At 64.9% G+C, this 55,384-nt stretch carries 54 protein-coding genes and 1 riboswitch (2 of these 55 running past the window's edge); of the genes, 26 read left to right on the forward strand and 28 right to left on the reverse strand.

The features are described 5' to 3' along the window. The 13 genes from IVB46_RS35300 to IVB46_RS35360 form a co-directional block, all read right to left on the reverse strand. On the reverse strand, positions 1-1,167 hold the 5' portion of the coding sequence (locus tag IVB46_RS35300) for a tripartite tricarboxylate transporter permease (RefSeq protein WP_208085735.1). It extends 345 nt beyond the left edge of the window; 1,167 of the gene's 1,512 nt are visible here — the first part of the coding sequence; the start codon lies at positions 1,165-1,167; its stop codon lies off the left edge, out of view. Between the two features lie 4 nt (positions 1,168-1,171). After that, positions 1,172-1,666, reverse strand: a complete 495-nt coding sequence (locus tag IVB46_RS35305) for a tripartite tricarboxylate transporter TctB family protein (RefSeq protein ID WP_039151132.1) — start codon at positions 1,664-1,666, stop codon at positions 1,172-1,174. A 191-nt stretch (positions 1,667-1,857) separates the two neighbouring features. Further along, positions 1,858-2,850 carry a tripartite tricarboxylate transporter substrate binding protein gene (locus tag IVB46_RS35310; RefSeq protein WP_028146998.1) on the reverse strand — a complete coding sequence of 331 codons (993 nt, stop codon included), beginning with the start codon at positions 2,848-2,850 and terminating at the stop codon, positions 1,858-1,860. Positions 2,851-2,981: 131 nt separating this feature from the next. Beyond that, positions 2,982-3,755: an RsiV family protein gene (locus IVB46_RS35315; RefSeq protein WP_247309097.1), complete on the reverse strand. Its 774-nt coding sequence runs from the start codon at positions 3,753-3,755 to the stop codon at positions 2,982-2,984. Between the two features lie 32 nt (positions 3,756-3,787). After that, the gene (locus tag IVB46_RS35320) at positions 3,788-4,084 is read right to left on the reverse strand and encodes a nucleotidyltransferase domain-containing protein (protein ID WP_247308352.1); all 297 of its coding nucleotides are present in this window, start codon (positions 4,082-4,084) and stop codon (positions 3,788-3,790) included. A 37-nt stretch (positions 4,085-4,121) separates the two neighbouring features. Then, on the reverse strand, positions 4,122-6,278 hold the full coding sequence (scpA, locus tag IVB46_RS35325; protein WP_247308363.1) for a methylmalonyl-CoA mutase: 2,157 nt from the start codon (positions 6,276-6,278) through the stop codon (positions 4,122-4,124). A 24-nt stretch (positions 6,279-6,302) separates the two neighbouring features. Next, positions 6,303-6,767 carry a GFA family protein gene (locus IVB46_RS35330; protein ID WP_063984598.1) on the reverse strand — a complete coding sequence of 155 codons (465 nt, stop codon included), beginning with the start codon at positions 6,765-6,767 and terminating at the stop codon, positions 6,303-6,305. Beyond that, positions 6,764-8,635, reverse strand: a complete 1,872-nt coding sequence (locus tag IVB46_RS35335; protein WP_247344600.1) for a methylmalonyl-CoA mutase family protein — start codon at positions 8,633-8,635, stop codon at positions 6,764-6,766. Before IVB46_RS35335 ends, IVB46_RS35330 begins: the two co-directional genes overlap by 4 nt. A gap of 81 nt (positions 8,636-8,716) precedes the next feature. Beyond that, a complete protein-coding gene (gene folK / locus IVB46_RS35340) occupies positions 8,717-9,208 on the reverse strand; it encodes a 2-amino-4-hydroxy-6-hydroxymethyldihydropteridine diphosphokinase (RefSeq protein WP_208085740.1) in 492 nt (163 codons plus the stop codon). 1 nt (position 9,209) lies between these two features. Then, entirely contained in the window at positions 9,210-9,578 is a 369-nt protein-coding gene (gene folB / locus IVB46_RS35345; RefSeq protein ID WP_008553485.1) for a dihydroneopterin aldolase, read from the reverse strand. After that, a complete protein-coding gene (gene folP / locus IVB46_RS35350; protein WP_247344603.1) occupies positions 9,575-10,435 on the reverse strand; it encodes a dihydropteroate synthase in 861 nt (286 codons plus the stop codon). Before folP ends, folB begins: the two co-directional genes overlap by 4 nt. Before the next feature lie 229 nt (positions 10,436-10,664). Beyond that, positions 10,665-11,072, reverse strand: coding sequence for a DUF4332 domain-containing protein (locus IVB46_RS35355; protein ID WP_071915663.1), 408 nt, complete (start codon positions 11,070-11,072; stop codon positions 10,665-10,667). 24 nt (positions 11,073-11,096) lie between these two features. After that, positions 11,097-11,462, reverse strand: coding sequence for a hypothetical protein (locus tag IVB46_RS35360; RefSeq protein WP_063984593.1), 366 nt, complete (start codon positions 11,460-11,462; stop codon positions 11,097-11,099). A gap of 348 nt (positions 11,463-11,810) precedes the next feature. Here IVB46_RS35360 and IVB46_RS35365 point away from each other — a divergent pair, with 348 nt between their 5' ends. The 3 genes from IVB46_RS35365 to IVB46_RS35375 all read left to right on the forward strand — a co-directional run bounded on the left by IVB46_RS35365 (position 11,811) and on the right by IVB46_RS35375 (position 16,477). Continuing rightward, positions 11,811-13,436: a helicase HerA-like domain-containing protein gene (locus IVB46_RS35365; RefSeq protein WP_247308367.1), complete on the forward strand. Its 1,626-nt coding sequence runs from the start codon at positions 11,811-11,813 to the stop codon at positions 13,434-13,436. A gap of 338 nt (positions 13,437-13,774) precedes the next feature. Continuing rightward, positions 13,775-15,058, forward strand: coding sequence for a glycosyltransferase family 87 protein (locus IVB46_RS35370; protein ID WP_247308369.1), 1,284 nt, complete (start codon positions 13,775-13,777; stop codon positions 15,056-15,058). Between the two features lie 24 nt (positions 15,059-15,082). After that, positions 15,083-16,477 carry a M20/M25/M40 family metallo-hydrolase gene (locus IVB46_RS35375; protein WP_085402705.1) on the forward strand — a complete coding sequence of 465 codons (1,395 nt, stop codon included), beginning with the start codon at positions 15,083-15,085 and terminating at the stop codon, positions 16,475-16,477. A 329-nt stretch (positions 16,478-16,806) separates the two neighbouring features. On the opposite strand, the gene IVB46_RS35380 is transcribed toward IVB46_RS35375, so the two are convergent. Both IVB46_RS35380 and IVB46_RS35385 read right to left on the reverse strand, forming a co-directional pair. After that, positions 16,807-17,586: a class II aldolase/adducin family protein gene (locus tag IVB46_RS35380; RefSeq protein ID WP_028153549.1), complete on the reverse strand. Its 780-nt coding sequence runs from the start codon at positions 17,584-17,586 to the stop codon at positions 16,807-16,809. Positions 17,587-17,770: 184 nt separating this feature from the next. Continuing rightward, on the reverse strand, positions 17,771-19,420 hold the full coding sequence (locus tag IVB46_RS35385) for a glycosyltransferase family 39 protein (protein WP_247308371.1): 1,650 nt from the start codon (positions 19,418-19,420) through the stop codon (positions 17,771-17,773). A gap of 312 nt (positions 19,421-19,732) precedes the next feature. On the opposite strand from IVB46_RS35385, the gene IVB46_RS35390 reads away from it, so the two are divergent. Continuing rightward, positions 19,733-20,593 (forward strand): DUF308 domain-containing protein, encoded by an 861-nt coding sequence (locus IVB46_RS35390; protein WP_247344607.1) that lies wholly within the window; start codon positions 19,733-19,735, stop codon positions 20,591-20,593. 158 nt (positions 20,594-20,751) lie between these two features. Next, positions 20,752-21,168: a MucR family transcriptional regulator gene (locus tag IVB46_RS35395; RefSeq protein WP_028159703.1), complete on the forward strand. Its 417-nt coding sequence runs from the start codon at positions 20,752-20,754 to the stop codon at positions 21,166-21,168. A 5-nt stretch (positions 21,169-21,173) separates the two neighbouring features. On the opposite strand, the gene IVB46_RS35400 is transcribed toward IVB46_RS35395, so the two are convergent. Further along, positions 21,174-21,602, reverse strand: coding sequence for a SufE family protein (locus IVB46_RS35400; protein ID WP_028149946.1), 429 nt, complete (start codon positions 21,600-21,602; stop codon positions 21,174-21,176). A 68-nt stretch (positions 21,603-21,670) separates the two neighbouring features. After that, entirely contained in the window at positions 21,671-22,096 is a 426-nt protein-coding gene (locus IVB46_RS35405) for a DUF5330 domain-containing protein (protein ID WP_063984586.1), read from the reverse strand. Positions 22,097-22,505: 409 nt separating this feature from the next. Here IVB46_RS35405 and IVB46_RS35410 point away from each other — a divergent pair, with 409 nt between their 5' ends. The 3 genes from IVB46_RS35410 to IVB46_RS35420 are packed head-to-tail and all read left to right on the forward strand — an operon-like array spanning position 22,506 to position 25,488. Then, positions 22,506-24,377, forward strand: a complete 1,872-nt coding sequence (locus IVB46_RS35410) for a PAS domain-containing sensor histidine kinase (protein WP_247308374.1) — start codon at positions 22,506-22,508, stop codon at positions 24,375-24,377. After that, positions 24,370-25,086, forward strand: a complete 717-nt coding sequence (locus IVB46_RS35415) for a peptidoglycan-binding domain-containing protein (protein WP_247308376.1) — start codon at positions 24,370-24,372, stop codon at positions 25,084-25,086. The genes IVB46_RS35410 and IVB46_RS35415 overlap by 8 nt, the downstream gene beginning before the upstream one ends. Before the next feature lie 57 nt (positions 25,087-25,143). Next, entirely contained in the window at positions 25,144-25,488 is a 345-nt protein-coding gene (locus tag IVB46_RS35420; RefSeq protein ID WP_063986550.1) for a DUF1491 family protein, read from the forward strand. Here the strand turns inward: IVB46_RS35420 and IVB46_RS35425 are convergent. Beyond that, a complete protein-coding gene (locus IVB46_RS35425; RefSeq protein ID WP_247308378.1) occupies positions 25,485-26,459 on the reverse strand; it encodes a DUF2336 domain-containing protein in 975 nt (324 codons plus the stop codon). The two genes, IVB46_RS35420 and IVB46_RS35425, sit on opposite strands and share 4 nt — an antisense overlap. 255 nt (positions 26,460-26,714) lie before the next feature. Between IVB46_RS35425 and IVB46_RS35430 the strand changes: the two genes are divergently transcribed. Then, positions 26,715-26,903: a hypothetical protein gene (locus IVB46_RS35430; protein WP_014496746.1), complete on the forward strand. Its 189-nt coding sequence runs from the start codon at positions 26,715-26,717 to the stop codon at positions 26,901-26,903. A 15-nt stretch (positions 26,904-26,918) separates the two neighbouring features. Continuing rightward, positions 26,919-27,680: a hypothetical protein gene (locus IVB46_RS35435; RefSeq protein ID WP_071915653.1), complete on the forward strand. Its 762-nt coding sequence runs from the start codon at positions 26,919-26,921 to the stop codon at positions 27,678-27,680. Here IVB46_RS35435 and IVB46_RS35440 read toward each other — a convergent pair. Continuing rightward, the gene (locus tag IVB46_RS35440) at positions 27,677-28,540 is read right to left on the reverse strand and encodes a LysR family transcriptional regulator (protein WP_247308380.1); all 864 of its coding nucleotides are present in this window, start codon (positions 28,538-28,540) and stop codon (positions 27,677-27,679) included. The genes IVB46_RS35435 and IVB46_RS35440 overlap by 4 nt on opposite strands. Before the next feature lie 93 nt (positions 28,541-28,633). Here IVB46_RS35440 and IVB46_RS35445 point away from each other — a divergent pair, with 93 nt between their 5' ends. Then, on the forward strand, positions 28,634-29,461 hold the full coding sequence (locus IVB46_RS35445) for an MBL fold metallo-hydrolase (protein WP_247344610.1): 828 nt from the start codon (positions 28,634-28,636) through the stop codon (positions 29,459-29,461). Here IVB46_RS35445 and IVB46_RS35450 read toward each other — a convergent pair. Next, a complete protein-coding gene (locus tag IVB46_RS35450; RefSeq protein WP_247309099.1) occupies positions 29,458-30,354 on the reverse strand; it encodes a LysR substrate-binding domain-containing protein in 897 nt (298 codons plus the stop codon). The two genes, IVB46_RS35445 and IVB46_RS35450, sit on opposite strands and share 4 nt — an antisense overlap. Before the next feature lie 136 nt (positions 30,355-30,490). On the opposite strand from IVB46_RS35450, the gene IVB46_RS35455 reads away from it, so the two are divergent. From IVB46_RS35455 to IVB46_RS35475, 5 genes are all read left to right on the forward strand, one after another. Then, a complete protein-coding gene (locus tag IVB46_RS35455) occupies positions 30,491-31,252 on the forward strand; it encodes a glucose 1-dehydrogenase (protein WP_247308384.1) in 762 nt (253 codons plus the stop codon). A gap of 22 nt (positions 31,253-31,274) precedes the next feature. Continuing rightward, positions 31,275-32,120 carry a transketolase gene (locus tag IVB46_RS35460; protein WP_247308386.1) on the forward strand — a complete coding sequence of 282 codons (846 nt, stop codon included), beginning with the start codon at positions 31,275-31,277 and terminating at the stop codon, positions 32,118-32,120. Next, on the forward strand, positions 32,117-33,127 hold the full coding sequence (locus IVB46_RS35465; protein WP_247308388.1) for a transketolase family protein: 1,011 nt from the start codon (positions 32,117-32,119) through the stop codon (positions 33,125-33,127). Before IVB46_RS35460 ends, IVB46_RS35465 begins: the two co-directional genes overlap by 4 nt. Positions 33,128-33,296: 169 nt before the next feature. After that, positions 33,297-34,322, forward strand: a complete 1,026-nt coding sequence (locus IVB46_RS35470) for a TRAP transporter substrate-binding protein (RefSeq protein WP_247308390.1) — start codon at positions 33,297-33,299, stop codon at positions 34,320-34,322. A gap of 41 nt (positions 34,323-34,363) precedes the next feature. Beyond that, complete coding sequence (locus IVB46_RS35475; protein WP_247309100.1) at positions 34,364-36,211, forward strand: TRAP transporter large permease subunit; 1,848 nt, start codon at positions 34,364-34,366, stop codon at positions 36,209-36,211. Positions 36,212-36,350: 139 nt separating this feature from the next. Here IVB46_RS35475 and IVB46_RS35480 read toward each other — a convergent pair whose 3' ends face one another. From IVB46_RS35480 to IVB46_RS35490, 3 genes are all read right to left on the reverse strand, one after another. Further along, the gene (locus tag IVB46_RS35480) at positions 36,351-37,430 is read right to left on the reverse strand and encodes a Cj0069 family protein (protein ID WP_247308391.1); all 1,080 of its coding nucleotides are present in this window, start codon (positions 37,428-37,430) and stop codon (positions 36,351-36,353) included. A 160-nt stretch (positions 37,431-37,590) separates the two neighbouring features. Further along, a complete protein-coding gene (locus IVB46_RS35485; protein ID WP_212482841.1) occupies positions 37,591-37,998 on the reverse strand; it encodes a GFA family protein in 408 nt (135 codons plus the stop codon). A 138-nt stretch (positions 37,999-38,136) separates the two neighbouring features. Further along, positions 38,137-40,485, reverse strand: a complete 2,349-nt coding sequence (locus tag IVB46_RS35490; protein ID WP_247308392.1) for a TonB-dependent receptor — start codon at positions 40,483-40,485, stop codon at positions 38,137-38,139. A gap of 199 nt (positions 40,486-40,684) precedes the next feature. Continuing rightward, positions 40,685-40,893: riboswitch (cobalamin riboswitch) on the reverse strand. Positions 40,894-41,124: 231 nt separating this feature from the next. Between IVB46_RS35490 and IVB46_RS35495 the strand changes: the two genes are divergently transcribed. The 4 genes from IVB46_RS35495 to IVB46_RS35510 all read left to right on the forward strand — a co-directional run bounded on the left by IVB46_RS35495 (position 41,125) and on the right by IVB46_RS35510 (position 46,670). After that, positions 41,125-41,490, forward strand: coding sequence for a hypothetical protein (locus tag IVB46_RS35495; protein ID WP_247309102.1), 366 nt, complete (start codon positions 41,125-41,127; stop codon positions 41,488-41,490). A 102-nt stretch (positions 41,491-41,592) separates the two neighbouring features. Beyond that, the gene (locus IVB46_RS35500; protein WP_247308393.1) at positions 41,593-41,985 is read left to right on the forward strand and encodes a FixH family protein; all 393 of its coding nucleotides are present in this window, start codon (positions 41,593-41,595) and stop codon (positions 41,983-41,985) included. Between the two features lie 84 nt (positions 41,986-42,069). Then, a complete protein-coding gene (locus tag IVB46_RS35505) occupies positions 42,070-43,503 on the forward strand; it encodes an efflux RND transporter periplasmic adaptor subunit (RefSeq protein ID WP_247308399.1) in 1,434 nt (477 codons plus the stop codon). Further along, positions 43,500-46,670, forward strand: coding sequence for an efflux RND transporter permease subunit (locus IVB46_RS35510; protein ID WP_247308401.1), 3,171 nt, complete (start codon positions 43,500-43,502; stop codon positions 46,668-46,670). The genes IVB46_RS35505 and IVB46_RS35510 overlap by 4 nt, the downstream gene beginning before the upstream one ends. A 78-nt stretch (positions 46,671-46,748) precedes the next feature. On the opposite strand, the gene arsC is transcribed toward IVB46_RS35510, so the two are convergent. Genes arsC through IVB46_RS35530 form a run of 4 tightly spaced genes read right to left on the reverse strand, consistent with a single transcriptional unit; the run spans position 46,749 to position 48,748 of the window. Continuing rightward, positions 46,749-47,168 carry an arsenate reductase (glutaredoxin) gene (gene arsC, locus IVB46_RS35515; protein WP_247344613.1) on the reverse strand — a complete coding sequence of 140 codons (420 nt, stop codon included), beginning with the start codon at positions 47,166-47,168 and terminating at the stop codon, positions 46,749-46,751. Next, positions 47,165-47,866 (reverse strand): MIP/aquaporin family protein, encoded by a 702-nt coding sequence (locus tag IVB46_RS35520; RefSeq protein ID WP_247308403.1) that lies wholly within the window; start codon positions 47,864-47,866, stop codon positions 47,165-47,167. The genes arsC and IVB46_RS35520 overlap by 4 nt, the downstream gene beginning before the upstream one ends. Next, entirely contained in the window at positions 47,866-48,393 is a 528-nt protein-coding gene (locus IVB46_RS35525) for an arsenate reductase ArsC (protein WP_063984570.1), read from the reverse strand. The genes IVB46_RS35520 and IVB46_RS35525 overlap by 1 nt, the downstream gene beginning before the upstream one ends. Next, positions 48,386-48,748, reverse strand: coding sequence for a metalloregulator ArsR/SmtB family transcription factor (locus IVB46_RS35530; RefSeq protein WP_063984569.1), 363 nt, complete (start codon positions 48,746-48,748; stop codon positions 48,386-48,388). The genes IVB46_RS35525 and IVB46_RS35530 overlap by 8 nt, the downstream gene beginning before the upstream one ends. Positions 48,749-48,846: 98 nt before the next feature. Between IVB46_RS35530 and IVB46_RS35535 the strand changes: the two genes are divergently transcribed. From IVB46_RS35535 to IVB46_RS35555, 5 genes are all read left to right on the forward strand, one after another. Continuing rightward, positions 48,847-49,047 (forward strand): GDCCVxC domain-containing (seleno)protein, encoded by a 201-nt coding sequence (locus IVB46_RS35535; RefSeq protein ID WP_080586512.1) that lies wholly within the window; start codon positions 48,847-48,849, stop codon positions 49,045-49,047. 89 nt (positions 49,048-49,136) lie between these two features. Continuing rightward, positions 49,137-49,454: a helix-turn-helix domain-containing protein gene (locus IVB46_RS35540; protein ID WP_247308406.1), complete on the forward strand. Its 318-nt coding sequence runs from the start codon at positions 49,137-49,139 to the stop codon at positions 49,452-49,454. Between the two features lie 49 nt (positions 49,455-49,503). Next, on the forward strand, positions 49,504-50,874 hold the full coding sequence (locus IVB46_RS35545) for an NAD(P)-binding domain-containing protein (RefSeq protein WP_247308408.1): 1,371 nt from the start codon (positions 49,504-49,506) through the stop codon (positions 50,872-50,874). Then, on the forward strand, positions 50,871-52,091 hold the full coding sequence (locus tag IVB46_RS35550) for an MFS transporter (RefSeq protein ID WP_247309105.1): 1,221 nt from the start codon (positions 50,871-50,873) through the stop codon (positions 52,089-52,091). The genes IVB46_RS35545 and IVB46_RS35550 overlap by 4 nt, the downstream gene beginning before the upstream one ends. A gap of 28 nt (positions 52,092-52,119) precedes the next feature. Continuing rightward, a complete protein-coding gene (locus IVB46_RS35555; protein ID WP_247344616.1) occupies positions 52,120-53,292 on the forward strand; it encodes an MFS transporter in 1,173 nt (390 codons plus the stop codon). 7 nt (positions 53,293-53,299) lie between these two features. On the opposite strand, the gene IVB46_RS35560 is transcribed toward IVB46_RS35555, so the two are convergent. After that, on the reverse strand, positions 53,300-54,082 hold the full coding sequence (locus IVB46_RS35560) for a sulfite exporter TauE/SafE family protein (RefSeq protein WP_247308412.1): 783 nt from the start codon (positions 54,080-54,082) through the stop codon (positions 53,300-53,302). Between the two features lie 712 nt (positions 54,083-54,794). Between IVB46_RS35560 and IVB46_RS35565 the strand changes: the two genes are divergently transcribed. Beyond that, on the forward strand, positions 54,795-55,384 hold the 5' portion of the coding sequence (locus tag IVB46_RS35565; protein WP_247308414.1) for a DUF1259 domain-containing protein. 307 nt of this gene lie beyond the right edge of the window; the window shows 590 of its 897 coding nt (coding positions 1-590); the start codon lies at positions 54,795-54,797; its stop codon lies beyond the right edge, outside the window.

The following is a 55,384-nucleotide window of genomic DNA, read 5'->3' on the forward strand; positions in this document are numbered from 1 at the left end:
GGCGGAGCGCGGCGCCAGCAGGATGTAGGCGGCGATCCGGATCATGGCGATGCCGAGCGGGATCATCAAAATGTTCGCGATGATGAACATCAGATAGATCGCGTACATGCTCGACGCCTTCTCGGTGAACAGCGTCGGGCCGGGATTGAGGCCCTTCATGTAGAGCACGCCGATCGCGATCGCGGCGATGGTGTCACCGGGGATGCCGAACAGCAGCGAGGGCACCCAGCCCGAGGCGATGCTGGCGTTGTTGCTGGCGCCGGCCTCGACCAGGCCCTCGACGTGGCCGGTGCCGAATTTCTCCGGCTCCTTCGAGAAGCGTTTCGACATCGCGTAGGAGACCCAGGCGGCCATGTCGGCGCCGGCGCCGGGCAGCACGCCGATGATGATGCCGATGATGTTTCCACGCGTCATCTGCCAGTGATATTTCTTGGTCAGCTTCCACTGGCCGGCCATGATGCTTCCGAATTTTCGCCGCGGCAGCGGCGGCGGCTCGGGCGTCAGCATCGCGCGCATCACCTGTGCCACCGCGAACACGCCGACCAGCGCCGGGATCGGCTCGATGCCGCCGAACAAATCGGTGATGCCGAAGGTGAAGCGCGGCACGCCGCCGGGGTTCTCGATGCCGATGCAGGACACGAGCAGGCCGAGGAACATGCCCGCGATCGCCTTCACCGGCGACGAGCGCGCAACCAAAGTGGCGCACATCAGGCCGAGCAGCGCCAGCCAGAAATATTCGAAGGTCGAGAACGACAGCGCGATCTCGGCGAGCGGCGGCGCCAGGATCATCAGCGACAGCACGCCGGCGATGCCGCCGACGGCGGAGAACCAGACGCCGGCTCCCAGCGCCAGCTCGGCCTGGCCCTTGCGCGTCATGGCGTAGGCCTCGTCGGCATAGGCTGCCGAGGCGGGGGTGCCGGGAATGCGCAGCAGCGCGCCGGGGATGTCGCCGGAGAAGATCGCCATCGAGGAGGCCGCGACAATGGTTGCGATCGCTGCGATCGGCGAGAGGTAGAAGGTGACGGGGACGAGCAGGGCGGTCGCCATCGTCGCCGACAGGCCCGGCAGCGAGCCGATGACGAGGCCGTACACGGAGGCTGCGAACATCGCGATGATGACCTCCCAGGTGGAGATCAGCGCGAACGCTTCAATGAGGGTCTTGAGCATGGGATCACCAGGGCGTCGGCAGCAGGCCGGCGGGGAGCGGCACGCGCAGCAGCTTGCCGAAGATGAGGTGGATGGCGAAGGGCGACAGCGCCGCGAGCGGCAGCGCCAGCTTCCACTTCGCCCCGAGCGCGGTCGAGGTGACGTAGACCATGATCGCCGCGGTGATGATGAAGCCGAGCCGGTCGGCGGCGGCGACGTAGAACAGCAGCAGCGCCGGCGGCAGCAGGGCGCGCAGGCCGTAGAGCTTCCCCTGCGGCGGCGGCGCGGCCGCCACCTGGCCGTCCTCGAGCGGGACCAGCTCTTCCTCCTCCTCGAAGGAATGGCCGATGCCGAACACGATCGCGAGCCCGCACAGCGCGAGCCCGATGCCGATCACGAGCGGAAATACGTTGGGACCGACCGGCTGCCCCGGCACCGGCGGCAGAATCCAGCCGCCATAGGCAGCCGCCGCGCCGAGCACGACGAGAAACGATCCCGTGACGGAGTCGGGAAGACGCATGTGAGAATCCTATGCGAGGTATTCTCCCTCTCCCCGCGCGCGGGGAGAGGGTTGGGGTGAGGGGGGCTCTCCAGGGGGGAGGTGAGAATTGGACTCGTGGAGAGTCCCTCTCACCCGGAACCCGCGCTTCGCGCGAATTCCGGCCTCTCCCCGCAAGCGGTGAGAGGCGATCAGAGCATCGCAGGTGCAGATCACGCCTTGCTCAGGCCGGCGGCCTTCATCGCCTCGCCCATCTGGGCGTCGCCCTTGTCCATGAAGCTTGCGAACTGACCGGCATCGCCCCACACCGTGCCGAAGCCGCGGTTGCTCATGAAGTCCTTGAACTCGGCGGAGTCGTAGACCTTCTTCAGCGCTGCGGTGAGCTTCGTTGCGATCTCCGGCGGCAGGTTCTTCGGTGCGCCGATGCCGCGCCAGGCGCCGGTTGCGTAGTCGATGCCCATCGCCTCCTTCAGCGTCGGCACGTCCTTGAAGATCGGGTTGCGCGCCGGCGCCATGATGGCAAGGCTCCTTGCCTTGCCCGCCTCGATGATGGCGCGCGCCTCCGGCACCGAGCACGTCGTGAGGTCGAGGCCGCCGGCGGCGAGATCCTGCATCGCGGGCGCAGCGCCATTCGACGGCACCCAGGCGACCTGGTTGGCGGGCAGGCCCATCGCCTGCATCCAGCCGACCAGCGCGAGATGCCAGATGCCGCCCTGACCGGTGCCCGACGCCTTGAACTTGCCGGGAGGCGCCGCCTTGATGGCTTCGGCGAGCTCCTTGACGGTCTTGTAGGGCGAGGAGGAGGAGACCTGGATGCCGGGCGGGTCCTCGTTCATCAGCGCCAGCGGCGTGTAGCTCTTCGGCGTCAGCTCGGTGAGGCCCTGCCAGTGCATCATCGAGATTTCGACGGTGAGCATGCCGATCGTATAGCCGTCCGGCTGCGCGGTCGCGATCGCGCTATGGCCGACCACGCCTGAACCGCCGGTGCGGTTGACGACGTTGAAGGGCTGGCCGAGATCCTTTTCCAGAAGGGCTGCGACAATGCGCGCAGTCGCGTCGGTGCCGCCACCGGCGCCCCAGGGCACGATCACGGTGACCGGCCGGGCCGGATACGCCTGTGCGCGTGCGGGTGTGAGACCGAATGCGGCGGATGCGGCAATCGCGGCGGAAGAGGCCGCAAAAGTGCGGCGCGAAATCTTGGACATCAATGCCTCCCAGCGGCGCCCGTGACACCGGGCGCTCTTGTCAATGAAGGCATTCTAGTCGGCTTTGCGGCGCCGCTGCAAGGTAGCGCTACCACAGCGCTGTGAGCAATGTGTCGCTGCTCAAAACATCATCACTGCGGCTCTTCCGCGTCGCCCTTCGGCCGCGCGCCGCCGAAGATGCGCATGCCTTCCGCCGTGAGATAGGTCTTCAGCGTTTCCCACGGCACGAAGGCGACATATTCGCCCTCGGCGTAGGGGCCGACCGCGTAAGGCGGATAGTGGAAGGTGAGCCCGGAACTCTTGCCCGCTTCGGTTGAAGGCGCGAGCGTCACCGCGCCGATCTTGAGCAGGCTCGGCTCGACGCTCTTGAACCACTCGTCGGTCGCGGTCTCGCTGGTGTCGCGCTTCTTCTTCTCGACTCTCAGCGAAGCGATCACGGCCTTCACCATCGCCTTCATGGTCGCTCCGTTGTCGGCGGTCTCGGTGAAGAACGGGCGGATCGAGATGCGTTTGTGCTCGCTCTTGTCCCACAGGATCGTGTTCACGTCCGAGTTGGGATGCGCGCCATGAGTGTCCATGTAGTCGTTGCGCAGGACGCTGACATAGCGATCGCCGACAACGGAGCGGATCGCATATTTGCGTTCGAAATCCCAGCCGCCGTCCTTGAAGAACTGCGGATCTTCCTTGCGCGAGGCGGCGGCCTCGGCCGCGTTCTTGTCGAGCCACTTCCTGCCTTCTGTAAGGCAATCCGCTGCGAGCGATGCATCCGCCTTGATCTTGTCGTCGAGGAAGACGCGGGCGTCGATGCTCTTGGTCTTGACGACGGCGTCGGGCTTGGGGTCCGCCGCGAGGGCCGGGATCACGCACGTTGCGCTAAGCGCCATGGCGACGCTCAAACCGATCATGAACTTCAAGGGGAGTGCTCCTTACGTGAGCGTCAGAATATTTCGAGGATGTCGTCTGCGATCTGCTGCGCAGAGTGGGGGGAGGCGGAGCGCCGGACGGTCGCCTGCGCCTGCAGGCCGGTCGCATCCTCGATGATCTGCTCGACGTCGATCAGGTTGAGCAGCGAGAAAGAGGCCTCCGGTTCGACCTCGACCAGGACATCGATGTCGCTGTGCGGGTGATAATCGTCGCCGTCCCGCGTGCCGAGGATGGCGAGCTTCGACACGCCCTTGGCTTTGATGGCATCAGCGTTCTGGCGTATCGCAGCGATGACCTCATCACGTGTCATGGAGACAATCCGGCCGGTGATGCGGCCAGCGTACCATCTACTCCGCCGCCTCGCTATGCCCGAGCCGGGCATTCAGCTTGCGGATCAGCTCCTCGGCGGCTTCCGCGATCACCGTGCCCGGCGGGAAGATGGCTTCTGCGCCGGCCGCATAGAGCGCGTCGTAGTCCTGCGGCGGCACCACGCCGCCGATGATGATCATGATGTCGTCGCGGCCCTGTTTCTTCAGCGCGGCCTTGAGTTCAGGCACTGCGGTGAGATGGGCGGCGGCGAGCGAGGAGACGCCGAGGATGTGGACGTCGTTCTCGACCGCCTGCCGCGCAGCTTCGTCGGCGGTCGCAAACAACGGCCCGATGTCGACGTCGAAGCCGATATCGGCGAAGGCCGAGGCAATCACCTTCTGACCGCGGTCGTGGCCGTCCTGGCCGATCTTGGCGACCAGGATGCGGGGCCGGCGGCCTTCCGCCTCTTCGAAGGCGTCGATCAGCGCCTGAACCTTCTCGACCTGGTTACCCATGCTGGACGCTTCCCGCTTGTAGACGCCGGTGATGGACTTGATCTCGGCGCGGTGCCGGCCGAACACCTTCTCCATCGCGTCCGAGATTTCGCCGACGGTCGCCTTCGCCCGTGCCGCGTCGATCGCTAGCGCGAGCAGATTGCCGTTGCCTTCGCCGGCCGAGCGCGTCAGCGCGGCAAGCGCCGCGTCGACGTCGGTCTGGTTGCGCTCGGATTTCAGCCGCGTCAGCTTGTCGATCTGGAGGCGGCGGACATTGGTGTTGTCGACCTTGAGGATGTCGATCGGCGTCTCGTCGGTCGGCTTGTACTTGTTGACGCCGATCACCGCCTGCTTGCCGGCGTCGATCCGGGCTTGCGTCTTGGCCGAGGCCTCCTCGATGCGCAGCTTTGGCACGCCGGCCTCGATGGCCTTGGCCATGCCGCCGAGCTCCTCGACCTCCTGGATGTGGCTCCAGGCCTTTGCGGCGAGATCGCGCGTCAGCCGCTCGACGTAATACGAGCCGCCCCAGGGATCGATGATGCGGGTGGTGCCGCTCTCCTGCTGCAGGAAGAGCTGGGTGTTGCGGGCGATGCGCGCCGAGAAGTCGGTCGGCAAGGCGAGGGCCTCGTCGAGCGCGTTGGTGTGCAGCGACTGGGTGTGGCCTTGGGTGGCCGCCATCGCCTCCACCGTCGTGCGCATCACATTGTTGAACACGTCCTGCGCGGTCAGGGACCAGCCCGAGGTCTGGCAATGCGTGCGCAGCGACAGCGAGCGCGGGTCTTTCGGGTTGAACGGCTTCAGCAGCTTCGCCCAGAGCAGGCGCGCGGCGCGCATCTTGGCGACTTCCATGAAGAAGTTCATGCCGATCGCCCAGAAGAACGACAGGCGCGGTGCGAAGCGGTCGACGTCGAGGCCGGCGGCAAGGCCGGCGCGCAGATATTCGACGCCGTCGGCCAGCGTGTAGGCGAGCTCGAGGTCCTGCGTCGCGCCGGCCTCCTGCATGTGATAGCCGGAGATCGAGATCGAATTGTATTTCGGCATCTTCGTGGAGGTATAGGCGAAGATGTCCGAGATGATCCGCATCGAGGGCGTGGGCGGATAGATATAGGTGTTGCGCACCATGAACTCTTTCAGAATGTCGTTCTGAATGGTGCCCGAGAGCTTTTCCGGCGGCACGCCCTGTTCGCCGGCGGCGGCGACATAGAGCGCGAGGATCGGCAGCACCGCGCCGTTCATGGTCATGGACACGCTCATCTGGTCGAGCGGAATGCCTGCGAACAGCGTGCGCATGTCGTAGATGGAATCGATGGCAACACCGGCCATGCCGACGTCGCCGCCGACGCGCGGATGGTCGCTGTCGTAGCCGCGATGGGTGGCGAGGTCGAAGGCGACCGAGAGGCCCTTCTGTCCTGCCGCGAGGTTGCGGCGATAGAACGCGTTGGAATCCTCCGCCGTGGAGAAGCCGGCATATTGCCTGACGGTCCAGGGCTGGTTGACATACATTGTCGGATAGGGGCCGCGCAGGTAGGGCGCGATGCCCGGATAGGTCTCGAGGAAATCGAGCCCGGCCAGATCGGCCTCGCCATAGGCGGGCTTCACCAGAATGCCCTCGGGCGTCAGCCACGGCTCGGCGCTGCCTGACGGCGCGGCGGTAGCGATGCGCTCGAAGGCGACGTCGGCGAAATCAGGAATGCGGCTCATGGTTTCAACCATATCATTAGGCGCTCAATCATGATCCGGATGTTGATGGCTGACGATGGTCGCCATCTTCTCCGGCCCGTAATTCTGTTGCGTGGTCTGGCTCGGCAAATTGGAGATTCCGACCACCCAGCCGAGGCGGGATTCAGTTCCGTATTGGCGCGTCGGCACCAGCTGGTCGGGCCGGTCGAAGGCGCCGGTCATGATCTCGATCCGGTCGCCGTCGATGCGGCCAAAGCTCAGCGGCGTGCCGCAGGCGGCGCAATAGCCGCGATCAGCGATCGAGGAGGAGCGGAAGAACGCCGGCTGCCCCTTGCTCCAGGCGAAATCCGTCCGGTTGATGTCGGCGAAGGACGCGAACGGCGCGCCGCTCGCCTTCTGGCACATCCGGCAATGGCAGATCGAAACCCTGTTGGGGGTTGCCGAAATCGCAAAGCGCACCGCGCCGCATTGACAGCCGCCGGTGAAAACTGGTTTGCCCGCCTCGCTCATGCCTGCTCCATCCGTCGGTAGGCGTCTTGCAGTGTCGCAAGCGCATCGCCTCCGGCGAAGACAAAACCCGTGACGCCGGCCGCACGGAGCGCCGCCTCGGCATCGGTCGGACGGCCTGCCAGATAGATATGTCGCGCGCCCGCCGATTGCAGGGCCTTCGCCGCGGCGTCGGCGTGTTCCGGATAGACCTTGTCGCTGGAACAAAGACAGGCAAGCTCGGCGCCGGAGGCCTTGAATGCGGCGGCCAGTTTGGCCGGATCGGCAAAGCCCTCGCTGTCGATTGCCTGGATGCCGCCGGCCTCGAACAAGCTCTTGGCAAAGGTCGCCCGCGCCGTGAAATCGGCGGGTGTGCCGAGATTGGCCAGAAACACCGTTGGCCGCGCGCCGCGCGCCTTCAGCACCGCATCGGATTTGTCGCGTAGCGCCTCGAACGGTTCCGCCAGCCGGATCGGCGGCAGCGCGTCGAACTTGTACTTCTGTTCGCCATAGGGTGCGAGCGCGACGGGCGTCGCCGTGAGCACGGCCGTCTCGCGCTCATGCAGGTTGGGAAACTCGCTGGCGCCTGTCAGCACGTCGCGGCGCTTGGCGATGTTGGCGTCGCGCGCCTTCCGCGCGGCTGCGACCTTGCTCTGGAACAGGCCTTGCTGAAGCGCGGCGAAGGCGCCGCCGGCTTTCTCGCTCTCCTGGAACAGCGCCCAGGCGGCCTCGCAAAGCTGCGCGGTCAATGTCTCGATGCCGCCCGCGCCGGCGGCGGGATCGCCTACCTTGGCGAGGTTGCTTTCTTCCAGAAGCAGGGCTTGCGTGTTGCGCGCCACGCGCCGCGCGAACGGATCGGGTAGCCCGAGCGCCAGCGTATGCGGCAGCACGGTGATCGCGTTGGTGCCGGCGAGCCCGGCCGCGAATGTCGCGATGGTCGCGCGCAGCATGTTCACGTAGGGATCGCGCTGCGTCAGCATGCGCCAGGCCGTATCGGCGGCAATGAACAGCGGCTTCGGCGTCAGCCCGCACGCCGTCTCGATGCGCGCCCACAGCAGCCGCAGTGCGCGGAATTTTGCCATGGTCAAAAACTGGTCGGCATCCGCGGCGAGCCGCGCATAGATCATGTCCTGCGCCTGCTCCAGCGGAACGCCTGCGCCTTCGATCGCGCGCAGATAGGCTACGCCGCAGGCGAGTACGAACGCGAGCTCCTGCACCTCGGAGCCGCCGGCATCGTGGATCAAGCGCCCGTCGGCGGACGCGAACGGTCCCTTGAAGCCGAGCGCTGCGAGCCCCTTGATTGCGCCGGTGACGGCCGGAACGATCTCGTCCCATGTGTAGGGGCTGTGACCCCACACCGCGCCAGCCGCGAGCGGATCGAGCCCGAAGCGGATGTTGCAGGCGGCGGGATCGAGGCCGTTGCTCTTCACATATTCCGCGACGTGGATCGCCGCCATCCGCGATTGCGGACCGATCTGGAGCTCGATGCCGATGCCGGCATCGAGATGAATATCCTTGAAGACCTTGGCGACCGCATCGGCCGAAGGTTCCAGCCCGAACCCGTGAGCGCCACTGCCGCCGGCGAACACCAGCGCGAGCCCCGTCGCGCCATTTTCGAGATCGGTCAGCGCCTGCGCATTCGCGAGCGCCGCATCGGGATGGTCGATCCGCTGCATGATCTGCCACGGCGCAGCGGCAGGCCGTCCCACCACGGGCGCAACGCCCCTGGCGCGGGGATAGAGCGGGTCGATCTTGAGGCCGTCATAAGTCTTGCCGACCAGCTTCTCGAACGGCGCGCCCTTCAGCACGCCGTCGACCAGCTTGCGCCAGTCGTCGACGGTCGCCTTGGGAAAATCGGCCGCGAGCGGCAGGTCGTCAGTCACGGAGGTCATACGGCCAAGGGCTCCCAAAAATCTTGTTGTTCGCAGGCGAAATTGCCACGGCCGGCCGTCGCTGCAAACGGTTGTTTTTGGTTAACCGGTATCCGGAAGCCGCTCAATGCCTTGCGTCGAGACGCTGGCAAGTCCGTCACGCACACGTATGCCCGAGATCACGCGGTCGGGCGCGATTTCAGCCAGCGGCACCAGCACGAAGGCGCGCTCGAACAGGCGCGGATGCGGCAAGGTCAGGTCGGGCTTCTGCAAGCTGACATCGTCATAGGCGATCATGTCGAGATCGAGCGTGCGCGGGCCCCATTGCCGCTCCTTGTTCCGTGTGCGGCCGAATTTCTGCTCGACCTTCTGCATCACGAACAGGAGCGCATGCGGATCGAGGCTGGTCTCGATCTCGACGCAGGCATTGATGAAGGGGTCCTGGTCCTCGTCGCCCCAGGGCGGCGTCGCGTAGTCCGAGGAGCGTGCGATCATTGCGGCTTGCGCCATGCCGCAGATATGGGCGATCGCCTTGCGGAATGTCGTGCGAACGTCGCCGACATTGCCACCGAGTGCGATCAGCACGCTCGCCATATCAAGGATGCCGCGAACGCGTCAGCATGATGCCGACGTCGTCGAAGATCGCGGCGATCGGCGCATGCGGCTTGTGCACGGTGATCTTCACGGCGCGGATGCGCGGGAAGTGTGACAGGATGGCATCGGCGACCGCGCCGGCCGCCCGCTCCAGCAGCTTGTAGTTGGTGTTCTTGAACGCCGCCGTCGTGGTCGCCACGACTTCGGCGTAGGACACCGTATCGGCGAGCCGGTCGCTACGCGACGGCTCCGACAAATCGGTATAGAGCTCGAGGTCGATGACAAAGCGCTGGCCGACTTCGGTCTCGTGATCCATCACGCCGTGGCGGGCGTGGATCGACAGGCCGGTGACGAAGATCGTATCGGTCATTGCTTGCTCTCGATTGCGTTCGCGACCCGCAGGGCCTGCAAGGTCTCGGCGACGTCATGGGTCCGGATGATCTTGGCGCCGCGCTGTGCGGCGATCAGATGCGCGGCGATCGAGCCGGCGAGCCGTTCTTTCGGCTCCGAGGGCGATACCGAGGCGATGAAGCGCTTGCGCGAAGCGCCGACCAGGACCGGCAGGCCGAACATGTCGAATTCGCGCAGCCGCGCCAGCGCGGTCATGCTCTGCTCGGCCGTCTTGCCGAAGCCGATGCCGGGATCGAGCACGATTTTTTCGCGCGCAATGCCGGCCTTGGCGGCGATATCGAGCGAGCGCAGGAAGAACGCCTTCATGTCTGCGACGATGTCGATGGCGGAATCGACGGTCTCGCGGTTGTGCATGACGATGACGGGGACGCCGCGCGCGGCGATGAGCTGTGCCATGCCGGTGTCGCGCTGCAGGCCCCAGACGTCGTTGGCGATCGCAGCGCCCTGGTCGAGCGCAAAGGCCACGACTTCAGCCTTCATGCTGTCGATCGACACGGGCACGCCCAGCGCCACCACGCCTGACAACACCGGCTTCAGCCGCGCCAGCTCGTCCGCCGCCGTCACCGGCCGGGCGCCTGTGTAGGGCCGGGTGGACTCGGCACCGATGTCGATGATGTCGACGCCGGCCTCGATCATCGCCCGCGCCCGCGCAAGCGCCAGCTCGGGCGCGATAAACTCGCCGCCGTCGGAGAAGGAATCCGGGGCGACGTTGAGCACGCCCATCACTGCCGGAATCGGCCGCTCCAGCAGCGTCCGCAGCACGTCGGGCCCGGCCGAGCCGGCCGGCGGGACGGATGGGGAGGGCGAGGCATTCATGCGGCCCGCTTTAGCGGTCGGGGAGGGGGGATTCAAGGTGGGAGGTGGCGAATGTCGATGTGTTCGCGGAGCATCGATCGCCTCCACTGTCATTGCCCGCGAAAGCGGGCAATCCAGTATTCCGAGGCCGTGCGGTGATACGGAGGAGCCGCAGCGTACTGGATACCCCGCCTTCGCGGGGTATGACACCGAGAGCTAACGCGGCAGGTCGTATGCCGAGGGAGATGCCCTAATACGTAATCTTCGGCGGCAGCTTCTTCGCCTTGGCGATGATGTCGCCGACCGATTTTTCCGAGGGCAGGATGCGGACGAGCTTCTTCTTCACGTTGGCTTCCCGCATGCTCTGGGCGAGCCGTGCCGGATTCCGATAAGCGAGCTCGCGCACGGTGGTGACGCCGGCGGCGCGGACGAGGCCGACCTTGGCCCGGCCCATCCCGGGAATGCGCATGTAGTCGGAGACGTTGGCCCATTCCAGCAACTGCTGCTCGCTGATGCCGGTCTTGGCGGCGAGCGCCTTGCGACCCTTCACGGTCGAGGCCGCCTCGAGCAGCGCGTCGGTCGTGCGGATTCCTTGCGCCTTCAATTTGTTGGCGGCAAAGGCTGGCAGGCCCTCAATCTCGGAGATCGGATATGTCATGATACTCGATATGAAAAGCGTCGCTCAGGCGAACTGGCTGAGGCCCGGCGTCCCCGCGATGATCTTGCCCATCTGATCCGCTCCGATTTTGTCTCGGCCGTAGCGGAAAAGTTCACGGGCAACGTTCTGAATCTCGGACATGCCAAGTCCCAGGCCCATCAGGCGCGTGCCGACGGCCATCAGGCCGCCGCCCATCAGCCGCGACAGTCCGCCGCCGCTCCTGGACGCTTCTATCGCCGCTTCTGCACCGGGAATCTGATCGATCAGCGCTTCGACGTTCTCGGAAGGACCTTCGCTGCGGAGGAAGCCCAGGATAATGCCGACGGTCTTTTCAGCCACAGCACCATCTATGCTGGCGTTCGACGCCAGCCGCCCGATCAGCTCGTCCATAAGGCCCGCCCCTCAGCCGGTTTGCATGCCCGAGTATTGCTTCCGAAATGATCTTGATCCGGAGCGATGTGAAATACAAGCGATGAACGTACGCAAGGTTCCGATTCACTCTCGAAGGCGCGAAAAGTGTTGCAGCGATGCAAGAGCGGAGATGGATTCAGCGAAAAATTGCCGCGGTGCGAACGCGTCATTCCTACTTTCGGCTGATGTCGGCGGTATGTTTCCGACAATGTCGCATGCTCGGGGCGCGTTGAACGGTTTTAATCCGCACGCGACATGCGTTAAACTACGGAGCAGGTGCATTCGAGTTTCAATAGGCGAAACACGGCAGAGAGATCAGAGAGAAGCATGACCGCACAGGACAGCAAGCTCGGCGACACCGACGACAAGATCTTCGTCGGCAAGGGAGACGAGCAGGCATGGCTGACGCTGGCGCTTGCCAATCGCCACGGCCTCGTCACGGGTGCAACCGGGACCGGTAAGACGGTATCGCTGCAAGTCATGGCGGAAGGATTTGCGCGCGCCGGCGTTCCGGTCTTCGCATCCGACATCAAGGGCGACCTCTCCGGCATCTCCGAGGTCGGCGAGGCCAAGGATTTCATTGTCAAGCGTGCCACCGAGATGGGGCTGACGTTCCAGCCCGACCAGTTCTCGACGGTGTTCTGGGACGTGTTCGGCGAACAGGGCCATCCGGTGCGGGCGACCGTCACGGAGATGGGGCCGCTTCTGCTCGCGCGCATGCTCGACCTGAACGACGTGCAGGAAGGCGTGCTCAACGTCGCCTTCCGCGTCGCCGACGACAACGGGCTGACCCTCATCGACATGAAGGATCTGCGCGCGCTGCTCGATGCCATCGTGCCGGATGCCGGCAAGAAGGGGGCGGACGCCGAGGAAAGCCCGCTTGCCGACATCAAGAAGGAGGCCCAGGGTTTTGGCAACGTCACCAAGGCCACCGTCGGCACCATCCAGCGCCAGCTTCTGGTGCTGGAGAACCAGGGCGGCACCAAATTCTTCGGCGAGCCGGCGCTGACGCTGAAGGACTTCATGAAGACCGACCGCGACGGCCGCGGCATGGTCAACATCCTTGTTGCCGACAAGCTGCTGCAGAGTCCACGGCTTTACGCGACATTCCTGCTGTGGATGCTGTCAGAATTGTTCGAAGAGCTGCCCGAGGCCGGCGACCTGCCGAAGCCGAAGCTGGTGTTCTTCTTCGACGAGGCACATCTGTTGTTCAACGACGCGCCGAAGGCGTTGATGGACAAGATCGAGCAGGTGGTGCGTTTGATCCGATCCAAGGGCGTCGGCGTCTATTTCGTGACGCAAAACCCCGTCGACGTGCCCGACCGCGTGCTCGGGCAATTGGGCAACCGTGTGCAGCATGCGCTGCGTGCCTTCACCCCGCGCGACCAGAAGGCGGTCGCCGCCGCGGCCCAGACCTTCCGGCCCAACCCGAAGCTCGACACCGCCAAGGTGATCATGGAGCTCGGTAAGGGCGAGGCGCTGGTGTCCTTCCTCGAAGGCAACGGCACGCCAACGATGGTCGAGCGTGTCATGATCCGGCCGCCATCGGCCCGCATCGGATCGATCACGCCGGAAGAGCGCAAGGCGATCATGGATGCGAGCCCGGTGAAGGGCAAATACGACACCGCTGTCGATGCCGAATCCGCCTACGAGATGATCCAGAAGCGGATTGCCGGCACGGCTGCGACTGCCGATGCCGGTGCGGCCGATGGCGGTGGCGGCGGCATCCTCGGCCAGATCGGCTCGATGGTCGGCACCATCTTCGGCACCAACGTCAAGCGCGGCCGTCTGTCGACGGGCCAGGTCATTGCGCGCGACATGACGCGATCGGTCACCAACCAGGTTATCGGGGGGATGGCGGCCAATCTCGGCAAATCGGTCGCCGGCCAGCTCGGTGGCTCGATCGGCCGCACCCTGGTGCGAGGCGCGCTCGGCGGGTTGCTGCGAAGGTAGGCAGAGAAGCCGGATTTGAGGCACTAAAGCCTCCACTGCGTCATGGCCGGGCCTTGTCCTGGCCATCCACGCCTTAGTTGCAGCTCGAAGAACGTGGATGCCCGGGCCTCGCCTCGCCGAAGCGGCTTCGGCCGCGCAGGAGGGACAGTCCCGGGCATGACGAGATCTCGCGAGTATTTGGATGCGATTGCCCCGCACGCCGGGCGAGGCCGAACACCATAAATTCAGGTGAGGGGGGTTCTCCAAGCGTCCGTCGGTCTGCTACGTGCTATTTGTTGCCGACGGGACATAATGTGACATCACCGAATCTATCAGACAAACTTGGCCCGCACAGAGCCTTGTCGCTACGTGCGCCGCTCGATCTGCTCTTCCTGATCTGCTGCGTCCTCCTGACCGCCAACGTGCTCGTTCCCGAGATCTTCGGCCACGGCAAGACCAAGGATTATGGGCTGTGGTACTGGGCCGGGCAGCAGGTGCTGCACGGTGGATCGCTCTATCCCGACCAGATCGGCGAGTATTTCGAATTCATCTATCCACCGCTGCCGGCGATCCTGCTGGCGATCCCGAGCTGGTTCGGCAAGATCCCGCTCTATGTCGTGCTGTCGATCCTGAACGTGGTGGCATGGTGGTACACGGGCAACTTCTCCAATGCCATGACGGGATCGGGCCGCAGGCCCGGCCCGTGGCTCGAAGCGCTGCCGGCCATCGTCACCGTGACCTTCGTGTTCGACATGTTCGACCTCGGCCAGCCGAACCTCGTGCTGCTGGCGATAATGCTGTGGGGCTTCTGGTCGTTGCAGCATCAGCGCTCCTGGCTCGCAGGCTTCCTGTTCGCGCTCGCCACCGCCATCAAGGTGTTTCCGATCGCGGTGCTGCCCTATCTGATCTGGCGCAGGAAGTGGGCGGCCACCGTCGCGACGGTCGCTTTCACCGGCATCCTTCTCTATGTCGTGCCTGCACCGATCCGCGGCTTCGAGCGCAACGCGGCCGAGCTCAAGACCTGGTATCAGGGCATGGTCGGCACGAGCTCGGAAAAGGGCTTTGGCCAGCGCGACGAGCAGAACTGGTCGTGGGTCAACCAGTCCCTGATTGCCGTCACGCATCGCCTGGTCCGCCCGATCAACTACAATCAGGAAGATCCCAACAAGCCGCCGCGCACGATGAATGTCATCGATGTCGATTACAAGACGGCGAACTTGATCGTGCTGGCGTTGTCGGCGTTGCTCGGGCTCGGCTTCCTCGCGGTGATGCCGCCGCAAGCGCGGCGAACGGCGCGCTCGGATGCGGAGGAGCTCGGCATCCTGTTCTGCCTGATGACGGTGGCATCGCCGCTGGCGCGGCAATACTACTTCATGTGGCTGTTCTTCCCGATGACGGTGCTGATGCATCGCGCCGCTTTCGACGCGCGACCGAACGTGCGGCTGGGAACCTGGCTCGCGCTGGGCGCTGCCGGCATCCTCATGCTGCTGTCGCTGCCGTGGTTTCCCAATGTCATCCAGGCCTGGGGCAATAACCTTGTCGCGACCGCCATTCTTGCAGGTAGCCTCGCATGGCACATCCGGCATCCGCCGGTTGCGGCTGGCTCCGAGGCGGCGGCGGCGCTAAAACCCGGTACCTCTTGAGACTCACAAGTCAGGAATACGACCATGGCCAATGCGCAGCTTCAATCGGTGCTCGATCACATTGACAAGGATTTCGACAACAGCCTGGAGCGTCTGTTCTCGCTGTTGCGGATCAAGTCGATCTCTGCGGATCCGGCCTTTGCCGCCGACTGCAAGGCTGCGGCCGAGCATCTCGCCAAGGACATCGCGAGCCTCGGTGTCGCCACTGAAGTCCGCCCGACCGCCGGCCATCCCGCCATCGTCGGCAAGACCGGGGCGGGCGGACGGCCGCATGTGATTTTCTACGGCCATTACGACGTGCAGCCGGTCGATCCGCTCGATCTCTGGCACCGTCCGCCGTTCGAGCCTGTCGTCACCGACCATGCCGACGGCCGCAAGATCATCGTCGCGCGCGGCGCCGAGGACGACAAGGGCCAGGTCATGACCTTCGTCGAGGCCTGTCGCGCCTGGAAGAAAGTGACGGGCTCGCTGCCGATCGACATCACCTTCCTGATCGAAGGCGAGGAGGAGGTCGGCTCGAAGAACTTTGTCCCTTTCATCGAGGCCAACAAGGACGAATTCAAAGCGGACTACGTGCTGGTCTGCGACACCGGCATGTGGGACCGCAACACGCCCGCGATCACGACGTCGCTGCGCGGCCTGCTCTATGAAGAGCTGAAGATCACCGCCGCCAATCGCGATCTGCATTCCGGCGTGTTCGGCGGCAGCGCGATGAACCCGATCCGGGTGCTGACGAAAATCCTGGGCGGCCTGTTCGACGACGACAACCGCATCACCATCCCCGGCTTCTATGACGGCGTGAAGGATCTGCCGCCTGATATCCTGGAGCAGTGGAAGAAGCTCAACCTCACGCCGGAGATGTTCCTCAAGCCGATCGGTCTGTCGATCCCCGCCGGCGAGAAGGGCCGGCTGCTGATCGAGCAGGCCTCCTCGCGTCCGACCTGCGACGTCAACGGCATCTGGGGCGGCTATATCGGCGAAGGCTCCAAGACGGTGATCCCGTCGCATGCCTCGGCCAAGGTCTCGTTCCGCCTGGTCGAAGGGCAGGACCCCCAGAAGATCCGCAAGGCTTTTCGCGACTACGTGACGGCGCGTATCCCCGGCGACTGCAAGGTCGAGTTCGGCGATCACTCCGCCGCGCCCGCGGTGGCGCTCGACTGGAACATGAAACCGCTCGCGGCCGCCAGCAAGGCGCTGACCGAGGAGTGGGGCAAGGAGACCGTGCTGATGGGCTCGGGCGCCTCGATCCCGATCGTCGCCGATTTCAAGCGGACGCTTGGGCTCGACTCGCTGCTGGTCGGCTTCGGATTGGACGACGACAACATCCATTCGCCGAACGAGAAATACGACCTCCGCAGTTTCCAGAAGGGCATCCGCTCCTGGGCGCGGATCCTCGCGGCGCTCGCGGACGTGAAATAAGCGCGGCGCCGTGGGGTGGGCAAAGGCGCAAAGCGCCGCGCCCACCATTCGTCCGCGATCGCGATAGAAGAGGTGGGCACGCTTCCGCCTTCGCTCTTCGAGCTACGGCGGACAAGTCGCTTTGCCGACCCTACGAAGACTCTCTCCTCGTCATTGCGAGCGTAGCGAAGCAATCCAGAATCCCTCCACGGGCACAGTCTGGATTGCTTCGTCGCTTCGCTCCTCGCAATGACGGCGCAAATAAAAACGCCGCCCGGAATTGGGCGGCGTTTCATTCCAAAAGGCGTAGAGGTTCGTTGAACGCTACCCTACACCAAATCCGGAAAATCTCAAGACCGGTAGCCCGGAAGCTCGCGGTCGAGCTTGCGCAGCAGCGGCGGCCAGACCAGGTTGGTGGCGCGCAGCTCGGCGCGGTCGCGGTTGGCGAGCAGCTCGGTGTTCTTCTCGATCGCAATCTCCTCGACCGGGTAGACCGGCGTGCCCAGCGCGCGCGTGCGCACCTGCATCGAGCAGGCGCGCTCGAGGTGGTACATGCGCTCGAACGCGGAGGCGACCGAGCGGCCGACCGTCAGCGTGCCGTGGTTACGCAGCAGCATGTGGTTGTGGTCGCCGAGGTCCTTCTGCAGCCGCGGCCGCTCGTCGTGGTCGAGCGCGATGCCCTCATAGTCGTGATAGGCGAGGTCGTGGGTGACGAGCTGGGCGGTCTGGTTCAGCGGCAGCAGCCCTTCCGCGCTGCTCGACACCGCGGTGCCGTCGAGCGTGTGGAGATGCAGCACGCAGATTGCGTCCTCGCGCACCTCGTGGATCGCCGAATGGATGGTGAAGCCGGCCGGGTTGATGCTGTACTCGCTCTCGGAGAGCTGGTTGCCGTGCAGGTCGACCTTGACGAGGCTCGATGCCGTGATCTCGTCGAACATCAGTCCGTAGGGGTTGATGAGGAAGTGATGGTCGGGGCCGGGCACGCGCGCCGAAATGTGGGTGTCGACCAGATCGTCCCAGCCATACAGCGAGACGAGGCGGTAGCAGGCGGCGAGATTGACCCGTTGCTGCCACTCCGCCTCCGTCATGTTCGACGGCACTTCCTTCAGGCGCGCTTCCGCTGGCGACATGGCTTATCTCTCCGAACATCGTTGTTGCGGGGAGGGAGCGTAGTCGCGGGTGAGGCTGGCGGCAAGGCGGTCAAATCGCAGCAGCCACGCGTAGCCCGCATGGAGCCAACGGGTCGGCGCGAAGCGCCGCCCAATGACAGCTCCGCGAAATGCGGGGCCTCACGAAAAGTCCCGGAGAAAATTACTACGGCGCCGGGATCGACAGCAGGCTGGAAATGCTGCGGCCGCGGATGTCGTAGACGCGGGCGAACACCACGTCGTCGCGCTTGATCTCGACCATCACGGGCGCAGTGAGGCCCTTGCAGTAGAACTCGCCGAGCGTCATCGCGAAATCGGCCGCGTTGGAATCCCAGCCGATGGTGAAGTCGGGCCCGAGCGCGACCTGGGCCGGGCGCTGCGGACCGCACACCGCGACCTTCCATTTGCGGTTGCCCGGCGCCACTTCCTGCCGCTCGACGATCTGCTCGCGCAGTTCGTCCGAGGCCTGCTTCAGCGCAAGGCCCCAATAGTCCAGCATGAAGCGGTCGTCGGCGCCGCGCACGGTGCCGGCGATGTGGTTGAAGTGCGTGTATTGATAGGGATGCAGCCGGATCATCTCGGCCAGCGACAGCGCGAGGCCGAAGCAGAAGGTCGCGAGCACGACGGGCTGCCAGGTGCGGTGGTTGGTGCGCAGGCGCTCCATGGCCCAGGCAAAGGCGACGCCGCCGAGCACCGCCATCGGCGGGATCACGAAGACGAAATGGCGGATGCCGTTGTACAGCGCCGGCCGCTTCACCATCGCGATCGCGAGCGGCAGGGTCGCCGCCAGCGTCAGCATCAAGAGGATGGTCTTGCGGCGCGCCGGAACCTCGCGGCGCGGCAGCATGGCGAAGGTACTGACCACGGCGCCGCCCATCAGCACCAGCATCACCTCGGGAAGCTGCAGCGCGAACAGCGTCGGCAGATAGGACCAGGGCATGTCGGGCACGGACACGATCGCGCCGTCGAACATCTCCTTCCAGGGCTTCTCGAAGAAATGCGAGAAATAGGTCAGGGCCTCGAAGGGATTGCCGGGCTCCATGATAGACCACGGCCAGATCAGGCCCATCACGAGGTAGCCGAACACGAGGCCGGGCAGCAGCACGTAGACGACATGGGCGAAGCGGCGGGCTGCTTCGCGGACGCCTTCGGTGCGCAGTTCCTCCAGGAACAACGGCATGAAGCCGATCATAGCGTAGACCAGTGCGAGGCCGCCGAGGACGCGGCAGCCGAGCGAGAGGCCGGCACCCAGGCCGACGATCAGGATCGTGCGCGGCGACGGCTGCGGATATTCCTCGGCGAGGCGCACGAGGCCGAGCATCAGGATGATCATGGCCACCGCGAAGGGCGCATCCTTCGGGTTCATGAACATGTGGCCGTAGAAGATCGGGCAGAGCGCGAGCAGCAGGAGCGCGGCAAGGCCGGCAAGGGGCCCGCCGATGCGACGGCCGAGCCGCCACGTCACCGCAAGCCCGATCACGCCGACCATGGCGCCGAGCAGGCGTCGCGTCTCGAACAGCTCGAGCGGAATGACCTTGTGCAGGAGAGCCGCGACCATGTCGAAGCCGCCGCCATACATGTAGAGATTCGCGAAGGAGAGCGCCGCGGTGTCCCTGAAGCCGGAACCGAACATGCGCAGCAGCAGGTCGGCATATTCAGCGTGGGTGTAATCGTCCCAGCCGAGCCCGTAGTCGCGGAAGGTCAAGCCTGCAATGACGGCGACCGCAGCCAGCACCAGCATGGCGAGATCGTCGCAAGTCCGTTCAACCGAGCGCCGCAGAGGCGTGTCGATCGCCGAAGTCGTGATGGATGTCATGGCTATTGGTGACCCGGAATCCCCTCTTGGCCCTGCTGGTGCCCGCGGGCCACTTCCCCGGAATCCCTATAGCGCAGTTCCATTACCAAGTAATTGGGCATTATGGCTAAAATCCTGATGCGACGCAGCAAATCCAGACAGTTGAGAGCAGCTTAGAAGTAGCGGGCCGTAGCTGAAGGGAATGTGAATAAGTCCCTGATATCCTTCCCTTTAGGAACGCAGGCTCTAATTCGCCGTTGGCGTGGAACACCGTATGACGGTATCGTGGCGTAACGGGTGTCGCGCACGGCTGCGCGACCAGGGGTGAGTTCGATGAGCTTGGCATTGTTGATTGTGGGGATTTTCGCCGTCCTGGCGGGCCTCCTTACGATCCTGTTCGGCTTCACCGTTAGGGAGGCCAGCCTCGGCAGCACCCTCATAATCTCCGGCACCATTGGCGTCTGCTCCGGAATGTTACTGGCCGGCCTCTACGTCGTGGTCGTGGAACTGAAGGGCATCGCCCGCCGGCTGGCCGGATCGGCCGTGCCGGCCGAGGTTCGGGTCAGGCCCGTGCTGCCGGGCCTCGCGGTGCCTGGCGCGCCAGTGTCCGAGCCGTTCCCGGCATCGGCGACGAAAACCGAGCCACCACCGGCCGCGGGTCTGCCGCCGTGGCAGAGCGAGGCCGCCGCGCGCGAGCGTCCGCGCGCCGAACCGCCGCCGGAGCCGGAAGCTCCGACACCGCCTGCGGCTCCGGAAGCGCCGCGCCGCCGCAACCTGTTGTTCGCCTCGTCCTCCCGCAAGGAGCGCGAGCGCGCGGAGGCGAAGGCGACAGAGAGCTTGCCGCCGCAGCCTCATGACGAGCCCACGGAACCGGCCGCCCCGGAGAGTCAGCCGGCGGGCTTCGACGATGCCTGGCCGAGGCCGGACCGTATGCGGCCACCGGAACCGCCGGCCGCCGGGCGTCGCCCGCCGCCGCGCTCGCCGTCGATCTTTACCGAGCCCGGCCCGCCGCCGCCTCCCCCCGAACCGACGCCGGTCGAGCAGGCGCCCGTGACCGTGCTCAAATCGGGTATCGTCGACGGCATGGCCTATTCGCTCTATTCCGATGGCTCGATCGAAGCGCAGATGCCGGAAGGCATGATGCGCTTCGCCTCGATCGACGAACTGCGCGCCCATCTCGACCAGCGGTCCTGAGGCCGCCGCGTCCAAGTAGAGCGCCATCGTTCTTGTCACTTCGTCAGTAATCAGCTCATATTCGTCAGTCGTCTTATTTCGGCCGAATGTATTGTTGACACGGAATACTTAGGCGTCGTCTCTCCGGCGAGACGCAAGGTCAGGGAAAGGTCGGGCCCATGTCGGATAACGGGGCTAAGAATTTCATCGAGCTGACGGCCAGCATCGTGTCCGCCTATGTCGGCAACAATCCGACGCCGGCGGCCGATATCCCGAACCTGATCAGCCAGGTGCATGGCGCCCTGGTGCGCGTCTCGTCAGGCCGCGCCGAGACCGCGCCGCTCGAGCCGGCCAAGCCGGCGGTGTCGCTGAAGAAGTCGATCGCGCCGGACTATCTGGTCTGTCTGGAAGACGGCAAGCGCTTCAAGTCGCTGAAGCGCCATCTGCGCACCCAGTACAACATGACGCCGGAGCAATATCGCGAGAAATGGGGCCTGCCGGCCGACTATCCCATGGTCGCGCCGAACTACGCGGTGGCGCGCTCGCAACTGGCAAAGCAGATGGGACTGGGACAGCAGCAGCGGAAGCGGAAGTAGTCGCTTCAGGTGGCTTCCGCGAGCGCCTCTTTCGCGTCGGTCTTGATGCGCTCGACCATCGAGCGCAGGCCGTTGGAGCGCTGCGGCGTCAGATGATCGCGAAAGCCGAATTCGTTGAACACCGCGATCGCGTCGGTCGCAAGGATCTGCTGCGGCGTGCGGCCGGAGTAAAGCGAGAGCACGATCGCGACCAGCCCGCGCACGATGTGGGCGTCACTGTCGCCGCGATATTTCAGGATCGGGGCGCCGCCATCGCGATCGACCAGCTTCTGGAGCCAGACCTGGCTGACGCAGCCATTCACCTTGTTCTCGGCCGAATGCTCGGATTCGGGCATCGGTTCCAGGGTGCGGCCGAGCTCGATGACGTACCGGTAGCGGTCGTCCCACTCGTCCAGAAGCTCGAAATTGTCCCTGATTTCGTCGATCGTCGTCATGCTGGCCCAATGTTCCCGTTCAGGCCAATATAAGGATGCGAAGACGCGAAATCGATAGGGTTTGGGCGCTAATTCGCCGGCGCCGCCGCAGGGCCGCGCCATTCCAGCGCGAGGTCGTCCTGGCTCAGGGTGTCGCGCGGCGCCTCGCCCGAGGCGGCATCGCCTTCGCCGGCCAGCGCGATCGAGCCGGTATGATCGGGCGCCTTCTTGTCGGTCTTCTCGAGCTGCTCTTTCTTGTCGTTGATGATCTGGTAGATTTTCTTCGCGCCGTCCTGTGCGCGCTGGCCGATGATCGTCGCGGCCTGGCCGCCGACCTCGCAGGCCGCCGGCTGGCGCTTGCAGAACTGGGTCACGTCGGAGACGGCCGCGGTCGCAGCCTGCACCGCATCGGCGGCGCCGATCTGCGGCAGCTTCTCCGATTCGGGCGTCTTGTCCCGCGGCAGGAGCACCAGCACCAGCCCGAGCCAGAATGTGATGCGGAGCAGAAAGCGCATCTTATCGACCTGTATGTTAGATCCCGCCGCGGCGATGCCCGCGAGGCGCCGGACCTAGCAACTCTCGATAAATCGCAAGTGATTGCCTTCCGCTTAATTCGCGGAAAATCTGCGCAAGAATCTTCCCGAACAGCCACGTCGTAAATTTTCGATTGACGCCGGAGCCCCGTGATTCCGGTGGCGCCGCTTGTCCACCAATTCGAAACCATGCGGGGACTGGTGAAACCCTGTGTTCACCATCCCCGATGATGACGTGGTCAAATCGCCTAAAAATCTCCGCGATGACACAGTGTCCGGCGGCGGGCCGCATTGCCTTAGCACTCGTTTAAGGTCGCTCTGACACGGTGGCTCAACGATAAGGAGGCGTTCCGGCACGTCTTCTCGACGAGTGGGCCGAAGCGCGAGACCCGTGACAGTTTTGAGTATCATCCGCGATTGTCTCGATGCACTGCTGCATCCCTCCGCGCGTTACGACGCGCTGACGCGAGCGCGCCATCGTGCCTTCATGGCGCCGCGGCTGCTCGGCAGCCTGGCCGCGTTTGCCGCATTCCCGGTTTATCTCGCCACGCGAGGCGCGCCGAGCGCGATCGAGGTCGCCGCCTTCGCGTGGCTGATCGCCCCCATTCTCCTGTCATGGTTCCTGTCGCGCACCGGCCGCTATGAAGGCGCCCATGTGCTGTCGTCGCTGGCGCTCGCCGGCCTGATCATGGCGGTTGCCGGCACCACCGGCGGCATCGAATCATTCGCCGCGATCTGGCTGGTCGTGGTTCCCCTGGAAGCTGCGTTGTCGGCCTCGCGCCGCGTCGCGGCCTTCGCCTCCCTGCTTGCGCTCTCCTGCGCCGGCGTCCTGATTCTTGCCGGCCAGCTCGGCTGGCTGCCGGCTGGAGACGCCAGCGCCGCACAACGCGGCGTGCTGATGGCGTTCGGCGTCGCCTCGGCGACGCTCTATGCCGCGGGCCTCGCCTTCGGTGCGGAATCGCTCGCGCGCACCAGCGTTGCGCTGCTGTTGCGCGAGGAAGAGCGCTATCGCCTGCTGGCGCGCAATATGAGCGACGTCATCTCGCGGCATCGGCGCAACGGCGCTGTGCAATTCATCTCGCCGGCGGTGGAAGCCATGCTCGGCATGCCCGTCGCGCAGCTGCTCGGCCACGGCCTGTTCGACCGCGTCCATGTCGCCGATCGTCCGGCCTATCTCACCGCGCTCTCCGATGCCGCGCGCGGCGACGTGCGTAGCGTCGAGTTCCGGTTGCGGCGGGAGCCGGCCGGATCGGAGCGTGGCCAGGTCGATTTCATCTGGGTCGAGATGCGCTGCCGGCCGCTCGACCAGGATATCGGCCGCCAGGATATTGACAGCGATGCCACGCGCGAGGCGGAAGTCGTCGGCGTGATGCGCGACGTCACCGATCGCAAGCTCGCGGAGCAGGCGCTCGATCAGGCGCGCAGCGCCGCGGAAGCGGCCGATGCCGCCAAGACCCGTTTCCTCGCCACCATGAGCCACGAGCTGCGCACGCCGCTCAACGCCATCATCGGCTTCTCCGAGATGATCGCGCAGGAGCAGACCCTGATGCTGGGTGCGGCCCAGCGCAAGGAATATGCCCAGCTCATCAACGATTCCGGCCAGCATCTGCTGTCGGTCGTCAACGGCATCCTCGACATGTCCAAGATGGAATCGGGCAATTTCGAGATTGCGTCGGAACCGTTCACGCCGCGCGCCTCTCTGATGCATTGCTGCAATCTGCTGGCGCTGAAGGCGCGGGAGAACGGCATCGACCTCATCACCGATGCGCCGCAGGACCTGCCCGTCATGACTGGCGATCCGCGTGCCTTCAAGCAGATCGTGCTCAATCTCGTCGCCAACGCCATCAAGTTCACCGAGCGCGGCGGTCAGGTCACCGTATCGGCCGCGGTGTCCGGATCGCAGCTCGCGCTGCGCATCAGCGACACCGGTGTCGGCATTGCGGCGGATGATCTCAAGCGCATCGGCGCGCCGTTCTTCCAGGCCGGAAAGACCTATCAGCGCCGACACGAAGGCACGGGTCTCGGGCTTTCGATCGTGAAGAGTCTGGTGGCGTTGCATCTCGGCGAATTGACTGTACAAAGCAGGCTCGGCGAGGGCACCTCCGTCACCGTCAGATTGCCGCTCGTCTACACGCCGCCGCAGGCCAAGACGTCCGATAGAATGGCGGCCGAGAGCAAGATCGCGACGCTGACACCGGTGCCGCGCCAGGAGCTTCAGGACCAATCTCACGACCAACCAGCTCTGGTGAAGAAAAGTGCCTAAGAAGTCTGCCAAGGACGAAGCCGCTCCGCGCCGCCGTGGCGCCAAGGCCGCGGTCATCGATGTCGAGACCGAGCGCAATCTTGCGATGCGCATCCTGCTGCACAGTCCCAAGGATACGCTGGCCGGTCTCGTCGCCGTCGCCGCAGTCAGTGCGATCGTTGCCAACGCGCTGTTCCTTCAGACCGGCCGGCATCCGGCGCCGATGTTCGGCACCGTGATCAATCTTCCCGCGCCGTCGTCCGTGCCGCTGTCGAACCCCTTGCCGCGTCCGCGCCCCGTCGGCGCCGATACCTCGCCGCTGGAGCCGAGAGCGACGGAATTCCGCGCCGAGCCCAAGCCTGTCGAGCGCGCCGCCGAGAAGGCCCCCGAGAAGCCGGTCGAGGCGACGGCATCGATGCCGCGTGCGGGCGATCCGATGACCAATCTGGTCAAGCAAACGACGTCGGCGCCGCCGCAATCCGTCGCCATCGCGCGTCCGCCGGCGCCGATTCCCGTGCAGCAGAGTCCGGCCGCGCGGCGTATCGCCGGCGTGCAGCGCGCGCTGTCCGAATACGGCTATGGCAATTTGAAGATCACGGGCACGATGGGCGCAGAGACGCAGTCGGCGATCCAGAAATTCGAGCGCGAGCACAAGATGCAGGTGACGGGTCAGGTCTCCGACCGCCTGCTGCGCGAGCTCGGAGCCGCGATCGGCCACCCCGTCGAATAAGCGTCATTGTTGTGCGAAGGCTGGTGCTGATTGCAGCACTGGCCTATCGTGCTCTTCATGCGTTTGAAATCAAACATTTGGGTTTCCGCCTACCTGCGCCGGTGCCAGACCGAAGGCGTGTTCGGGGCGGTGCGTCGTCGCGGTGCCGAGGAGGCGGGCGCGGTATTCGTGAAGGTGTCGCTGCTCGACGGCAACGCGATGCTGTACGTACCGGCGCCGCAGACCGTCTATGACGACGGCCGGCCGGTCGATCGCTTCTTCGTGCCACTTGCCGCGCAGCCGATGCCTGAGCCAGCGGTCGAGGAGCGCCTCACCAAGGAAATCCGCTTCGATCCGGACGCCTGGATCGTCGAGACCGAGGACCGCAAAGGCCGTCACTTCCTCGAATTGGCGAAGACCTAGCGGTCCGATCCGTCGGTGCCCGTCCGCACCGCAGGCGCCGAGCCCGGCTGCACGCCCGGCCGGGTCTGGCTGGCGCCCGCACGCGCGCGCTGGCGTTCGCTGTCATGCAGCGACGACTGGTATTTTGCGCGCGTGACCGCGAGCGTCGAGCCGCGCCAGGCTGCCAGCATCACCAGCGCGGAGCGGTCGCTGAGCCGGTCGTAGAGCCGCGACAACCGGTACACCGCATCGACCGACGTGCCGATCTCCGGCTTGAAGAACAGGAGGATGCGCTGGAAGTTCGGGCTCGGCATGTCGAGCGCGCGCGCGGCGACCGCGAGCGCTTCGCCGCCGGCATCGTCGACGATCTGCGCTGCGACGCGCGAGGGCAGGATCAGGCTGTCGCCAAGCTCGTAGGTGAAATTCTCGACATCGTTGGCGATTGCCGCCATCTCCAGGATCTGGATCGCACGCTTGGCGCGGACGGTCGGAATCCGCGGCGCGGCCTTCAGCGGGGTCTGCCCCAGATTGTGCAGGACCAGCGCGCGCTGGGTCGCATCGGCGCGGAAGAACATGTCGTGGATCTCGGCCGCTTCCTTCGGCTGCATCGCCATGTTGGCGGCCATGCGCAACTCGGCGTCGGTCGGCGTGCGAGCAGGCGAAGCCGCCTGCGGGGAGCTGCGAATTTCGCGTGCGAGCGGAACCCTGCGGCCTTCCTGGGTCGCAACCAGCCCGAGTTTCTGCAGAACCGGGACGGGCGTCTGCGAATAGATCGCAAGCTTCGCCTTGACGGCCGCGCGCGTCGCATCGTCGACCTGGTCGATCAGCCGCGTTGCAAGCTCGATGAACTGGCGCTGCTCGTCGTCGCTGTGGGTGGGCGCCTGGACATAGAGGTCCGTCAGCACGCGCAGCAGCGTCGGGCGAACATCAACGCCTTCGCGACGGGAGAGGCTCATCAGCCCGTCGAATCCGGGAAACAGCGACTTGGTCATGGAGAGATACGCGACCTGGAAAAGATACTCGTCCGCGAGCCTAACGCAGGTTCCTTTAAAGGCTCGTTAAGGAAAACGAGGCGTGAAGTCGACCCCATCATTTCAGGTGTTGTCGTCCCGCAACGGGACGCGGGAGGCCGCCCGTGAAGTTACGGTCCGGATGGCGCGTTTACACCCCGTTAACCATGAACTGATCTTAATGAACGCACGTTGCACCAGCGCGCTCGGTCGCGCGGCAATTGATAGAGAGCTGATATGGGGACCATTATCGAATTTCCGGCCGGTCGCCGGGCAGGCTCGTCGGGGGATGCCACGCCGCGTACGGAAACGGGAACGATTCTGATCCTCCCCGTGATCCGCATCGAGCGCCAGACGGAAGAAACCAGCGGCGATCGCGGGCCGGAGCAGGGCACAGCGCCGGGGCGCCGTCGTCGTCGCCGCTAGCATCCGGCTTTTGCAATGCCGGATGCCATCCGCCAGATCCGGCCTGTCGTAACGGCCGTCCTGCTCGCACTCGTTGGCGGGACGCTCGGCGCGTGTAGCGGCGGCGATTTCGGCCGCACCCGCGCTGACATGCGCAGCGACGACATGCATCGCTGGCTCGGGGCCGAGGCCACCGGCAGCGTTGGCCTGAAGTCGTCCCAATTCCAGCTCACCGACGCGGAGCGCCAGCTTCGCGATCTTGCCTATCCCATGATCGAGCCGCCGCTGTCGCGGCCCGCCTGGAAGAGCGTATTCGGCGACTACAAGGCGCTGCCGTCGCCCTGGCAGCAGAAGGTCGTGTTCGACCGCACTATGTATGGGCGCACGCTGATCGACGAGCCGCATCGCTCGCATTCCTCGCGCTATGCGCAGCTGATCGAGGACGTGCGCAACGACATCACCCGTTTCGAGCCGTTCTTCGGCTCCGCGATCCGCGTCATCGATCTCGACAGGAAGCGCGATGCGACCATGGCGCGCGTCTCCGAGCTCTCGCCAAGGGAGAGGGAGGATGCGGTCGCGCGCATGCGGGAAAACTCGCTGATCATCCAGTGGGTGCAGCTGTGCCTCGAGCAGCGCGTCTCGTCCTATCGCTGGGCGCTGGAGCGTCTGGTGATCCAGGCGCCCGACGGCATGGCCGCCGATGCCGACCGCCTGATCGGCGAACTCGCAGCCCAGACCGCCAATCCGCCGGTTGCGGCCCAGCCGCCCTATGGCCGCGCAGTCATCTCGAAGGGCTAGGACTTCCTGCGCTTGTTACGCCGTGGGCCGGCCGGATCCGGCTTGCGCCGCTGCTTCTGAAGTTTCCCGACAAAATCCTTCAGCGCGTCCGCCAGCGGCACTGATGCGCGGTAGGCCAGTCCGACCTCGCGTTTGACCCTGACCTCGATCTCGCGCACCGCGACGTCGGGGTTGCCGCGCGCCACGCCTTCCGGAACGATGGCGATGCCGACGCCGGCCGCGACCAGCGCCATCGCCCAATCCTCCGATTGCGCGATCGCCGCGGTCTGCCTTCGTTGTGAGCTCCGACCGAAGAATTCGCTTTGCTCGCAATGGCAGCGGTCGATCAGAGGGACGCCGGCGAGATCGGCGGTCCGCAGCTTCTCCTTCAGCGTCAGCGGATGCGAGGGCGGAAGTGCGGCGACATAGCGCTCGCTCCACAGCGCGACGAAATGCTCGTCGGCGCGGAGCATGCTCTTCGAAATGATGCGCGCATCGGCGCGCTCGTCGCTGCCGACGAGGCGGAGCGCGATGTCGGTGCGCGCCGTCAGCGGCTTCAGCAGCGCGATCGTTCGGGGGATGTCGAGCGTGCGCATCAGTCCGAGCGTGACGGTGGTCTTCGTATTCGGCTTCCTGAAGAGGCTGCGCGCGGCGTCCGCCTCGTCGATGATGCGGCGGGCCAGCGCATGAAACTGCTCGGCTGAGGCGGTCGGTGCGACGCCCTTCTTGTGCCGGATGAACAGCGTGGTGCCGAGCTCGGCCTCCAGATGGGTGATCGCGGTCGAGATCGACGGCTGCGACACGAAGCATGCGCGCGCCGCCGCGGTCAGATTGCGCTCGCGGTACACGGCGGCGAAGTAGCGAAGCTCGCGGATGTCCATAGGATAAGCCTAGAGATAGTATCAATATTCAATATTTTACCTATAGATCGCCCGGTGGCAAGAACGCCCTGCTCACAACAGCAGGAACGCGCCATGAAAATCCACCACCTCAACACCGGCACGATGTGCCCCATGGGCCGCCGCCTGGTGAACGGCACTGGCGGCCTGTTCCAGCGCGCCCGCCTGGTCTGCCACTGCCTGCTGGTCGAGACGAGGGACGGACTCGCTCTGGTCGACACCGGCATCGGTCTCGGCGATATCGCAACGCCCGATCGGCTGGGTGGCCGATGGCTGCGCCAGACCGCGCCAAGGCTGGACCCGGCGGAGACGGCGGTCGAGCAGGTGAAGGCGCTCGGCTACTCACCCGGCGATGTGCGCCACGTGCTGCTGACGCATCTCGACCGCGACCACGCCGGCGGCGTGCCGGACTTTCCCCATGCCGCGATCCACGTCCACCGCGCCGAATACGACATGGCGGTGCTACGCAAGCCCGCGCCGCCCGAAGGGCGCTATGTCACGGGGCAGTGGAGCCATGGGCCCGGATGGACATTCTATGGCGAGGCCGGTGAGGACTGGTTCGGCTTCAAGGGCGTGCGCGCGCTCGGCGACAAGGAAGCCGACATCCTGATGATCCCGCTCGCCGGTCACACGCTCGGCCATTGCGGCATCGCGGTGCGATCAGGTGACAAATGGCTGCTGCATGCCGGCGACAGCTATTTCCACCACGCCCAGCTCGACCCGTCGCCGCGCGTGCCGCTGATGCTGGGTTATTTCCAGCGCCGCGGCGACATGGATCGCAAGATGCGGATCGCCAACCAGGCGCGGCTGCGCGCGCTGAAGCTGAACCACGGCGATCGCGTGAGCATCGTCAACAGCCACGATCCCGTAGCCTATGAAAGCTGCCGCTGCGGTGCGCATTAGGGTGTCGAAGCCAGGCCGCCGGCCGCAAGCTCACGCGTGATCCAGTCGGCGAACACCCGGATCGGCCGACGCTGCCGGCTTGCGCGTGGAAAAACGAGATGGTGGCCGACATACCGGATGTCGACGGAACGTCCGGCCAGAGGCGCAACCAACCGCTTTGTCGCGATTTCCCGTTCGGCAAGCCGCGTTGATTCCAGCGTCACGCCGAGGCCGCTTGAGGCCATCGCGATCGCCAGGAAGCTGCGATCGAAGCGCATGCCATGAATGGCCGGCGCTTCGAGGCCGTTGGCCGTGAACCATTGATGCCATTGCACCTGCTTCACGTCCGAGCGGATCAACACCTGGTCGAGCAGGTCCTTCGGTTTGCGAATTTTTTTCGCGAGTTCCGGCGTGCATAAGGGCGTTACGGTCTCTTCGCCCAACGGAATGACCTCGACGCCCTCCGCCCTCGGCTGGCCGTACACGATGTCGATGTCGAAATCGTCGTTGCTGAACCGGGCATATTCCGTGTTGGCGGCGAGTCGGACCTCGAGCTTCGGCTCGGCGGCCATGAAGCGGGCGAGGCGCGGGGCGAGCCACTGGGCCGCAAAGCTCGGGGCGCAGTGCACCCTCAGCAATTGCGGTCCGCGGCCCGCGACCTCTTCGATGCCCCGGCGCAGATTGTCGAACGCCGCGCCGGCGTGACGCATCAGGTTCTCGCCCGCCGTTGTCAGGCGGACCGCGCGGGCGCTGCGCTCGAACAAGGTGGTGCTCATCGCGCTTTCGAGCTTGCGAATGGCGTGGCTCACCGCGCTCGGGGTGAGATGAAGCTCGTTCGCCGCATCCCGGAACGAGCCGGTGCGTGCGGCCGCCTCGAAGGCGCGGATGGACGACATCGGGATACTGGACAGCAGCATCCGACAAGTGAACCAAATTCACCCATGCAAGACAACAGCGCGTTTGTGGGAAATCGGGCGGGGGCATAATCAACCGGGTCAAGAACAGGGGCGCCTTTTGGGGGCCCGGCAACAGCCATTCAGGGAGGAGTAGATGCTGCTACGCGGCAAGACTGCAATCATTACCGGAGCGGCCTCTCCGCGGGGCATTGGACTTGCAACCGCCCGCCGCTTTGCGGCCGAAGGGGCCCGGGTCGCCATTCTCGATATCGACGGCCCTGCGGCGGAAGCAGCCGCGCGCAGCATCGAATCCAGCGCCGGCGAGCCGCATCTCGGACTCGCCTGCAACGTGGCCGACAAGGAAACCTGCATCAGGGCCGTCGAGGCGGTCATCGCGAAATTCGGCCAGATCGACATCCTCATCAACAACGCGGGCGTGACCCAGCCCGTGAAGCTCCTCGACATCAAGCCCGAGGATTGGGACCGCATCCAGGACGTCAATCTCAAGGGCATCCTGTTCCTGTCGCAGGTCGTGATCCCGCACATGCAGAAACGCAAGAGCGGATCGATCGCATGCATGTCGTCGGTCTCCGCCCAGCGCGGCGGCGGCATCTTCGGCGGACCACACTATTCGGCGGCAAAGGCCGGCGTGCTCGGGCTCGCCAAGGCGATGGCGCGCGAGTTCGGCCCCGATGGCATCCGCGTCAACTGCGTGACGCCGGGCCTGATCGGGACCGACATCACCGCCGGCAAGCTCACTGACGAGATGCGGGCGAAGGTCCTCGAGGGAATTCCGCTCGGCCGGCTCGGCGAGGCCGCCGACGTCGCCGGGATCTATACCTTCCTCGCCTCCGACCTCTCGGCCTACGTGACCGGTGCGGTCATCGATGTGAACGGCGGCATGCTGATCCACTGAGCGGAGGAGAGGAGAAACGATCATGACAACACCGACACTCGCAAACGCGCCGACGCTCGCACAGCGCGCCCGCAACATCCGCCGCAACGCCTTGCTGATGGGCGAGGTCCAGGGCCAGGGCTACATCGCGCAGGCGCTCGACATCGCCGATGTGCTGGCGGTGGCCTATTTTCACGCGATGCGTTTTCGCGCCGAAGATCCCGCCTGGGAAGGCCGCGACCGTTTTCTGTTGTCCAACGGACATTATGCGATCGCGCTCTATGCGGCCCTGATCGAGGCCGGGATCATTCCCGAGGCCGAGCTGCAAACCTACGGCTTCGACGAGAGCCGGCTCCCGATGTCAGGCATGGCCTCCTATACGCCGGGCATGGAGATGTCCGGTGGCTCGCTGGGCCTTGGCCTTGGCATCGCCGTCGGCATGGCGCTCGGGCTGAAGCGCAAGAAATCGGCAGCGCGCATCTTCACTCTGTTTTCGGACGGCGAGCTGGACGAGGGCTCCAAATGGGAAGCCATCATGTCGGCTGCTCATCACAAGCTCGACAATCTGATCGGGGTCGTCGACGTCAACAATCAGCAGGCCGATGGTCCCTCCAAGCAGATGCTGGGGTTCGAGCCGCTGGTCGACAAGCTCGAGGCGTTCGGCTGGTTCGTGCAGCGGGTGGACGGCAACGATCTCGACGCGGTGGTGGGTGCCTTCGATGCCGCGATGGCGCATCCGGAAGCGAAGCCCCGCATGATCGTCGCCGACACGTTGATGGGCAAGGGCGTTCCCTTCCTGGAGCAGCGCGAGAAGAACCACTTCATTCGCGTCGAGCCGCACGAATGGCAGCTCGCGCTGTCTGCACTGAACGCGGGAGACCAGTCATGAAGTCCGCCGGATCGACCCCGTCCGCAAAGCCGCGGCTGACCACGTCCGCCATGATCGCCTCGATTGCGGCGGAAGGGCAGCGCACCAAACCGGCGCCCTTCGGTCACGCGCTCGTCAAACTCGCTCGCAGCCGTGAAGACGTCGTCGGCATGACCGCCGATCTCGGCAAATATACCGATCTGCACATCTTCGCGCAGGCCTTTCCCGATCGCTACTACCAGATGGGCATGGCCGAGCAGCTCCTGTTCGGCGCAGCCTCGGGCCTGGCCGCCGAAGGCTTCATGCCGTTCGCGACGACCTACGCGGTGTTTGCCTCGCGGCGGGCCTATGACTTCATTCACCAGACCATCGCGGAAGAAGACCGCAACGTGAAGATCGCCTGCGCGCTGCCTGGCCTGACGTCGGGCTATGGACCGAGCCATCAGGCCGCGGAGGACCTCGCGCTGTTCCGCGCGATGCCCAACATGACGGTGATCGACCCCTGCGATGCGCACGAGATCGAGCAGATCGTGCCGGCCATCGCCGCGCATCGCGGACCGGTCTATATGCGGCTGTTGCGCGGCCAGGTGCCGCTGGTGCTCGACGAGTACAATTACCGTTTCGAGCTCGGCAAGGCCGCGCTCCTGCGCGACGGCGCCGACGTCTTGATCATCTCCTCGGGCATCATGACCATGCGCGCGCTGGAGGCTGCCCAGGCCCTGTCGGATGACCGCATCAACGTCGGCGTCCTGCACGTGCCGACGATCAAGCCGCTCGATACCGAGGCGATCCTGCGCGAGGCGGGCAAGCCGGGCCGCCTGGTCGTCGTCGCCGAAAACCACACCGTGATCGGCGGCCTCGGTGAAGCAGTCGCAGTGCTCCTGATGCGCTCGGGCGTGCATCCGACATTCCGGCAGATCGGGCTTCCCGACGAGTTTCTCGCCGCCGGCGCGCTGCCGACGCTGCACGACCGCTACGGCATCTCGACCGCGGAAGTGAAGCGGCAGATCAAGGAGTGGCTGCGCTAGCGGCGCACGTAGCCACCATTCACGATCGATCGGGCCAAAATGTTTCGCAGCGCTGCTGCGGAGAACGAGAGCTGCTGTCCAATGCCGGCGCATCGAGAGCCGGCCTGCAGCAACAGCTGGCGGCGAAAGCCGTCGCTACAGATCAATCCATGCTCAACAGGAGGAGACGATGACCCCGCGGAAGCCAATCACCCTCAGCCGTCGCAAGTTGCTCATGGCCGGCGCGGCCGTGCCGCTATGCGGCATTCTCACGCGTCCCGCTTCGGCCGCGGAATTCACCTACAAGCTCGCGACCGGCCAGGATCCGACCCATCCCGTCAACGTTCGCGCGAAAGAGGCGACCGACCGCATTCGCGAGGCGACGAGCGGGCGGCTCGAAATCAATCTCTTTCCGGCCAACCAGCTCGGCTCCGATACCGACCTGCTGACGCAGGTGCGCAACGGCGGCGTCGAGTTCTTCAATCTTTCCTCCCTGATCCTCGCGACGCTGGTTCCGGCGGCGGGTATCGTCAACCTCGGCTTTCTGTTCACGAGCTATGACGCGGTCTGGAAGGCGATGGACGGTGAGCTTGGCACCTACATTCGCGCGCAGATCGCCAAGACGCCGATCATGACGGTGTCGAGCGCCTGGGACAACGGCTTCCGCCATGTGACATCGTCGGGCCGCGAGATCAGGACCCCAGAGGACCTCAAGAATTTCAAGCTGCGCGTGCCAGCCGCGCCCAATCTGACGTCGCTGTTCCAGGCCCTTGGTGCAGGACCCGCGCCGATCAATTTCAACGAAGTCTACTCGGCGCTGCAGACCAAGGTGGTCGACGGGCAGGAGAACCCGCTGCCGATCATCGCGACGGCCCGTCTCTACGAGGTGCAGAAGACCTGCTCCCTGACCGGGCATGTGTGGGACAATTACTGGATCCTCGGCAACAAGCGGGCTTTCGAAAAACTGCCAAAGGACGTGCAGCAGATCGTGACACGCGAGTTCGACCGCTCAGCCAAGGACGAGCGCGCCGACATCGCGAAGTTGAGCGACACACTGCGCTCGGATCTGACCGCCAAGGGCATGCAGTTCATCGAGGTCGACCGCGGCGCGTTCAGGCAGGCGCTGGCGAAGACGAGCTTCTATGCCGACTGGAAGGCCAAGTTCGGTGAAGAGGCCTGGGCACAGCTCGAGAAAGCGGCGGGCAAGCTGTCATGACCGCGATCAACCATATGCCGAATATCGATCAGGGTGCCGCAATGGCGGCACCTCAATCAAGTGTGCACCTGTGGGCCGCCAGGGCCAACAAGGTGCTTGGTCATGTGGTTGCGATCCCGGCGGCACTCCTGGTGCTGGCCGAGATCGTCGTGTTGTCGGCCGGCATCGTCGGAAGATACGTTTTTCATGCTCCGATCATCTGGGCCGACGAGCTCGCCGGCATTCTGTTCCTGTGGCTCGCCATGCTGGGATCGGTGATTGCCTTCCAGCGTGGTGAGCACATGCGGATGACGGCCATCATCGGCATGCTTCGGCCCGACGCCCGCGCGTTCCTGGATGTCGTTGCCGCCGCGGCGTCGTTGGCGTTTCTCCTGCTGGTGATCCACCCGGCTTACGAGTTCGCGGCCGACGAGGTGTTCGTCACGACGCCGGCGTTGGAAATCGTCAACAGCTGGCGCGCTGCGGCGTTACCCGTCGGCATCGGATTGATGCTGGTCGCCGCAGTTCTGCGGCTGGCTCGCATCGCCGGCTTGCGGAGCCTGCTGGCCGCCGTAGCGCTCGTCGCCGGGATCATCGCCGCGCTTGTGCTGGCGGGACCGCTGCTCAAGCCTCTCGGCAATCTCAACCTGCTCATCTTCTTCGTGGTTATCGTCGGCGCCATGGTCCTTGCGGCGGTGCCGATCGCGTTTGCCTTTGGTCTTGCGACCGTCGGCTATCTGGCGCTGACGACGGGCACGCCCGATGTGGTCATCATCGGGCGCATGGACGAAGGCATGAGCCATCTGATCCTGCTGGCGGTGCCTCTGTTCGTGTTCCTCGGCCTGCTGATCGAAATGACCGGCATGGCGCGTGCCATGGTGGGCTTTCTCGCCAGCCTGCTTGGACATGTGCGTGGCGGTTTGCACTATGTGCTGGTCGGCGCGATGTACCTGGTGTCGGGAATCTCGGGTTCCAAGGCGGCCGATATGGCAGCGGTGGCGCCCGTGCTGTTTCCCGAGATGACCAAGCGGGGCGCCAAGCCCGGCGATCTCGTCGCACTGCTTGCCGCAACCGGCGCCCAGACCGAGACCATCCCGCCTTCGCTGGTGCTGATCACGATCGGCTCGGTGACGGGCGTGTCGATCGCGGCGCTGTTCACCGGCGGTCTGCTGCCCGGCATCGTGCTGGCGATCGGGCTCTGCTCCGTGGTCTGGTGGCGATACCGCGGCGAAGACCTGTCGCATGTGAAGCGCGCGACCGGGCGCGAGATCGGCCGCGCCTTCGTCATCGCGATTCCGGCGATGGCTCTGCCCTTCGTCATCCGGGCCGCGGTGGTCGAGGGCGTTGCGACGGCGACCGAGGTGTCGACCATCGGCATCGTCTACTCGGTTCTCACCGGGCTTCTGATCTATCGCCAGTTCTCCTGGCGCCGCCTTTATCCGATGCTGGTGGAGACCGCGTCACTGTCCGGCGCGATTCTGCTGATCATCGGTGCCGCGACCGGGATGGCGTGGGCCCTGACTCAGTCGGGTTTCTCGGCATCGCTCGCCAAGTTCATGACGGCGCTGCCGGGCGGAACACCGGTCTTCCTCGGCGTCACCATCGTGGCGTTTGTGATTCTGGGCAGCGTGCTCGAGGGCATCCCGGCCATCGTTCTGTTCGGGCCGCTGCTGTTTCCGATCGCCCGTCAGGTCGGGGTGCACGAGGTGCATTACGCGATGGTCGTCGTTCTCGCCATGGGCATCGGTCTGTTCGCCCCGCCGTTCGGCGTCGGCTACTATGCGGCCTGCGCCATCAGCCGCATCAGTCCCGACGAAGGCATCAAGCCGATCGTCGGCTATATCGTGGCCTTGCTGATCGGCACGCTCGTGGTTGCCGCGATACCGTGGATATCGACCGGCTTCCTGTGACGTGAGGTGGCGCGGGCCCGTCAGCGCTGCCCGGTGCGGGGCGCGTTGATCGCGCCACCACGGGCCTCGTCAACGCCGCCCGTTGTGCACGGAAATATCGGACGACGTCACAGCACGGCTGCCGGCCTAGTGTTCCGCGTTATGCGCCCGAACGCACTGCCTGAGTCCGGAGCAAGCGGTGCTTCACCGTTCGGGCGATTGCCGCCGGCGCGTCGTCGGGAATCGCAAAGCAGGAGCTCGCGTTGATTTCGCACAGGACGTAGGTGTCGGTACCGGCGGCGTTGCGGGGCCCGTACAGGAAGTCCGCGTCCCAGATCACCGGCAGCGATGGTTCGTCGATGCCGAGCGTGTCCATCAGCTGTGGCGTCCATTCGTCCTCCATCGATCTTCGGAGCGCCTGGAATTGCGAAGCATCGGGTCCGTGCATGATCCGTGGGCCCGGCTGCGCCTCGGGTGCGTCGGGGCCTTCCGGCGGCGGCGGGATCAGGGCCTTGATCAATTGATGCCCGAAGCCCGCGACCTTGGCGCCGCTCATGTAGCAGCGGATCATGCCGTCGGGCAGGCGGGGTTGGAACGCCTGGTCGATGATGCAGCCGCCCCATCCGAAATACGGTTCGCAGCGGGCGAGCAAGGCATCGAGCGTCATGTCCTCGGGCAGGCTGCCGCGTTGGGCATGCAGCACGCGAACCATGGCGTCCGCGTTGGGCAGGGCCTCCACCTTCCACACCCCTTGGCCACCATTGCCGCGATTTTGCTTGAGCACGCGCGGACCGTTCGCCTGAAGGCGCGAAGGAAATTCGGCGCGGAAGCTTGCGGCGGTGTCATAGCGATGCGTGTCGGCTCCCCAGCCAAGATGACGCGTTCGGTAGAGCACGTCCTTGACGCCCATCTTCAGGATCACGTCGGGATGTGCGCTCACCCATGGCCCTTGCGCCGCAACGTCGCGCAGCAGCGGGTCGAGGGCCTCGCGCGTCTTGCCCTGATGGATCGGATCGACCCAGACGAGCACGCCATCGACGGCGAGCAGTTGATCGCGGACGGCGTCGGCGAAGATCTCGTCGTAGATCACCGGCCGGGCTTCGATGCCGACCGCGGCGAGTGCTTCGAAAACGCGGACGAAGCGGCTGTTTTGTGCCGTCGTGTCCCGGCGCGCGGCAGCGTCGCCGCGGGAGAGGATGGCAACGGTAGGGCGGAGAGGAGGGTGGCGTTCGGTATCCATGCGCAAGCTCCACGAATGGCGTGCTGCGCAGAGCTTGGACCGAGGTCTCACGGGGAGTCTGCTTCGTCCCCACGCCGATCAATCTACGTGAGATCGTCCGGCCGTTGCAAGATGGTGTTTGTGCGGTTCCATCCAGATGGCGAACGCTTCGCGCGCGCCGCTACGGTGGCGGAGGATAGCGGTCGAATGTCGGCAGTTCGTGCGCACGCTCCATCCATCCAAGGCGCTCTGCGACCTGGATGTGCATCGTCGCCGGTACGGCATCGGGATCGTCGTAGGTCGCGCTCTGGACGTCGATGACCCCGGGCAACATGTCGGCATTGACATAAAACAGGCCGGTTCCGCAGTCGCCGCAAAAGTGCCGCCGGGCATGTTCCGAGGAGTGATACACCTTGGGCTCGCCCTTGGTCACCTTGACGGCATCGTCCGCGTACATCGTCCAGCCGACGACGGGAGCGCCCGCGTGAAGCCTGCAATCGCGGCAGTGACACAGCGCGTGCACGATCGCTTCGCCCTCGACCTGATAGCGGATCGCGCCGCAGTGACAACCGCCGGTGATGGTGCTCATGCGTTCCTCCCGATGGAAGCGAGGTTTCGTTGATCGATAGCTCTCGAGACCTGCGGCTTCAACGGCGCAATCGATTTGCGATTGCGTCCTACTGTCGCGTGACAACTCCCGCCACGGCGCGGGCAAGGTGATCCGCGACTACCATTTGAACGAAGCCGCGACCTCGTAGCTGCGTGGCGCGCCCAGGATGATCTGGTCGGTGTAACCGGGATCGCCCCAGGCCGCGTAGAGCTTGTTGGTCAGGTTCCTCACGCGAAAGCTGATCCGGGTCTGGTCGACGCCCGGGAAATAGGCTTTGGGGATGTCGACGAACGCGTATGCGTCGAAGATCGTGTAGGCGTCCATCGTGACCAGATTGTCCTGGAAGTTGAAGCGGTCGCCGACGTGACGGACGAGGCCGCCGATCTCCACCGGCAGCTTCGTGTCGAAGCGATAGGAGGCGCCGGCGTTGGCGATGAAGTTCGGAACGTTGGGCGGCGTCTTGCCCGAATAGGACTGGAAGTCGCCATTGCCGTCGACATAGGTGAAGTCGATGAAGCGCGACTGCACGAAGGCGACGTTGCCCCATAGTTTCAGGCCCGCGACCGGATTGACCGCGGCGGCAATCTCGACGCCCTTGGAGGCCATCTTGCCGGCGACGTTGAAGAGGATGCCGCTTTCGGGGACGTAGACGTTCTTGCGCTCGATGTCGAAGGCCGAGAACGTGGCCTCCGCGCGCTTGTCGGCCGACAGCAGCTTCACGCCGGTCTCGTAGGTTCGCGACGTCGTGAGCAGCAGCGGCGTCGTGGGCCTGAGGATGAAGATGTTCGCCACCGTCGGGTCGGCTGCCGTCGCGTACTGGCTGTAAAGCATCACGCCGGGCGCGATGTCCCAGGTGTAGCCGATGCGTCCGGTGACCGGATTGAACGTCTTCGAGAAAGGATAGTTGGCTTTCAGGAGGCCATTCTCGTCGAAGCGGGTCCGCGACAGCTCGATATTCTCAAAACGGATGCCGCCGATCAGCGCAAAGGTCGAGGTCAGCTTGAGCCGGTCCTCGAACGACAGCGAGGCGGTGTCGAGATGGGTGTAGATCTTCTCGTCGCTGCGCGGGCCGTAGAGGCCGCGGTCCGGATTGAGGAGGTCGACGTAGTCATTGAAGAACAGCGTGTCCTGCGAGACGTTGAACTGGTTGCTGCTCGCCGCCACGGTGGCGACGAAGCGATTGTCCATTCCGCCGAGATTGGAATTGACGGTGAGGTCGGTGATGTTGCCGTAGAGCCGCTGCGCGTGATCGAGCGCCAGGCGCTCGCGGTAGATGCTCTGCGCGCCTGCGAAATTGCCTACGGTCTGGTCGAACGACGAGATCTCGTTGTTGAACCAGTGCCGGTGGGCGTCATAGCCATAGACCTGGCTTTTCAGCGAGATGTTGTTGGTGATGTCCCATTGAAAGCCGCTGCGCAGCCAGAGCTCGTTGGCGCCGCTGTGATTGTCGAGCACGTTGTAGTTCGTGGTCAGCGTGCGCGCGTCGATGGTGACCGGGACCGGCGTGCCGCCGCCGAGGTAATAGTTGCTCCAGAGGCCGGAGACGACGCCGTACGTCGGCACGATGCCCGGCGCGTTCGCCGGCACCAGCGGCGTTCCCCAGTAGAAGCGGTCGTTGTCCTGCCTGTATTCGGTCGCGCCCCAGATCCTCAGGTTCTCGTTGACGCGATAGTTCAGCTGGCCCGAGACGTTGCTGAGCTTGGAATAGGTGTCGTCGATAAAGCCCTTGTTGTTGAAATGGCTGATGTCGAAGCGGTAGTCGAGGCCGTTGATCAGCGTGCTGCCGCCCGATCCGTAACCGGCGCGATAGCCGTTGAAGGAATCGTAGGAGGTGAAGGCGTCGTTGACGATTGGTCCGGTGTGCGGCGCCTTGTTCACGTAGTTGATGGCGCCGCCGGTCGCACCGAGGCCCGCCACCAGCGAGTCCGGTCCCTTGATGATCTCGACCTGCTGGAGGCCAGCCACGTCCATGGGACGGCCGGTCATGGTCGACGGCCCGATCGGGATGCCGTTGTAGAGCGTGGAGATCTGGTCGCCGGAAAAGCCACGCATCGAGAAGATGGCGGGCGCGCCGGGCGCATCGCCGCCGGTGACGCCGACTGCAGCCTTGGCGACGTCGGTCGTGGTCCGGATGCCCAGGTCCTGCATCGTCTGCTGACTGATGACCTCGACGGTCGCCGGCATCTCGCGCGCCGTGATGCCGAGCCGGGAGCCGACGTCGGTGACGGCTGCCGTGTTGAGCGGCGTCTGCACCGGGCCGCTCGGAGCTTGCGTGGCCGGAACGGCGACAGCAGGGGCGCCACGATTGCGTCCCGCGGCGCGCCGGGCCGCGCGCTGCTTCTGAGTGCCGGGGCTGACAGCAGGAGCCTGTCGCGGCGCAGGCGGCGACACGATCACCGGGCCGACCTCCCGGGAGCGGTTGTCCTGCGCCGCGCTTTGCGCGAGCGCCGCGGACGACAAGGACACCGACGAGAGCAGAGTAATCAGGAAAGCACGCGATAACGCTGGCCTTGCGCCAGCACGGAAATGAAGTTTTTGCACGACAACGCTCTGCGGCGACGCAAACAAACCGTCACCGCGGTTGCCTTAGTCATCCACCTTCGCCCCAGGCGGCGGATGCACCGGCTACTTGTCCGACATCAGGGCACCCCGCCCAATGCGTTCGCGCGTGACCATGGCTGGTAGCAGGTTTCCTGGCTCGCGGGTCATCGCCTTCGACCACCTTCCCAGAGGCCCAAGCGGGGCTCCAGTGGTTCGTTTGGTCGTCGGCTATCCGCCTACAGTTGCGGGGGCAGCCGCGGAATTGCCCACTGAGGTGGACGCACCGCATTCCCTTGAAGAGTCCTTGCGGACACTACCGATCACGAAACTGGCATCAGGGGATGAGCGCGTCAACATCCGCGCGGGCTGTTCGACGGGCCGGTCGGTCGATGGTGGCCTTGTGTTGCTGTTTTGCACGATAGTCCTAGGGGCTGCGTCGAAACGTCCAACCCGGCCTCCGTGCGAGCCTGGGTAACGGACGCTTGACCACGATCAATGACTGCCTTTGGTGTCCGAATATGCTACTGAGGCCGAGTTCCGGCCCGACAAGGTAAGTCGATATTGATGCAGTTCGTCCGTACCATCCTGGCAGTCGCCATCGCCATATCCCTGGCGATGCTGCCGGTTGGCGCGTCCGCGGCGAACCTCGCAATGTCGTCGGATGGCATGCAGGCGGCCATGCACATGAGCGGCGATGCCGACATGTCGATGGACGATTGTTGTCCCGACATGAAGGGAACGGGCTCCCATAGCGGCGGCTACAAGTGCGGGATGGGCTTCTGCTGCGTCGGTGGGATCATCGCGCTCGGTGAAGTCAGGCCCGTGGCGTTCGAACGTCTCGCCGTCATGGCCAGCACGATGGCTATTCCCCCGGATCAGGTCGTTTCCTTCCGCAGCGGCAGTCCTCCTTTCCGACCTCCTCGAATCTGATCTCGCAAAGCCCGAGACGCGAGCGGCAGGTCTGCTCGCGACGACGACTGACGTGCGCGCTTCACGCGCCACGGCGAAAGATCAATTCATGAGGACAGGACAATGCTTTCCAAAATCAGCACCGCGGCTCTCGCCGCCACCCTTTCGCTTGCCGCTTCCGCCGCGATGGCGGGCGCGGGCGACTACGCCTTCGAGCCCGTCACTCCGCAGATGAAGAAGGGCGAAGACGTCACGCTCACCGTTCGCCTGACGAACAAGCAGACCGGCAAGCCGATACCGGATGCGGTCATCTTCAAGACGCGCCTCGACATGGCCCCGGACGGGATGGCCGAGATGGAATCGGCGGTCGCGCCGCTGCCGTCCAGGGAGCCGGGCGTGTACGCCTTCAAGACGGACCTGCCCATGGCTGGCCGCTACCAGATGACGCTGTCCGTGAAGGTGCAGGGCGAACCGGAGACCGTCACCGGCAAGGTGATCGTCACGGCGGTCAAGTGAGCGTTCGGGCGCTGCCCGGCGGCGCCCGACATTCCCCTTTTTCCTTCACACGGACGCGCGCTCCCGGGCGCGCGGATACACGACATGAAAACGCTGCGTCTCCTGACGGCACTTGCGCTGGGCGGTGGCCTGGTCCTGGCCGGCTACTACTGGCATTCGAACGGTGCGGGCTGGCTCGCTGAGGCCGACATATCATCGGCTGCGGCTGCCGCGGAGCGAACGCCGCTCTACTACCGCGATCCAAGCGGTGCGCCGCTCTGGTCTGCGGCTCCGAAGAAGGACGACCGCGGGCGGGACTATCTGCCGGTCTACGACGACGATGGAGCGGCCGTCGCGCCGGCGCTACCGAAGGCGCAGGCGGCTTCGCCGCGAAAAATCCTCTACTACCGCAATCCCATGGGGCTGCCCGACACGTCGACCGTCCCGAAGAAGGATCCGATGGGGATGGATTATGTCGCTGTTTACGAAGGCGACGACACCGACGACGGCACGGTGAAGCTGTCGCCCGGCAAGATCCAACGCGCGGGCGTGAAGTCCGAGCCCGTCACGCGGCGCTCGATCCGGGTCTCGGTGAAGGCGCCCGGCACGATCCAGCTCGATGAACGCCGCGTGTCGGTGATCGCGATGCGTGCCGAAAGCTTCGTGCAGAAGGTCGCCGACGTAACGACCGGCACACGCGTGAAGGCCGGCCAGCCGCTGATGGAAATCTACAGTTCGGCGGTGGCGTCCGCAGCGGCGGAATATCTCGCGACGATCACCTCCAAGACGGTCGGCGGTGTCGAGATGTACGGCCGCGGCTCGCGACAGCGGCTGGTCAATCTCGACGTTCCCGAGTCCGTCATTGCGGAGATGGACAAGACGCACACCGCGCCCATCGCCATACGCTGGTCTGCGCCGCGCGACGGGGTCGTGCTCGAACGCAATGCGATCGAAGGGATGCGGGCCAATCCCGGCGACGTTCTGTTCCGGATCGCGGACACCTCGGTGGTCTGGGCGCTGGTCGACGTGGCCGAGCGCGATCTCGGCAACATCGCGGTGGGGCAGTCAGTCGCGGTGCGCGCGCGCAGTTTCCCCGGCCGGACCTTCACCGGGACCATCGCCGTCGTCTATCCGCAGGTGAACCGCGACACGCGCACCGTTCGCATCAGGATCGAGCTCGCCAATCCGGACGCGGTGCTACTGCCCGACATGTACGTCGATGCCGACATCGACACGGCCGATGCCGCGCCCGTCCTGGCGATACAGGACAGCGCGGTGCTCGACACAGGCAGCCGGCAGGCTGTCCTCGTCGACAAGGGGGAAGGGCGCTTCGAGCCGCGGGAAGTCAAGCTCGGCCGTCGCGGCGGCGGCTATGTCGAGGTGCGCCAGGGTCTTGCGGACGGCGAGGCGGTGGTGACCTCCGCCAACTTCCTGATCGATGCGGAAAGCAACCTGAAGGCGGCGCTGAAGGGTTTTGGCGAGGCGGCGTCCCAAGCCTCCGACGCCGGCCCTGGCAATGCAACGGGAGATCACAAATGATCGCCCGCATCATCGCCTGGTCGGCGCGCAATCTGCTGCTCGTGCTGTTCGGGACCGGCTTCGCGGCCGCCGCCGGCCTCTATGCCCTGGTTCACCTTCCGCTGGATGCGATCCCGGACCTCTCGGATACGCAGGTCATCGTCTACACCGAGTATCCCGGCCAGGCGCCGCAGGTGATCGAGGATCAGGTCACCTATCCGCTGACGACGGCGATGCTCACCGTGCCGAAATCGAAGGTCGTACGCGGCTTCTCGTTCTTTGGCGTCTCCTTCGTCTATGTGATCTTCGAGGACGGCACCGACATCTATTGGGCGCGGTCGCGCGTCATGGAATTCCTGAACGGCGCGGCGTCCAGGCTTCCCGCCGGTGTCACCCCGACCATCGGGCCCGACGCGACCGGCGTCGGCTGGGTCTACCAATACGCCGTCGTATCGAAGGAATTGAACCTGGCGGACACGCGCACGATCCAGGACTGGAATCTGAAATTCGCGCTGGCCAAGGCCGAAGGCGTCGCCGAGGTCGCCAGCGTCGGCGGCTTCGTCAAGCAGTACAACGTGGTCCTCGACCCGCAGCGGATGCGCGACCGCGGCATCAGCATGCAGAAAATACGTGAGGCGATCCGCGCCAGCAACGCCGACGTCGGCGGCCGCACCGTCGAGCTCTCCGAGTTCGAATACGTCATCCGCGGCAAGGGCTATATCAAGAGCATCAACGATCTCGGCAACATCGTGCTGAAGACGAGCAATGGCACCCCGGTGCTGCTGCGGGACGTCGCCAACGTCGAGCTCGGGCCAGACGAGCGGCGCGGCATCGCCGAATTGAACGGCGAGGGCGAGGTCGCAAGCGGCATCGTGCTGCAGCGGTTCGGCGTCAACGCCCTCGACGTCATCGAAAACGTCAAGAAGCGCTTCAGGGAGATCGCGAGCAGCCTGCCGAAATCGGTCGAGATCGTGCCGGTCTACGACCGGTCGAACCTGATCTACGCGGCCATCGATACCCTCAAGCATACCCTGTTCGAGGAGAGCATCGTCGTCGGGCTCGTCTGCATCGTGTTCCTTCTGCATGTCCGCAGCGCACTCGTCGCGATCCTGATGTTGCCGGTGGGCGTGTTGATGGCGTTTGGCGCCATGAAGCTGCTTGGGCTGGGATCGAACATCATGAGCCTTGGTGGCATCGCGATTGCGATCGGCGCCATGGTGGACGCCGCCATCGTCATGATCGAGAACGCACACAAGCACCTCGAACGGGCGAGGCCCGACCAGTCGCGCGTGCAGGTTCTGATCGACGCGGCATCCGAGGTCGGCCCCGCGCTGTTCTTCAGCCTGCTGATCATCACCGTGTCGTTCATGCCGATCTTCACGCTGGAATCGCAGGAGGGCCGATTGTTCAGCCCGCTGGCGTTCACGAAAACCTTCTCGATGGCCGCCGCGGCGTTGCTGTCCGTCACCCTGGTGCCGGCGCTGATGGTGATCTTCGTCCGCGGCAGGATCGTCCCGGAGAGCAGGAACGTCATCAATCGCTTCCTGATCTGGGTCTACCGTCCCGTGATCAAGGGGGTTCTGCGCGCCAAGACGCTGGTCATCCTGGCTTCGCTCGTCGTGCTTGCGGTGACGATCTGGCCGGCGCGCCAGCTCGGCACCGAGTTCATGCCGGCGCTGAACGAGGGAACGCTGCTCTACATGCCGACGACGCTGCCCGGCATTTCGGTCACCAAGGCGGCCGAACTGATGCAGCTGCAGGACCGCATCATCAAGTCGTTCCCGGAGGTCGCTTCGGTCTACGGCAAGGCGGGACGAGCCGCCACTGCGACCGATCCCGCCCCGACCGAGATGTTTGAGACGATCGTCAATCTGAAGCCGAAGGAGCAGTGGCGTTCCGGCGTAACCGTCGACAGTCTCATCGCCGAGATGGACAAGGCGTTGCAGTTTCCGGGCGTCTCCAACGCCTGGACCATGCCGATCAAGGCGCGCATCGACATGCTCTCGACCGGAATCCGCACGCCGGTCGGTGTCAAGGTCATGGGCAATGACCTCGCCGAGATCGACCGGCTCGCGAAGCAGATCGAACGCGTCATCAAGACCGTGCTCGGCACGTCGTCGGCCTACGCCGAGCGCGGCATCGGCGGCTATTATCTCGAGATCGTTCCCGACCGTGAGGCGCTCGCCCGTTACGGCATCCTGATCCAGGACGTCCAGGACACCATCGCGGCCGCGCTCGGCGGTCAGACGGTCACGACGACCGTGGAGGGACGGCAGCGGTTCACCGTGAACATGCGCTATCCGCGCGACCTTCGTGACAACCCCAAGGCCATCGCCAGCGATATCCTGGTGCCGATGCCGTCGGGCGGCGCCGTGCCGCTCGGCGAGGTGGCGAAGGTCGAACCCGCGCGCGGGCCGACGTCGATCCGGACGGAGAACGGCCAGCTTGCGACCTACATCTATGTCGACATCCGGGATCGCGACATCGGAAGCTACGTCGCTGACGCGCAACGCGCCGTGACGGAGAGCATCCGGTTTCCCGCGGGCACCTACGTCGTGTGGAGCGGCCAGTACGAATATCTGCAGCGCGCCGCCGCCCGTCTGAAGATCGTGGTGCCCGTGACGCTCACGATCATCTTCCTGCTGCTGTACCTGAACTTCCGGGCGATGACCGAGACGCTGATCGTGATGCTGTCACTGCCGTTCGCGCTGGTCGGCGGCATCTGGATGATGTGGTGGCTCGGCTTCAATCTGTCCGTTGCCGTCGCGGTCGGCTTCATCGCGCTCGCAGGCGTCGCCGCCGAGACGGGTGTCGTCATGCTGATCTACCTCGATCACGCGCTGGCCGAGGTGAAGGCCAGGTGCAGCGCCGAGGGGAGGCCACTGACGCGCCGGGATCTCCACGACGCCATCATGGTGGGCGCGGTTGAGCGCGTGCGGCCCAAGATGATGACGGTGGTTGCCATCATGGCCGGTCTGCTGCCGATCATGTGGAGCACCGGGGCCGGATCGGAGATCATGCAGCGCATTGCGGTGCCGATGATCGGCGGCATGACGTCATCGACACTGCTGACGCTGGTCGTGATCCCCGCAATTTTCGGCTTGGTGAAGGGACGGGGGCTTCCGTCGGGCGAACGATCGGCTCCCGCTGACGAATGGACCGCGCGCGCGTCGCAAGCCGCCGAATAGACTCGGCAGCGGAGGTCGTCTTCATGGCGACCTCCGTTCCGGCGCGAAAAACCCGCGGCGGATTCCGACCGAGGAGCGTTAGGGGCGGTGAGTTGCCTGGCGCGCTTCGACCACCTCGCCGTCCTCCTTTACGAACCGGCCGACCGGATTGTCGAGGAGATCGACGACGGCTTCGGAAGGGCGGCACAAGCGCGTGCCCTTCGAGGTCACGACGATCGGGCGGTTGATGAGAATGGGATGCGCGAGCATCTGGTCGATCAACTGGTCGTCGGTCCATTTGGGGTCGGCGAGGCCGAGCTCCTTGTACGGCGTGCCCTTCTCGCGCAGCAGTTCGCGAACTGGAATGCCCATCGCTGCAATCAGCTGCTTGAGCGTTTCGCGCGATGGCGGGGTCTTGAGATATTCGATGACCGTGGGCTCCGCGCCGCTCTGTCGAATCATCGCCAGCGTGTTGCGCGAGGTGCCGCAATCGGGGTTGTGGTAGATCGTGACGTTCATCGGGTCGTCTCCGCAATTGGGACAGGGCCGCGCGACTTCGACTGTCCGAGCAGCCAGTTCATCAACAGCATGCCGGCGAATGCTCCGCAGAGCTCCGCAAGGATGAATCCGGGCAGGTCGGTCGGACGAATGCCCGAGAACGTGTTTGTCAGCGACCGCGCGATGGCCACCGCCGGATTTGCAAACGACGTGGAGGCCGTGAACCAATAGGCTGCCGTGATGTAGAGGCCCACCAGCCAGGGAACCGCGGTCCGCTGGAATCGGATGCCGGCCAGGATCGTCGCGACCAGACCGAAGGCGGCGACCGCTTCGGCGAACCATTGCGGCCCGCCCGTTCGAACCTTCGTCGAGAAATCGAGCAGGGGAAGTCCGAACATCAGATGCGCGGCCATCGTTCCCGCGATGCCGCCGGCGATCTGCGCGACCACGTAGAGCACGGCTTCGTTGACCGGAAGCTCGCGCTTGCCGGTGAAGACGAGGGTCACCGCGGGATTGAAATGCGCGCCGGAGATCGGACCGAGCACGGTGATCAGGACAACCAGGATGGCTCCGGTCGGCAGGGTATTGCACAGAAGCGCCAGCGCCACGTCCTTGGTCAGCGTCTCGGCCATGATGCCGGAGCCGACGACGGTGGCGACGAGAATGCCCGTGCCGAGCGCTTCGGCTGCGAGGCGTCGCGAGAGGTCGAAATTGTCCATCAGCCGGCCTTCGGCGTTGAATGTGTTGCGCCCTGGGAGCGTCCGATCTCGCGCAGCTTGGTGCCGAGGGAGAGCTTGTCGATGCTCCTGAGCGGCAGGCTCACAAAGGTGTCGATCCGATTCTTGAGGTAGCGGAATGCGGTGACGAACGCTGCCTGTTTCTCCAGATCGGTACCTTCGGCTGCGGCGGGGTCCTCGATACCCCAATGTGCGGTCATCGGCTGTCCCGGCCAGATGGGGCAGGATTCACCGGCCGCATTGTCACAAACGGTGAAGACGAAATCCATCACTGGCGCATCGGGAGCGGCGAACTCCAGCCAGCTCTTCGAGCGCATTCCGTCGGCGGGGTAGTCCATGCTTTCCAGCGTACGCAAGGCCAGTGGGTGCACCGCGCCTTTCGGCGCGCTGCCGGCGGAGAAGGACTGAAAACGGCCGGCTCCGTCCTTGCGAAGGATCGACTCGGCGAGGATCGAGCGCGCCGAATTGCCGGTGCACAGGAACAAAACATTGTACATCTGGTCAGGCACGGCTTCGCTCCTTTCGCTTTGGCGAGCAGCAGGCTTGAAGGCTCTCGACGACCGGTTCGCAAACCTCCGGCCGGCCGCCGCAGCAATCCCGAAGCAGGAAAACCGCAACGTCCCTGAACTCCGCAAGGTTGGCGCGATAGACGATCGAACGGCTGTGTCGCTCGGAGGTGACGAGGCGGGCACGCGTCAGGATCGAGAGATGAGCCGAAAGCGTATTCGGCGGGACTTCCAGCAGACGTGCGAGGTCGCCGGCCGCAAGGCCATCGGGCTCGTGTCGGACCAGCGTCCGAAAGGCCTCCAGGCGGGTCGATTGTGACAGGGCAGCGAGCGCGAGGACGGCTTCTTCAGTTTCCATATATCCAGATTTATAGAAATGATGATAAAGCGTCAATTGAATTTCCGAACTCGCCGCGTTTAGAATGCGTTGTGTCTTGCGATCGAGGAAAGCCGGCAATGCAAACCCAATCGGTCATTACGTGTCCGGTCTGTCATCACGCCTCAGCCGAAACCATGCCGACCGACGCCTGTCAGTTCTTCTACGATTGCAAGGGATGCGGGACCCGGCTCAAGCCGACGAGCGGCGATTGCTGCGTCTTCTGTTCGTACGGATCGGTTCCTTGTCCGCCGATCCAGCAGAACGGAAAGTGCTGCTGAAGCCGCCCCGCCGGCGGCGGTCTCTCCCATATTTCCAATATTCTAGAAATACGGTTGACGGCGAGGGCGGATCGACGCATCTTATGCACATGAAGATCGATGACGCAGCAGTACGCTTGGAAGCCCTGGGTAACCGGACCCGGCTTCAGATCTATCGGGCCCTGGTCCGGGCTGGACAGCCGGGCATGCCCGTCGGCCGCTTGCAGGACAAGCTGAAGATCCCGGCATCGACGCTGTCTCACCACATCAAGTCTCTGGTTGCGGTCGGGCTCATTAGTCAGGTCCGCGAATCCACGACCCTGGTCTGCCACGCGAATTACGACGGGATGCGGGGCCTGGTGGATTTCCTGGTGTCGGAGTGCTGTGCGGACGAAACCGAATGCAAGGATACCAAAACGGCGGCCTGATTTTTTTGGCCGATTTATTCGATGATTCTAGAATAATGGAAGTAGCGAAATGAGCGGCGGAAAGACAGTTGCCATTATCGGGGCAGGGCCGGTCGGCCTGGCTGCGGCCGCGCACGTGCTCGAACGCGGCATGTCCCCCATTGTGCTCGAGGCCGGACCCGAAGCCGGACACGCCGTCCGCCAGTGGCAGCAGGTCCAGCTCTTCTCGCCGTGGGAGTACAATGTCGACAAGGCCGCCGCGCGCCTGCTTGCACCGACGGGATGGAATTCGCCGGACCCGCAATCCTATCCGACCGGCGGCGAACTGCTTGATCGATACCTGACGCCGCTCGCGACGCGAACGTCGCTACGCGATGTGATCCGGACCTCCAGCCGCGTCTCGGCCATCAGCCGCGTCGGCTTCGACAAGGCAAAGACCAAGGGGCGCGAGCAGGCGCCTTTTGAAATCCGCTATCAGAACGGCAAGGGGCCCGAGGTTCTGCGTGCAGATGCCGTGATCGATACCTCAGGCACTTGGTTCTCCCCCAATCCGGCCGGCCGCAATGGCTTGCCGGCGATCGGCGAGCCCGAATACGGCGACCGTGTCGCCTATGGCATGCCGGATGTCCGGGGTGTCGCTCGTTCCAGATATGCTGGCAAGACCGTTGCTGTCTTGGGCGCGGGCCATTCAGCGGTAGGCACGCTGATCGATCTCGTACATCTCGCCGACGAAGTGCCGGGTACGCAGCCTGTCTGGCTGTTGCGCGGCGCCGATCCCGCGAAGGCTTTTGGCGGCGGCCGTAACGATAAACTCGCGGCGCGCGGCGAACTTGGCAGTGCCTTCGCCGCACTGGTTGCCTCCGGGAAGATCAAGGTCGAAACCGAATTCGGCGTCACGCACCTCTCGGACTCCGAAGGCCGCCTCAAGATCGCGGCAGGGTCCTGTTGCGGTGGGCGAAGCGTGGTCGTGGACGAACTGATCGTGTCGACAGGTTTCCGTCCTGACTTCTCGTTCCTGTCTGAGTTGCGTTTGCGGCTCGATCCCGCCATCGAGGCACCGGTCGCTCTGGCGCCGCTGATCGATCCCAACGAGCATAGCTGCGGGACGGTGCGTCCACACGGCGCGCGCGAGCTCGCGCATGATGAAGCGGGCTTCTACATGGCTGGCATGAAGTCGTACGGCCGCGCTCCGACCTTCCTGATGATGACGGGTTATGAGCAGGTTCGCTCAATTGCGGCCGATCTCGCGGGCGACAAGGAGGCGGCGGCGAGGGTGGAGCTTGTGCTGCCGGAGACCGGCGTCTGCACGCGTGGCGGTGTCGAGGCCGCCGGGACCGCGTCGGGATGTTGCGGCGGGCCGGCGAAGCAGGATTTGTCCGCCTGCTGTGCTGCCGACGAAACGGCCAAGAAGGCCGGCGCTTCGGGGTGCGGTTGTTCATGAAGCAAGTTCTCGCGGGCCAAGCCCGAGGCGCGCTCGGCGTCGTCGCCGCGCTCGGCACCGCGCAAACGGTTGCATGGGCGTCGAGCTATTATCTTCCGGCCATCCTGGCTGCGCCGATTGCGCGCGATCTCGGTCTCGCGCCGACTTACGTGTTCGGCGCGCTGTCGGGAGCGCTCGTCATCTCTGGTCTGCTCGGCCCGCGCGTGGGGCATGCCATCGATACGTTTGGCGGGCGCAGCCTGCTTGCCATTTCGAACCTCGTGTTTGTGGCAGGCCTGCTCCTGCTGTCCGTGGCCCATGGCGTGGCCGTGCTGATTGCGGCCTGGGCGTTGCTCGGGATCGGCATGGGCATGGGCCTGTATGAGGCGGCCTTTGCGACGCTTGCGCGCATCTACGGTACCAATGCACGACGAACCATCACCGGCATCACGCTGATCGCCGGTTTCGCCAGCACGCTCGGCTGGCCCCTCACGACCTGGCTCGCGTCGGAGTACGGCTGGCGCGTCGCCTGTCAGGTATGGGCGGCGATCCATATCGCTGTTGCGTTGCCGCTCAATCTCTCGCTGCCGCGCGCCGTCCCATTGGACCAGCAGGCTCAACCGGGGCCGGGTGCAATCCAGCAATCCGGACGCCAGAGCGAGACCTTTGCGATGGTGCTGCTGGCTTACATGTTCGCGGCAGCAAGCTTCGTCAGTTCGGGCATTTCGGCCATTCTGCCGACCATGCTGGTTGCGTTCGGCGCGACACCGGCTCAGGCCCTGCTCGCGGGAGCGTTGGTGGGGCCTGCGCAAGTCGGCGCGCGGCTGCTGGAAGCAGGATGGCTCGCCCGGTTTCACCCACTGCTCTCGGCGAGGCTGGCCATGCTGATGAATCCGATTGGCGTCGTTGCGCTGGTGATGGGCGGACCCTTGCTCGCGTCGACCTTCACGGTGCTGTACGGAGCGGGCAACGGCATCATCACCATTGCCCGTGGGACACTCCCATTGGCGCTGTTTGGGCCGGCCGGATTCGGCAAGCGGGTCGGCATGATCTCGCTGCCTTCTAGACTGACGGGTGCCGCCGCGCCGCTCGCACTGGGGCTGATGGTGGAGCACATCGGCAGCAGTGCGCTGTGGATCAGCGCGCTCGTCTCGGTCTCGGCCTTCTTCGCGCTCTTGCTGCTTCGCACCGAGCGGGCAAACTCAACGCCGCTCCAGGTAGGAGAACAAAATTCGTAAGCTCGGCGGCCGGTCTCTGATTGCGGTGATGTGCATAGGGCAGGTCGGCAACCTGCTGCCGCATGTGACCTTGTCCGCAAATCTGGCGCAGCATTTGATGCCGGAGTGGGGCCTCTCCGCCGCCGAAGGCGGGCTGATGGCAAGCGGTTATGCGTTCGGTTACATGCTCGCGGTGCCCGTGCTGACGACGTTGACCGACCGGATCGATGCGCGGATTGTCCTGCTCTGGGGCTCGATCGTCAGCGGGCTCGCGACTGCAGCGTTCGGAATCTTCGCGCAAGGGTTCTGGTCGGCGACCGCGATCTGGTCCCTTGCAGGACTTGGTTTTGCCGGCGCCTACATGCCGGGCCTGAAGGCGCTGACGGACCGGCTTCCCGCCGGCGACACCTCGCGCGCCGTTACGCTGTACACCTCGAGCTTCTCGGTCGGCGTCGGCCTCTCGTTCCTGGTCGCCCAACTGATCGCCGACCGCTGGGGGTGGCGCACCGCCTTCCTCGTCACCGGCCTCGGTCCCGTCGCCATGGTCGTCGCGTGCCTTCTGATGCGGGAGCAGCGGCCCGCGCCGAAGGCGGGGCGCCTGCTCAACTTCGCACCCGTCTTCGCCAACCGCGAGGCGCTCGGTTACATCCTCGGCTACGGCGCGCATTGCTTCGAGCTTTACGGCATCCGCACCTGGCTGGTTGGGTTCTGGACCTTCGTCGTTGCGCACCAGGGCGCGCCGTCTTGGTTGAGCCCCGTCGTGCTGAGCTTCTGCTTTGCGGTGATCTCGATGCCCGCAAGCATCCTCGGCAACGAGGCCGCGCTGAAATTCGGCCGCCATCGGGCGATCACGGTCGTCATGATCGCGTCGGCCTGCGTCGCACTTATCATCGGGCTCAACGCGACGGCGCCGGCATGGGTGCTCGCACTGCTGCTCCTCGCCTATGGCCTGACCGTGCCCGCCGATTCAGGTGCGTTGACTGCCGGCATGTCTGCCGCGGCGACTTCCGAACATCGCGGCGCGACCCTGGTCTTGCATTCGACGGTCGGCTTCGGTCTGTCGGCGGTCGGAGCCTGGGGAACCGGCGCCGCGCTCGACGCCGCCGGCGGCCCACAGAGCGCGACCGGCTGGCTGCTGGCGTTCGTCGTTCTTGCGGCCGGCATTGCGCTCGGTCCGTTCGCGCTGCTCTGGGCGCGGATGGATCGAACGCATCACGGCTGAGCCAGCTCTACTCGTGCCGCCATATCTCCACGGCTGAGATGACCAGGATCGCAGCCAATCCCGGCAAAAGAATCGAATTCGGGACAACGCCGAGCAGCAAGCCGCCGATGAATGTACCGACGATCGATCCGATCGCCATTGCAAGCATGAACTGCCAGTTGGCGCGGAGCACTGAAAAATTCTGATCGCGGCTATAGCGCGCGAAGCCCACGAGCATCGTCGGAAGGCTTACCGCGAGTGAGAGGCTGCCTGCCAGCTTGACGTCCGCGCCGAACAGCAGGATCAGGGTGGGGATCAGGAATTCTCCACCGGCAATGCCGAGCAACGACGCCACGATGCCAATCACGAAGCCTGCCGCTACGCCCGCGATAATCAGGTACACGCCGGTCAGCGCCGGGGCGGGTGCTGCCGCAGTGCCGTGTGCGAACAGAAGCACACCTGCGATCAGCAGCAACAAGACGGCTATGATCTTGTAGAGCGTTTCGGACTTGAGGCGCGTCGCCCAGGATGCTCCGGCATAGGCGCCAACAAGACTGCCCGCCAGCAGGTTCAGGATGACCGGCCAATGCGCATATATTTCGGCAAAGGGAACGGCGCGGGCACGAAATGGCAGTGCGCTGGCCACCACGATCAGGCTCGTCGCCTTGTTGAGGATCACGGCTTCAAGACCGCGAAACCTGAACAAGCTGATGAGCAGCGGCAGACGAAACTCGGCGCCACCGAGCCCGACGAGGCCGCCCAAGGTACCGATGATTGCGCCCGAGCCGAACGCGGCGGAATTGTTTCGCATGGTCACGACGGAAAAAATGCGCTGGTGCGCGAAACTGGACTTGCCCGCAATCCGTCGTGGCGGGGAGCTTCACACCTGCTTACGGCAGGGCGTGGGGCTGAGGAACAGGCTAGTCTAGAATCTCGGGCGTTGCAAACTTACGTCCACTCGGCTTCGAGCGGCAGGAGACGATGACGATCCTTCGATCATGGCTCGCTTTGCTCCGACATGAAAAAAACCGCGACGGATTGCTCCGCGCGGGTGTTACGAACTTTAGATGCTGCCGGTATGCCGGTCTTTTGCTCGACGTGCAAAAGGTTCCAAACCGTCGGTGCTATCCTCGCGACGTGCCTCCGATGACTTCTGCATTCCCCGACTTAAGCAGGTTGACAGTTCGGCCATCCGGGTTTTAATTCGCCGCTACGGGGATGTGCGATCTCCCCGTGAGGCGACATGCCCAAGTATCGCGTCCTTAATCACCAAGGGCGCAGCATGTCAGCATCATACATCCCCATTTCTTCCGGCAGATTATCTAGACTGATCGGCACGGCGAATACGCCGGCGCTTATCGATGCGCGCATTGACGGGGACGTCTCAGCCGACCCCCGCCTGATACCCGGCGCCGGGCGACGCTCGCGCGACGTCCAGGATTGGGCCTCCCGCTTGATGGGCCGATGCGATCAATCTCGGGGCGTGCTTAGCCGCAGCTGCTTCAAGACTTTGGAGCACATCAATGAGAAACACACTCTTCGCGTTCATCGGTCTCGGCGCCTGCCTCCTTGGCTCGGTCTCGACGGCTCAAGCGCAGAACATCGACTGGCAGAAGGTTGACGAGACGCTGGGCCGCAAGCCCGCCGTCTCGGACGACGTCCACCGCTACGGCTTTCCCCGCAGCGATCTCTCCGTGACGTTGGACGGGGTGACGATCAAGCCGGCGCTGGCGCTCGGCGGCTGGGTCGCGTTCAAGCCTGGGCACGGCGGCGTCATGGTCATGGGCGACCTCGTGCTGCTCGAAACCGAGATCAATCCCGTGATGGCGAAGATGATCGCGAATGGCCTTGAGATCACCGCCATCCACAATCATTTGCTGCGCGCGAGTCCGGCGACGTTCTACATGCATGTTGCCGGGCACGGGGACCCGGTCAAGCTCGCCGCTGCGATCCACGATGCACTTGCCGAAAGCAAGACTCCATTGACCGTCGCAGCGCCGGCGAGCCCGCCGCCGGCCGTGGATCTCGACACCGCGAAGCTCGACCAGATTATCGGCAGCAAGGGACAGGCCAACGGAGGCGTCTACCAATTCAACGTGAAGCGACGTGATCC

It is taken from the genome of Bradyrhizobium sp. 61 (assembly GCF_023073075.1).
Lineage (GTDB): Bacteria > Pseudomonadota > Alphaproteobacteria > Rhizobiales > Xanthobacteraceae > Bradyrhizobium > Bradyrhizobium barranii.

Excerpts from the sequence above, each read along its gene's own strand:
- IVB46_RS35440 (WP_247308380.1), bottom strand. The coding sequence starts at position 28,540 with ATGGACATCCGCGAGCTTCGCTACTTCGCCGCCGTGTACCGCGAGCGC.
- IVB46_RS35535 (WP_080586512.1), top strand. The coding sequence starts at position 48,847 with ATGCAAACCCAATCGGTCATTACGTGTCCGGTCTGTCATCACGCCTCA.
- IVB46_RS35380 (WP_028153549.1), bottom strand. The coding sequence starts at position 17,586 with ATGTCGCCAGCGGAAGCGCGCCTGAAGGAAGTGCCGTCGAACATGACG.
- IVB46_RS35320 (WP_247308352.1), bottom strand. The coding sequence starts at position 4,084 with ATGACACGTGATGAGGTCATCGCTGCGATACGCCAGAACGCTGATGCC.
- IVB46_RS35365 (WP_247308367.1), top strand. The coding sequence starts at position 11,811 with ATGACCGCACAGGACAGCAAGCTCGGCGACACCGACGACAAGATCTTC.
- IVB46_RS35550 (WP_247309105.1), top strand. The coding sequence starts at position 50,871 with ATGAAGCAAGTTCTCGCGGGCCAAGCCCGAGGCGCGCTCGGCGTCGTC.
- IVB46_RS35360 (WP_063984593.1), bottom strand. The coding sequence starts at position 11,462 with ATGGACGAGCTGATCGGGCGGCTGGCGTCGAACGCCAGCATAGATGGT.
- IVB46_RS35385 (WP_247308371.1), bottom strand. The coding sequence starts at position 19,420 with ATGACATCCATCACGACTTCGGCGATCGACACGCCTCTGCGGCGCTCG.
- folB (WP_008553485.1), bottom strand. The coding sequence starts at position 9,578 with ATGACCGATACGATCTTCGTCACCGGCCTGTCGATCCACGCCCGCCAC.
- IVB46_RS35510 (WP_247308401.1), top strand. The coding sequence starts at position 43,500 with ATGATCGCCCGCATCATCGCCTGGTCGGCGCGCAATCTGCTGCTCGTG.
- IVB46_RS35560 (WP_247308412.1), bottom strand. The coding sequence starts at position 54,082 with ATGCGAAACAATTCCGCCGCGTTCGGCTCGGGCGCAATCATCGGTACC.
- IVB46_RS35480 (WP_247308391.1), bottom strand. The coding sequence starts at position 37,430 with ATGGATACCGAACGCCACCCTCCTCTCCGCCCTACCGTTGCCATCCTC.
- IVB46_RS35520 (WP_247308403.1), bottom strand. The coding sequence starts at position 47,866 with ATGGACAATTTCGACCTCTCGCGACGCCTCGCAGCCGAAGCGCTCGGC.
- IVB46_RS35495 (WP_247309102.1), top strand. The coding sequence starts at position 41,125 with ATGCAGTTCGTCCGTACCATCCTGGCAGTCGCCATCGCCATATCCCTG.
- IVB46_RS35375 (WP_085402705.1), top strand. The coding sequence starts at position 15,083 with ATGGCCAATGCGCAGCTTCAATCGGTGCTCGATCACATTGACAAGGAT.
- IVB46_RS35455 (WP_247308384.1), top strand. The coding sequence starts at position 30,491 with ATGCTGCTACGCGGCAAGACTGCAATCATTACCGGAGCGGCCTCTCCG.
- IVB46_RS35540 (WP_247308406.1), top strand. The coding sequence starts at position 49,137 with ATGAAGATCGATGACGCAGCAGTACGCTTGGAAGCCCTGGGTAACCGG.
- IVB46_RS35310 (WP_028146998.1), bottom strand. The coding sequence starts at position 2,850 with ATGTCCAAGATTTCGCGCCGCACTTTTGCGGCCTCTTCCGCCGCGATT.
- folK (WP_208085740.1), bottom strand. The coding sequence starts at position 9,208 with ATGGCGAGCGTGCTGATCGCACTCGGTGGCAATGTCGGCGACGTTCGC.
- IVB46_RS35430 (WP_014496746.1), top strand. The coding sequence starts at position 26,715 with ATGGGGACCATTATCGAATTTCCGGCCGGTCGCCGGGCAGGCTCGTCG.
- IVB46_RS35460 (WP_247308386.1), top strand. The coding sequence starts at position 31,275 with ATGACAACACCGACACTCGCAAACGCGCCGACGCTCGCACAGCGCGCC.
- IVB46_RS35435 (WP_071915653.1), top strand. The coding sequence starts at position 26,919 with ATGCCGGATGCCATCCGCCAGATCCGGCCTGTCGTAACGGCCGTCCTG.
- folP (WP_247344603.1), bottom strand. The coding sequence starts at position 10,435 with ATGAATGCCTCGCCCTCCCCATCCGTCCCGCCGGCCGGCTCGGCCGGG.
- IVB46_RS35470 (WP_247308390.1), top strand. The coding sequence starts at position 33,297 with ATGACCCCGCGGAAGCCAATCACCCTCAGCCGTCGCAAGTTGCTCATG.
- IVB46_RS35405 (WP_063984586.1), bottom strand. The coding sequence starts at position 22,096 with ATGCGCTTTCTGCTCCGCATCACATTCTGGCTCGGGCTGGTGCTGGTG.
- IVB46_RS35445 (WP_247344610.1), top strand. The coding sequence starts at position 28,634 with ATGAAAATCCACCACCTCAACACCGGCACGATGTGCCCCATGGGCCGC.
- IVB46_RS35335 (WP_247344600.1), bottom strand. The coding sequence starts at position 8,635 with ATGACCTCCGTGACTGACGACCTGCCGCTCGCGGCCGATTTTCCCAAG.
- IVB46_RS35355 (WP_071915663.1), bottom strand. The coding sequence starts at position 11,072 with ATGACATATCCGATCTCCGAGATTGAGGGCCTGCCAGCCTTTGCCGCC.
- arsC (WP_247344613.1), bottom strand. The coding sequence starts at position 47,168 with ATGAACGTCACGATCTACCACAACCCCGATTGCGGCACCTCGCGCAAC.
- IVB46_RS35390 (WP_247344607.1), top strand. The coding sequence starts at position 19,733 with ATGAGCTTGGCATTGTTGATTGTGGGGATTTTCGCCGTCCTGGCGGGC.
- IVB46_RS35425 (WP_247308378.1), bottom strand. The coding sequence starts at position 26,459 with ATGACCAAGTCGCTGTTTCCCGGATTCGACGGGCTGATGAGCCTCTCC.
- IVB46_RS35395 (WP_028159703.1), top strand. The coding sequence starts at position 20,752 with ATGTCGGATAACGGGGCTAAGAATTTCATCGAGCTGACGGCCAGCATC.
- IVB46_RS35475 (WP_247309100.1), top strand. The coding sequence starts at position 34,364 with ATGGCGGCACCTCAATCAAGTGTGCACCTGTGGGCCGCCAGGGCCAAC.
- IVB46_RS35530 (WP_063984569.1), bottom strand. The coding sequence starts at position 48,748 with ATGGAAACTGAAGAAGCCGTCCTCGCGCTCGCTGCCCTGTCACAATCG.
- IVB46_RS35400 (WP_028149946.1), bottom strand. The coding sequence starts at position 21,602 with ATGACGACGATCGACGAAATCAGGGACAATTTCGAGCTTCTGGACGAG.
- IVB46_RS35485 (WP_212482841.1), bottom strand. The coding sequence starts at position 37,998 with ATGAGCACCATCACCGGCGGTTGTCACTGCGGCGCGATCCGCTATCAG.
- IVB46_RS35420 (WP_063986550.1), top strand. The coding sequence starts at position 25,144 with ATGCGTTTGAAATCAAACATTTGGGTTTCCGCCTACCTGCGCCGGTGC.
- IVB46_RS35305 (WP_039151132.1), bottom strand. The coding sequence starts at position 1,666 with ATGCGTCTTCCCGACTCCGTCACGGGATCGTTTCTCGTCGTGCTCGGC.
- IVB46_RS35505 (WP_247308399.1), top strand. The coding sequence starts at position 42,070 with ATGAAAACGCTGCGTCTCCTGACGGCACTTGCGCTGGGCGGTGGCCTG.
- scpA (WP_247308363.1), bottom strand. The coding sequence starts at position 6,278 with ATGAGCCGCATTCCTGATTTCGCCGACGTCGCCTTCGAGCGCATCGCT.
- IVB46_RS35545 (WP_247308408.1), top strand. The coding sequence starts at position 49,504 with ATGAGCGGCGGAAAGACAGTTGCCATTATCGGGGCAGGGCCGGTCGGC.
- IVB46_RS35555 (WP_247344616.1), top strand. The coding sequence starts at position 52,120 with ATGTGCATAGGGCAGGTCGGCAACCTGCTGCCGCATGTGACCTTGTCC.
- IVB46_RS35315 (WP_247309097.1), bottom strand. The coding sequence starts at position 3,755 with ATGATCGGTTTGAGCGTCGCCATGGCGCTTAGCGCAACGTGCGTGATC.
- IVB46_RS35330 (WP_063984598.1), bottom strand. The coding sequence starts at position 6,767 with ATGAGCGAGGCGGGCAAACCAGTTTTCACCGGCGGCTGTCAATGCGGC.
- IVB46_RS35500 (WP_247308393.1), top strand. The coding sequence starts at position 41,593 with ATGCTTTCCAAAATCAGCACCGCGGCTCTCGCCGCCACCCTTTCGCTT.
- IVB46_RS35465 (WP_247308388.1), top strand. The coding sequence starts at position 32,117 with ATGAAGTCCGCCGGATCGACCCCGTCCGCAAAGCCGCGGCTGACCACG.